47 protein-coding genes (2 of these 47 only partly in view) are annotated in these 56,928 nt (G+C 72.8%); 30 read left to right on the top strand and 17 right to left on the bottom strand.

Features of this window, described 5'->3' with window-relative positions; translation table 11 throughout:
- Positions 1-582, top strand: partial view of an NEW3 domain-containing protein gene (locus tag ACFVDM_RS10595; RefSeq protein WP_383635925.1) — the 3' portion only. The gene continues 420 nt to the left of window position 1, outside the view; only the last 582 of its 1,002 coding nucleotides appear in the window; the start codon falls outside the window, past its left edge; the stop codon is at positions 580-582.
- A gap of 80 nt (positions 583-662) precedes the next feature.
- Here the strand turns inward: ACFVDM_RS10595 and gap are convergent, their stop codons facing one another.
- The 3 genes from gap to ACFVDM_RS10580 form a co-directional block, all read right to left on the bottom strand.
- The gene (gene gap / locus ACFVDM_RS10590) at positions 663-1,661 is read right to left on the bottom strand and encodes a type I glyceraldehyde-3-phosphate dehydrogenase (RefSeq protein WP_383635922.1); all 999 of its coding nucleotides are present in this window, start codon (positions 1,659-1,661) and stop codon (positions 663-665) included.
- Between the two features lie 106 nt (positions 1,662-1,767).
- The gene (locus ACFVDM_RS10585) at positions 1,768-2,724 is read right to left on the bottom strand and encodes a GlxA family transcriptional regulator (protein WP_383635918.1); all 957 of its coding nucleotides are present in this window, start codon (positions 2,722-2,724) and stop codon (positions 1,768-1,770) included.
- 109 nt (positions 2,725-2,833) lie between these two features.
- Positions 2,834-4,243 carry an aminopeptidase P family protein gene (locus ACFVDM_RS10580; RefSeq protein ID WP_383635915.1) on the bottom strand — a complete coding sequence of 470 codons (1,410 nt, stop codon included), beginning with the start codon at positions 4,241-4,243 and terminating at the stop codon, positions 2,834-2,836.
- Between the two features lie 296 nt (positions 4,244-4,539).
- On the opposite strand from ACFVDM_RS10580, the gene ACFVDM_RS10575 reads away from it, so the two are divergent.
- Positions 4,540-5,523 carry a LuxR family transcriptional regulator gene (locus ACFVDM_RS10575; protein WP_383635913.1) on the top strand — a complete coding sequence of 328 codons (984 nt, stop codon included), beginning with the start codon at positions 4,540-4,542 and terminating at the stop codon, positions 5,521-5,523.
- A gap of 42 nt (positions 5,524-5,565) precedes the next feature.
- On the opposite strand, the gene ACFVDM_RS10570 is transcribed toward ACFVDM_RS10575, so the two are convergent.
- On the bottom strand, positions 5,566-7,377 hold the full coding sequence (locus ACFVDM_RS10570; protein ID WP_383635910.1) for an ABC transporter ATP-binding protein: 1,812 nt from the start codon (positions 7,375-7,377) through the stop codon (positions 5,566-5,568).
- Between the two features lie 380 nt (positions 7,378-7,757).
- On the opposite strand from ACFVDM_RS10570, the gene ACFVDM_RS10565 reads away from it, so the two are divergent.
- The 5 genes from ACFVDM_RS10565 (at position 7,758) to ACFVDM_RS10545 (ending at position 12,327) form a co-directional block, all read left to right on the top strand.
- The gene (locus tag ACFVDM_RS10565; protein ID WP_383635907.1) at positions 7,758-8,339 is read left to right on the top strand and encodes an NUDIX domain-containing protein; all 582 of its coding nucleotides are present in this window, start codon (positions 7,758-7,760) and stop codon (positions 8,337-8,339) included.
- 65 nt (positions 8,340-8,404) lie between these two features.
- A complete protein-coding gene (locus tag ACFVDM_RS10560; protein ID WP_383635904.1) occupies positions 8,405-8,704 on the top strand; it encodes a DUF1905 domain-containing protein in 300 nt (99 codons plus the stop codon).
- Positions 8,701-9,528 carry a phosphotransferase gene (locus ACFVDM_RS10555; protein ID WP_383635901.1) on the top strand — a complete coding sequence of 276 codons (828 nt, stop codon included), beginning with the start codon at positions 8,701-8,703 and terminating at the stop codon, positions 9,526-9,528. The genes ACFVDM_RS10560 and ACFVDM_RS10555 overlap by 4 nt, the downstream gene beginning before the upstream one ends.
- Positions 9,529-9,633: 105 nt before the next feature.
- Positions 9,634-10,194 carry a DinB family protein gene (locus ACFVDM_RS10550; protein WP_383635898.1) on the top strand — a complete coding sequence of 187 codons (561 nt, stop codon included), beginning with the start codon at positions 9,634-9,636 and terminating at the stop codon, positions 10,192-10,194.
- A gap of 144 nt (positions 10,195-10,338) precedes the next feature.
- Positions 10,339-12,327, top strand: a complete 1,989-nt coding sequence (locus ACFVDM_RS10545) for a SpoIIE family protein phosphatase (RefSeq protein WP_383635895.1) — start codon at positions 10,339-10,341, stop codon at positions 12,325-12,327.
- Between the two features lie 40 nt (positions 12,328-12,367).
- On the opposite strand, the gene ACFVDM_RS10540 is transcribed toward ACFVDM_RS10545, so the two are convergent.
- The 4 genes from ACFVDM_RS10540 to ACFVDM_RS10525 all read right to left on the bottom strand — a co-directional run bounded on the left by ACFVDM_RS10540 (position 12,368) and on the right by ACFVDM_RS10525 (position 22,639).
- Positions 12,368-16,654, bottom strand: coding sequence for a S8 family serine peptidase (locus tag ACFVDM_RS10540; protein ID WP_383635892.1), 4,287 nt, complete (start codon positions 16,652-16,654; stop codon positions 12,368-12,370).
- Positions 16,655-16,843: 189 nt separating this feature from the next.
- Positions 16,844-17,695, bottom strand: coding sequence for a YhjD/YihY/BrkB family envelope integrity protein (locus ACFVDM_RS10535; RefSeq protein WP_383635889.1), 852 nt, complete (start codon positions 17,693-17,695; stop codon positions 16,844-16,846).
- Between the two features lie 108 nt (positions 17,696-17,803).
- The gene (locus tag ACFVDM_RS10530; protein WP_383635886.1) at positions 17,804-21,508 is read right to left on the bottom strand and encodes a S8 family serine peptidase; all 3,705 of its coding nucleotides are present in this window, start codon (positions 21,506-21,508) and stop codon (positions 17,804-17,806) included.
- 300 nt (positions 21,509-21,808) lie between these two features.
- Positions 21,809-22,639 (bottom strand): ribonuclease activity regulator RraA, encoded by an 831-nt coding sequence (locus ACFVDM_RS10525; RefSeq protein ID WP_383635883.1) that lies wholly within the window; start codon positions 22,637-22,639, stop codon positions 21,809-21,811.
- A 109-nt stretch (positions 22,640-22,748) separates the two neighbouring features.
- Between ACFVDM_RS10525 and ACFVDM_RS10520 the strand changes: the two genes are divergently transcribed.
- The 6 genes from ACFVDM_RS10520 (at position 22,749) to ACFVDM_RS10495 (ending at position 31,463) form a co-directional block, all read left to right on the top strand.
- Positions 22,749-24,047, top strand: coding sequence for an alpha-L-fucosidase (locus ACFVDM_RS10520; protein WP_383635880.1), 1,299 nt, complete (start codon positions 22,749-22,751; stop codon positions 24,045-24,047).
- On the top strand, positions 24,044-26,083 hold the full coding sequence (locus tag ACFVDM_RS10515) for a heparinase (RefSeq protein ID WP_383635877.1): 2,040 nt from the start codon (positions 24,044-24,046) through the stop codon (positions 26,081-26,083). Before ACFVDM_RS10520 ends, ACFVDM_RS10515 begins: the two co-directional genes overlap by 4 nt.
- A 186-nt stretch (positions 26,084-26,269) precedes the next feature.
- A complete protein-coding gene (locus tag ACFVDM_RS10510; RefSeq protein WP_383635874.1) occupies positions 26,270-27,514 on the top strand; it encodes an ABC transporter substrate-binding protein in 1,245 nt (414 codons plus the stop codon).
- Entirely contained in the window at positions 27,493-28,422 is a 930-nt protein-coding gene (locus ACFVDM_RS10505; RefSeq protein ID WP_383635871.1) for a carbohydrate ABC transporter permease, read from the top strand. Before ACFVDM_RS10510 ends, ACFVDM_RS10505 begins: the two co-directional genes overlap by 22 nt.
- A 10-nt stretch (positions 28,423-28,432) precedes the next feature.
- Positions 28,433-29,347 (top strand): carbohydrate ABC transporter permease, encoded by a 915-nt coding sequence (locus tag ACFVDM_RS10500; RefSeq protein ID WP_383635868.1) that lies wholly within the window; start codon positions 28,433-28,435, stop codon positions 29,345-29,347.
- A 187-nt stretch (positions 29,348-29,534) separates the two neighbouring features.
- Positions 29,535-31,463 (top strand): right-handed parallel beta-helix repeat-containing protein, encoded by a 1,929-nt coding sequence (locus ACFVDM_RS10495; RefSeq protein WP_383635865.1) that lies wholly within the window; start codon positions 29,535-29,537, stop codon positions 31,461-31,463.
- A gap of 117 nt (positions 31,464-31,580) precedes the next feature.
- On the opposite strand, the gene ACFVDM_RS10490 is transcribed toward ACFVDM_RS10495, so the two are convergent.
- From ACFVDM_RS10490 to ACFVDM_RS10480, 3 genes are all read right to left on the bottom strand, one after another.
- Positions 31,581-32,288 carry a GntR family transcriptional regulator gene (locus ACFVDM_RS10490; protein ID WP_383635862.1) on the bottom strand — a complete coding sequence of 236 codons (708 nt, stop codon included), beginning with the start codon at positions 32,286-32,288 and terminating at the stop codon, positions 31,581-31,583.
- A gap of 68 nt (positions 32,289-32,356) precedes the next feature.
- Positions 32,357-33,343 (bottom strand): acetylxylan esterase, encoded by a 987-nt coding sequence (locus ACFVDM_RS10485; protein ID WP_383635859.1) that lies wholly within the window; start codon positions 33,341-33,343, stop codon positions 32,357-32,359.
- A gap of 122 nt (positions 33,344-33,465) precedes the next feature.
- Positions 33,466-34,290 (bottom strand): amidohydrolase family protein, encoded by an 825-nt coding sequence (locus tag ACFVDM_RS10480; RefSeq protein WP_383635856.1) that lies wholly within the window; start codon positions 34,288-34,290, stop codon positions 33,466-33,468.
- Between the two features lie 133 nt (positions 34,291-34,423).
- On the opposite strand from ACFVDM_RS10480, the gene ACFVDM_RS10475 reads away from it, so the two are divergent.
- The gene (locus ACFVDM_RS10475) at positions 34,424-36,343 is read left to right on the top strand and encodes a hypothetical protein (RefSeq protein WP_383635853.1); all 1,920 of its coding nucleotides are present in this window, start codon (positions 34,424-34,426) and stop codon (positions 36,341-36,343) included.
- A complete protein-coding gene (locus ACFVDM_RS10470; RefSeq protein ID WP_383635850.1) occupies positions 36,340-37,296 on the top strand; it encodes an aldo/keto reductase in 957 nt (318 codons plus the stop codon). Before ACFVDM_RS10475 ends, ACFVDM_RS10470 begins: the two co-directional genes overlap by 4 nt.
- Before the next feature lie 92 nt (positions 37,297-37,388).
- On the opposite strand, the gene ACFVDM_RS10465 is transcribed toward ACFVDM_RS10470, so the two are convergent.
- The gene (locus tag ACFVDM_RS10465) at positions 37,389-38,972 is read right to left on the bottom strand and encodes a TROVE domain-containing protein (RefSeq protein WP_383635847.1); all 1,584 of its coding nucleotides are present in this window, start codon (positions 38,970-38,972) and stop codon (positions 37,389-37,391) included.
- A 269-nt stretch (positions 38,973-39,241) separates the two neighbouring features.
- The gene (locus ACFVDM_RS10460; RefSeq protein ID WP_383635844.1) at positions 39,242-39,751 is read right to left on the bottom strand and encodes a DinB family protein; all 510 of its coding nucleotides are present in this window, start codon (positions 39,749-39,751) and stop codon (positions 39,242-39,244) included.
- 226 nt (positions 39,752-39,977) lie between these two features.
- Between ACFVDM_RS10460 and ACFVDM_RS10455 the strand changes: the two genes are divergently transcribed.
- From ACFVDM_RS10455 to ACFVDM_RS10415, 9 genes are all read left to right on the top strand, one after another.
- Positions 39,978-40,973, top strand: coding sequence for a DUF3533 domain-containing protein (locus ACFVDM_RS10455; protein WP_383636760.1), 996 nt, complete (start codon positions 39,978-39,980; stop codon positions 40,971-40,973).
- Between the two features lie 296 nt (positions 40,974-41,269).
- Positions 41,270-42,091 (top strand): molybdate ABC transporter substrate-binding protein, encoded by an 822-nt coding sequence (gene modA, locus ACFVDM_RS10450; RefSeq protein WP_383635841.1) that lies wholly within the window; start codon positions 41,270-41,272, stop codon positions 42,089-42,091.
- Positions 42,088-42,948, top strand: coding sequence for a molybdate ABC transporter permease subunit (modB, locus tag ACFVDM_RS10445; protein WP_383635838.1), 861 nt, complete (start codon positions 42,088-42,090; stop codon positions 42,946-42,948). The genes modA and modB overlap by 4 nt, the downstream gene beginning before the upstream one ends.
- Positions 42,945-44,039: an ABC transporter ATP-binding protein gene (locus ACFVDM_RS10440; RefSeq protein WP_383635835.1), complete on the top strand. Its 1,095-nt coding sequence runs from the start codon at positions 42,945-42,947 to the stop codon at positions 44,037-44,039. The genes modB and ACFVDM_RS10440 overlap by 4 nt, the downstream gene beginning before the upstream one ends.
- Positions 44,040-44,214: 175 nt before the next feature.
- Entirely contained in the window at positions 44,215-45,669 is a 1,455-nt protein-coding gene (locus ACFVDM_RS10435; RefSeq protein WP_383635832.1) for a basic amino acid/polyamine antiporter, read from the top strand.
- A 48-nt stretch (positions 45,670-45,717) separates the two neighbouring features.
- Positions 45,718-46,980 carry an arginine deiminase gene (locus ACFVDM_RS10430; RefSeq protein ID WP_383635829.1) on the top strand — a complete coding sequence of 421 codons (1,263 nt, stop codon included), beginning with the start codon at positions 45,718-45,720 and terminating at the stop codon, positions 46,978-46,980.
- A 110-nt stretch (positions 46,981-47,090) separates the two neighbouring features.
- Entirely contained in the window at positions 47,091-47,906 is an 816-nt protein-coding gene (locus tag ACFVDM_RS10425; protein WP_383635826.1) for an ABC transporter ATP-binding protein, read from the top strand.
- Positions 47,903-48,664: an ABC transporter permease gene (locus tag ACFVDM_RS10420; RefSeq protein ID WP_383635823.1), complete on the top strand. Its 762-nt coding sequence runs from the start codon at positions 47,903-47,905 to the stop codon at positions 48,662-48,664. Before ACFVDM_RS10425 ends, ACFVDM_RS10420 begins: the two co-directional genes overlap by 4 nt.
- 15 nt (positions 48,665-48,679) lie before the next feature.
- A complete protein-coding gene (locus ACFVDM_RS10415) occupies positions 48,680-49,477 on the top strand; it encodes a MerR family transcriptional regulator (protein ID WP_383635820.1) in 798 nt (265 codons plus the stop codon).
- A gap of 46 nt (positions 49,478-49,523) precedes the next feature.
- Here ACFVDM_RS10415 and ACFVDM_RS10410 read toward each other — a convergent pair whose 3' ends face one another.
- A complete protein-coding gene (locus ACFVDM_RS10410) occupies positions 49,524-50,579 on the bottom strand; it encodes an ArsR/SmtB family transcription factor (protein ID WP_383635817.1) in 1,056 nt (351 codons plus the stop codon).
- 56 nt (positions 50,580-50,635) lie between these two features.
- On the opposite strand from ACFVDM_RS10410, the gene ACFVDM_RS10405 reads away from it, so the two are divergent.
- Positions 50,636-51,415: a class I SAM-dependent methyltransferase gene (locus ACFVDM_RS10405; protein ID WP_383635814.1), complete on the top strand. Its 780-nt coding sequence runs from the start codon at positions 50,636-50,638 to the stop codon at positions 51,413-51,415.
- A 25-nt stretch (positions 51,416-51,440) separates the two neighbouring features.
- Here ACFVDM_RS10405 and ACFVDM_RS10400 read toward each other — a convergent pair whose 3' ends face one another.
- Together ACFVDM_RS10400 and ACFVDM_RS10395 are read right to left on the bottom strand one after the other, a co-directional pair.
- Complete coding sequence (locus ACFVDM_RS10400; protein ID WP_383635811.1) at positions 51,441-51,764, bottom strand: hypothetical protein; 324 nt, start codon at positions 51,762-51,764, stop codon at positions 51,441-51,443.
- 173 nt (positions 51,765-51,937) lie between these two features.
- A complete protein-coding gene (locus ACFVDM_RS10395) occupies positions 51,938-52,696 on the bottom strand; it encodes a dienelactone hydrolase family protein (protein WP_383635808.1) in 759 nt (252 codons plus the stop codon).
- 68 nt (positions 52,697-52,764) lie between these two features.
- On the opposite strand from ACFVDM_RS10395, the gene ACFVDM_RS10390 reads away from it, so the two are divergent.
- The 3 genes from ACFVDM_RS10390 (at position 52,765) to ACFVDM_RS10380 (ending at position 54,875) form a co-directional block, all read left to right on the top strand.
- Complete coding sequence (locus ACFVDM_RS10390) at positions 52,765-53,589, top strand: helix-turn-helix domain-containing protein (RefSeq protein WP_383635805.1); 825 nt, start codon at positions 52,765-52,767, stop codon at positions 53,587-53,589.
- Between the two features lie 118 nt (positions 53,590-53,707).
- Positions 53,708-54,166 (top strand): DUF2871 domain-containing protein, encoded by a 459-nt coding sequence (locus ACFVDM_RS10385; RefSeq protein WP_383635802.1) that lies wholly within the window; start codon positions 53,708-53,710, stop codon positions 54,164-54,166.
- 64 nt (positions 54,167-54,230) lie between these two features.
- On the top strand, positions 54,231-54,875 hold the full coding sequence (locus tag ACFVDM_RS10380; RefSeq protein ID WP_383635799.1) for a LysE family translocator: 645 nt from the start codon (positions 54,231-54,233) through the stop codon (positions 54,873-54,875).
- Positions 54,876-54,913: 38 nt separating this feature from the next.
- Here the strand turns inward: ACFVDM_RS10380 and ACFVDM_RS10375 are convergent, their stop codons facing one another.
- Positions 54,914-55,879: an LLM class F420-dependent oxidoreductase gene (locus ACFVDM_RS10375; RefSeq protein ID WP_383635796.1), complete on the bottom strand. Its 966-nt coding sequence runs from the start codon at positions 55,877-55,879 to the stop codon at positions 54,914-54,916.
- Between the two features lie 126 nt (positions 55,880-56,005).
- On the opposite strand from ACFVDM_RS10375, the gene ACFVDM_RS10370 reads away from it, so the two are divergent.
- Positions 56,006-56,398: a VOC family protein gene (locus ACFVDM_RS10370; RefSeq protein WP_383635793.1), complete on the top strand. Its 393-nt coding sequence runs from the start codon at positions 56,006-56,008 to the stop codon at positions 56,396-56,398.
- Between the two features lie 253 nt (positions 56,399-56,651).
- A protein-coding gene (locus tag ACFVDM_RS10365; RefSeq protein ID WP_383635790.1) for an aminotransferase class I/II-fold pyridoxal phosphate-dependent enzyme crosses the window boundary here: on the top strand, positions 56,652-56,928 show its beginning. 1,202 nt of this gene lie beyond the right edge of the window; 277 of the gene's 1,479 nt are visible here — the first part of the coding sequence; it begins with the start codon at positions 56,652-56,654; the stop codon falls past the right edge of the window.

The raw sequence follows: 56,928 nt of genomic DNA, 5'->3' as shown, positions 1-56,928 counted from the left end.
ACCCGCACCGAACGCTCCGGCTCGCCGCAGGCGAACCTGGCGGCGGCGTACAACGCGGTGGCGATCACCGACGAGGCGGATACGAAGCCGGGCAACTACGACGGCGAGGGCAACAGCTTCTCCGCCCAGAAGCTCGCCGCCGTCGGTCTCACGCCGGGTGCCCGGGTCGAGGCCCTGGGCGCCGAGCTGACCTGGCCGGACGTCCCCGCCGGCAGCAAGGACAACGTGTCGAGCGCCGGACAGGCCGTCGCCCTCCCGGGCCGGGGCTCCGAGCTGGTGTTCCTGGGATCCGGCGTCGGCAGCGGGGCCACCGGCAGCGCCACCGTGTACTACACCGACGGGACCACGACCACCGGCTCGTTCGGGTTCCCCAACTGGTCGTTCGACCCGGCCGACGCCCACGGCGCCACCCTGGTCGCGTCCACGGACGGCCGCAACCGGCCCGACGGGTACGGCAACGCCACCGTGAAGTACCGCGTGTTCGCGCACTCCATCGCGCTGGACCCGGACAGGACCGTCGACTTCGTGGTCCTTCCGGCCAACGGGAACGTCCACCTCTTCGACATGAAGATCGCTCCCTGAAGGCGGCGAGGCCGCCCGCCGCACCCGGACGGGGTGCGGCGGACGGCCTCGGGACGCTCGCCGTGACGGCTCCGCCGGGGTCAGCCCCGGGCGAGGAGCTGGAGGGTGTCGATGACCCGGTTGGAGAAGCCCCACTCGTTGTCGTACCAGGCGACGACCTTGACGTGCCGGCCCTCGACCCGGGTCAGCGCCGAGTCGAAGATCGAGGAGGCCGGGTTGCCCGTGATGTCGGAGGAGACCAGGGCGTCCTCGGAGTACTCCAGGACCCCGGCGAGCGGGCCCTCGGCCGCCGCGCGGTAGGCCGCCAGCACGTCCTCGCGGGTCACGTCGCGGGCGACGGTGGTGTTCAGCTCCACGATCGAGCCGACCGGTACGGGCACCCGGATCGAGTCGCCGGACAGCTTGCCGTCCAGGTTCGGCAGCACCAGGCCGATCGCCTTGGCGGCACCGGTCGTGGTCGGCACGATGTTGACGCCGGCCGCGCGCGCCCGGCGGGGGTCGCGGTGCGGGCCGTCCTGGAGGTTCTGCTCCTGGGTGTAGGCGTGCACGGTCGTCATGAACCCGTGCTCGATCCCGGCGAGCTCGTCCAGGACGGCGGCCAGCGGGGCGAGCGCGTTCGTCGTGCAGGACGCGTTCGACACGATCGTGTGCAGCTCCGGGTCGTACGCGTCGGTGTTGACGCCGTACGCGAGAGTGACGTCGGCACCGTCGGACGGGGCGCTGACGAGCACCTTCCTCGCACCCGCGTCCAGGTGGGCGCGGGCCGCCTTCGCCGAGGTGAAGCGGCCGGTGGCCTCCAGGACGATGTCGACGTCCAGGGCCTTCCAGGGCAGCTTCGCCGGCTCGCGCTCGGCGACCACGGTGATGCGCCGCCCGTCCACGACGAGGACGTCGCCGTCGAGACCCACGGGCCGGCCGAGCCGGCCGGACGTGGAGTCGAAGGCGAGCAGCCGGGCCAGGGCGGCGGGCTCGGTGAGGTCGTTGACGGCGACGACCTCCAGGTCGGTGTCGCGCTCCAGCAGGGCGCGCAGCACATTGCGTCCGATGCGGCCGAATCCGTTGATGGCGATGCGAGTCATGAGCGATGTCCCTTCGTTTCGTCACCCAGCTTCGCTCGGAGAACGGCGGCCCGGCAGCGGCGCGGGCGCCACGGTTCGAAAGGATCGCGCCAGGGTGCGGGACGGGCTATTCGGTGCGCGCGAAGGTGCGCCGGTACTCGCTGGGTGTGGTGCCCAGGATGCGCTGGAAGTGCAGGCGGAGATTGGTTCCGGTGCCGAGGCCGGTCTCGGCGGCGATCTGTTCGACGCTGTGCTCCGAGCGCTCCAGGAGTTCACGGGCGCGGTCGACGCGGGCTCGCATGACCCACTGCATGGGGGTGTAACCGGTGTCCTCGACGAAGCGGCGGGAGAGCGTGCGCGGAGAGACGGCCGCGTGCCGGGCGAGCGCGTCGAGGGTGAGCTGTTCGCCGAGCCGGTGCAGCGCCCATTCGCGGGTGGCGGCGAAGCGTTCACCCAGGGGTTCGGGGACGCTGCGGGGCACGTACTGGGCCTGGCCGCCGCTGCGGTAGGGGGCGGCGACGAGCCGGCGGGCGGCGTGGTTGGACGCGGCGACGCCGAGGTCGCCGCGCAGGATGTGCAGGCACAGGTCGATGCCGGACGCGGCACCGGCCGAGGTGAGGACGCTGCCCTCGTCGACGAAGAGCACGTTCTCGTCGACCCGGATCAGGGGGTGCTTGGCCGCCAGGGCCCGTGCGTAGTGCCAGTGCGTGGTGGCGCGCCGGCCGTCCAGCAGTCCGGTGGCGGCGAGGGCGAAGGCCCCGGTCGAGATCGCGGCGAGCCGGGCGCCCCGGGCATGGGCGGCGACGAGCGCGTCCACGACGGGCCGGGGCGGGTCCTCGCGGTCGGGGTGGCGGTAGCCGGGGATGAAGACGATGTCGGCCCACTCCAGGGCGTCGAGCCCGTCGGCGACGTGGTACGAGAGTCCGTCGCCGCCCGTGACCAGACCGGGTGCGGCTCCGCACACCCGGACCTCGTACGGCATGCTCGCGCGGGTCGTGAACACCTGGGCGGGGATCCCGACGTCGAGCGGTTTGGCGCCCTCCAGGACGAGGACGGCGGCGCGGTGCAGTCGGTGGGCGGACACGCGCCCAGCGTACGAGGGGCCGGGCGGGGCGGGCGAACGGGCCGGAGCGGTCCTGCCGCCCCGGCCCGCCCCCGTTCAGCGGTCCTGCCGCCCCGGCCCGCCCCCGGGCTCAGCGGGCGTGCCGGGCCATCCAGTCCTCGACCTCGTCGGCGGACCGGGGCAGGCCGGCCGACAGGTTCTCGTGGCCGTCGGCGGTGACCACGAGGTCGTCCTCGATGCGGACGCCGATGCCGCGCCATTCCTCGGGCACGGTCAGGTCGTCGCGCTGGAAGTACAGTCCGGGCTCGACCGTGAGGACCATGCCCGGCTCCAGGACGCCGTCGACGTACTCCTCGCAGCGGGCGGCGGCGCAGTCGTGGACGTCCAGGCCGAGCATGTGGCCGGTGCCCGCCATGGTGAAGCGCCGCTGGAGTCCCAGTTCGTACGCGCGGTCGGCCGGTCCCTCGATGAAGCCCCACTCGACGAGCCGTCCGGCAAGGTGGCGCTGGGCGGCCTCGTGGAAGTCGCGGTAGGCCGCGCCCGGCTTGACCGCGGCGAATCCGGCCTCCTGCGCCTCGTACACCGCGTCGTAGACCCTGCGCTGGACGGGGGTGAAGGTGCCGCTGATGGGGAGGGTGCGGGTGACGTCGGCGGTGTAGAGGGTGTGGGTCTCCACCCCGGCGTCGAGCAGCAGCAGTTCTCCGGGGCGGACGGGGCCGTCGTTGTCCGTCCAGTGCATGATCGTGGCGTGGTCGCCCGCGGCGCAGATGGTGCCGTAGCCGACGGAGTTGCCTTCGAGGCGGGCGCGGCGCAGGAAGGTGCCCTCGATCCAGCGCTCGGAGGAGGCGACGGCGGTGGAGAGTTCGGCGACGGCGTCGGTGAAACCGCGCACGGTGGAGTCGACGGCCTTGCGGAGTTCGCCCAGCTCCCAGTCGTCCTTGACGAGGCGCAGATCGCTCAGGGCCTCCTCCAGTCCGGCATCGCGCTCCGGGTCGGTGCTCAGCGCCGCCTCCAGGACGGGGTCGATGCCCCGGACGACGCGGGTGGGCACGTCGGAGGCGGCGAGGTCGGCGGCCGCGGTGCGGACGTCGCGGCAGGGCAGGCCGAGGACGCGCTCCGCCTCGGCCAGGGAGCGGCGCCGCCCCATCCACAGCTCGGCCGTGGGACCGGTCCAGAACTCGTTGTCGTCCCGGCTGTCCCTCGGCAGCTGGAAGCAGTAGGCGTCGTGGCCGCCGTCGGCGCGCGGTTCCAGGACGAGCGCGCCGTCGCGGGCCCGGTCGCCCGTCATGTGGACGTAGCCGGAGTAGGGGCGGAAGGGGTACGTGTCGTCGTTGGACCGGGTCTTGAGGCGCCCGGCCGGGACGACGAGGCGTTCGCCGGGGAAGCGTGCGGACAGGGCGGTCCGGCGGCGGGCGGCGTACGGGGCCTGCTCGTCGGGGCTCAGATCGTGCTGCTCGGTGTCCGCCCAGCCGGTCCGCATCAGCGCGGACAGCTCCGGTGAGATCTCCGGGTAGAGGCGGTTCTTCCGGCCTTTCGCCACGTCATGCTCCTTCTTCGGGACGGTCTCCTGCGGCGCGGCCGCGTCGGGGGCCCGGGACGGGCCGGGCCGTTCCCCACGCGGACCGGGGCGCGCCGGTGGGCGCGCGCTCGCCGTCGCCGGTCGTCGGCACCCGGAGGCTATCCCTCGCGGCGGACCCGTGGTGCCCGACCGTGCCAGTGGCACTGATCGGCCATCCGGCTGGCGCGGCCCGCCGCGGCCCGGGCCCGCGCACGCCGTCACCGCCGCGGACGACGGCGTGTGCGGTTCCCGCCCGGGAAGGCGTCATAGTGGCGCCCATGACGAACGAGAGACTCGGCGAGGCGCTGCGGCTGCTGGGCATCGACGGGCCGGCGCGCCGGGTGTACCTGGCCCTGCTGGAGCGGGCGCCCGCCCCGCTGGAGGAGATCGGGGAGGCGGCCGGTCTGGCGGGCGCGGAGCTGGCGGGGGCGTACGCCGCGCTGGTGGACGCCGGGCTTGCGGGTGCGGCGGACGGGACCGGCGCGGTGGTGGTTCCGGTGCCGCCCGCGGCGGGGCTCGACGTCCTGGCCCGGCACCGTGCGGCCGAGGTCGAGGAGTCGCGGATCGCGGTCGGCGGCGCGTTCGACGTGTTCCGGCGGCAGCGGCTCGCCGCCTCGCCCGGCGATCTCGTGGAGGTGGTGACCGGGGACGCGGTCGGTCCGCGGATCCGGCAGGCGTGGGCGAGCGCGCGGGAGCAGATCCGGCAGTTCGAGTCGCCGCCGTACGTCCCGCTGGCCGGGGCCACCGAGGACGCGCTGGCGACCCTGGCGCGCGGGGTGACGCAGCGGGTCGTCTACTCGCGCGCGTCGCTGGAGCACCCGGGGCACCTCAAGGACGTCATCGAACCGTGTGTCCGGGCCGGGGAGCAGGCACGGGTGCTGCCGTCGGTCCCGGTCAAGCTGGTGATCATCGACGACGCGTACGCGCTGGTCTCGCTGTCGATCCGGGAGGCCGACGTGCACCACACGATGCTCGTCGTGCGGCCGTGCGGGCTGTTCTCGGCGCTGGTCGCGCTGTTCGAGGAGTCGTGGTCCGGTGCCCTGCCGTTCCACGGCCGCACCGCCCGGCCCGGCGGTCTCGCCCCGGCGGACCGGCGGCTGCTGTGGCTGCTGGCGGGCGGGGCGAGCGACGAGGTGATCGCCCGGGAGCTGGGCGTGAGCCGGCGCACGCTGTTCCGCCGGCTGTCCACGCTGATGGCCCGGCTGGGCGCGGCGAACCGGTTCCAGATGGCGCTCCGGGCCCAGCGCTCGGGCTGGCTGTGAACGGGCCCGGCGCGGCGGGCGGTCCGCCGCGCCGGGCCGGGTTCAGCGCACCTCGGCCGGCTGGCCGGGGTCGTCGAGGAAGCCGCCGGACTGGTGCTGCCACAGCTTCGCGTACGCGCCGTCGGTGGCGAGCAGTTCGTGGTGCGAGCCCTGTTCGACGATGCGGCCCCGGTCCAGGACCACCAGCCGGTCCATGGAGGCCACGGTGCTCAGCCGGTGGGCCACGACGAGGGCCGTCCGGCCCTCCATCAGCCGCCACAGGGCTTCCTGGACCAGGATCTCGCTCTCCGAGTCCAGGGCGCTGGTGGCCTCGTCGAGCAGCAGGATCGGCGCGTCGCGCAGAATGGCGCGGGCGAGGGCGACGCGCTGGCGCTGTCCGCCGGAGAGTTTGATGCCGCGCTCCCCCACCATGGTGTCGAAGCCCTCCGGGAGCGCGTCGGCGAACTCGGTGACGTGGGCCGCCTTCGCCGCGCGGCGGATCTCGGCCTCGGTGGCGTCGGGCCGGGCGAACGCGATGTTCTCCCGCAGGGTCCGGTGGAACATCGCCGGGTCCTGCGGTACGTACGCGATCTGCGCGCGGACGTCCGCCTGCCGCATCCGGCTGATGTCCTGGCCGCCGATGAGGATGCGGCCGCCGTCCACGTCCGACATCCGCAGCAGGAGCCGGCTCAGGGTGGTCTTCCCGCCGCCGGACCGGCCGACGAGGCCGATCCTGGTCCCGCTCGGCACATCGAGGTCCAACGACTCGAAGAGCGGTCCCGCTCCGGGGTGGGCGAAGGTGACCCGGTCGAAGCGGACGTCGGCGGAGCGGGAGAGCAGCGGCTCGGGGTGCTCGGGGTCGGTCAGCGCGGGCGGGGTCAGCAGCAGTTCGGTGAACTGGGCGGCCTCCGTCATCGAGCTCTCCAGCCGCCGGTAGATCTGGTTGAACTCGAACATGATGCGGGTGGCGTTGGAGTAGTAGGTGAACGCGACGACGACGGCCTCCACCCCGTGGCTCCCGCCTCCGAGGGCGACGGCGAGCAGCAGGCCCAGGGCGTTGGTCAGCACGGACATGGGCGCGACGAAGGTGTCGATGCGCAGATTGCCGTAGTCCCACGAGCGCAGGGTGAGCCGCCGCGATTCGGCGACGCGGGAGCGGTGCTCGGCCGCCTCGCGCCGCTCGGCGGCGAAGGCCCTGACCGTGTCCATGTTCATCAGGCTGTCGGCGACATGGCCGGAGACCCGGGCGATCGCCTCCTCGCGCCTTGCCACGAGGGCCTGCCGGCGCCGGATGAGCGGGGCGACACAGACCCCCGTCACCAGGATCATCGTCAGCAGTCCGACGACGAGGAGCGGTTCGTAGCGCCACAGCACCACGGATCCGAAGAGCAGCGGGACGAAGCTGCCCACGACCGAGAAGGTCAGGGTGTCGATGAAGTCCTCGAAGCGGGAGGCGAAGCTGAGGACCCGCTTGGTCAGCGATCCGGCGAAGTTGTCGTGGAAGAACGTGGCGTCCTTGGCGTACAGCTCGTCCATGCCCTGGACGTAGAGGCTCTCGATGCCGAGCGCGTCCAGCCGGTTCAGGAAGTGCAGCCCGATCCGCCAGCAGGTCTCGGCGAGCAGCAGTACCACGGCGAAGCCGGCCACGTAGGGGAGCATCGAGCGGAGCGAGAGATCGGAGTCGCCGGCGATCCGGCCGACGAGTTTCGCGACGACGAGCGGCGCGACGTAGCTGATGCCGATGTTGCCGAGCGCCGGGAGCAACATCGCCGGCGCGGTCATCCGTTTTCGGCGGGTCAACTCCCTTCCGTAGTAGCGGAGTGCGAGGAGGACGGAGCCCTTGCGGGGCCCTTCGTGCGTCTGAGGCGTACCCATGCCAACCCTGTGTCGTTCGTGCGGTGTGCCCACGCCCCGGCGGGTCCCTCCGCCCACGACGACGCGCCGGCAACGTCCCCCGCGTGGTCGGCGGCGGTGTGTCGGAGTGGGAGGGGGGAGGTGGGCGATTCGCCCCAGTCTCCCGCCGTCGCGGCCGGCGAGTCCACGCGTTTTTCCCGGCCACATCTCATGCCATCGGGATGGCCGGTTCCCTGCGGTCGGGGCAACGGCCCCGGCCGGAGCCGAGGCTGCGGCGGGACCGGACCCGCGGCATGGACATCCGTTCGCCGCGTCCTCCCGTCCCGGCCGTTACCGCCCTTTCCGTACGGACGTTCTCAGGGAGCCGGAACCCCTTGCCCGGACCGACGATCGGAGCTTCCATGCCCACCTCCCCGGTGCACGCGACGCAGCTGCCGCACCTGCCTCACCAGCCTCATCTGCCCCAACAGCCCGACGGCCGGATCCCGGGCTGGCTGCCGCCGGAGGAGTACGCCGAGACGGTACTGAAGGCGACCGCCTTCGCGTGCCTGTACTTCACCGACGAGGACGACCGGCCGCTCCAGCTCAGGGCGGTGTACTCCCGCAGCCACCCCTGGCAGCTGGTCGGCGGCACGATGGATCCGGGCGAGCGGCCCTGGGAGACGGCGCTGCGGGAGTGCCGGGAGGAGACCGGGATCGTCTTCGACGGTCCGCCGTCGCTGCTGGCCACGGTGTTCGGCCAGCCCGGGGCGGAATGGCCGTACGCGACCATCGGGTTCGTCTTCGACGGCGGGCGGCTCACCGCCGGGCAGTTGGGGACGCTGACCCTCGATCCGGCCGAGCACGACGCGGCGCGGGTCCTTCCGCTGGGGCGGTGGCGGGATCTGATGCCCCGGCGGGACTTCGTCCGGCTGGAGGCGGTCGCGGAGGCCCGGCGTTCCGGAACGGCCGCCTATGTCGGTGCCTGGGACTGGGAGCGCTGAGGGCGGCGGTCCGGGCCCGGTACGCTCGCGGGCTCCGGACCCTTCTCACCGAGCGGATCGATTCAATGGATGTCGAGTTCACCGGCCGCGTCGTCGAATGGCGTGGTCCCTCGCCGTACTTCTTCGCCACCGTGCCCGAGGAACGGTCCGCCGACATCCAGGAGGTGGCGGCGACGGCCACGTACGGCTGGGGCGCGGTCCCCGTCGAGGCCCGCATCGGCGGGACCGTGTTCACGACGTCGCTGTTCCCCCGGGACGGCGGCTATCTGCTTCCGCTGAAGTCGGCGGTCCGCCGCTCGCGGAATCTGGCCGCGGGGGACGACGTGAGCGTACGGATGACCGTCCGGCTCCAAGGCACCCGATGACCGGCGCAGCGGCGGGCGCGGCGGACGAACCGCTGGCCGGCGGCATGGTGAACGCGGGCGCGGTGGTCCGCCGGGGCGATCTCGTCGAACGTCCGGCGCCCCGGTCCGCGCCCGCCCTCCACGCCCATCTGCGGGCCCTGCGCGAGCGCGGCTTCGACGGGGCTCCCCTGCCGGCCGGCCCCGTGACGGACGGCCACGAGCGGCTGACGTTCCTCCCGGGGGACGTGGCACTCCCTCCGTTCCCGTCCTGGGCGATGACGGAGGACGCCCTGCGCTCGGTCGGCGCGCTGCTCCGCCGGCTGCACGACACCTCGGCCTGCATCCCGTTCGACACGGACGCCCCGTGGCCGGGCGATCTGTCGGACCCCCGGGGCGGCCCCCTGCTCTGCCACAACGACGTCTGCCCGGAGAACGTCGTCTTCCGCGACGGCCGCGCCGTCGCCCTGATCGACTTCGACCTGGCCGCCCCGGGCCGGCCCCTCTGGGACCTCGCGATGACCGCCCTCTACTGGGCCCCGGCCGTCGACCCGGCGACGGCCGCCACCGCCTACCCCGCCGGGCTCGACGTACCGCGCCGGCTCCGTATCCTCGCGGACGGCTACGGCCTCCCCGCCCCGCGACGGGCCGAACTCCCCCTGGTGATCGAGGAGGCCACCGCCGCGTGCCGGGCCTTCGTGGCCCGCAAGCTGGCGGACGGGGACCCCGCCTACACCCGGGTCTGGGCCGCACGCGGCGGCAGCTGGGAGCGCTGGGACCGCCGTCAGGCCTGGCTGGCGGCGAACCGCGCGGTGTTCGCGGCCGCGCTGAGCGAGGGCCTGTCCTAGGGCCTGTCTGACCATTCCCGTCTGCCGGGTGCGGCCGGCCCGCCCCGCCCACCGCTGATCGAAAACCTGTGGCCCCGCGCCCTCACGCCCGCGACGATGACCCGCATGAGCGACCGACCCGCGCGCTGGACCAGCGCCACCGTATATCCCGACATGTGGACGGATCCCGACCAGGACCCCCGTGAGCGCGAAGGGCCGGGCCCGGAGGGGGAGGCCGAGACCTTGCGGGACTTTCTGGCCGACTACCGGCTGACGTTGAAAATGAAGTGCGAGGGGCTGGACGCGGAGCAGCTGGCCCGGCGGTCGGTTCCGCCGTCGACGATGTCGCTGCTCGGTCTCGTCCGGCATCTGGCCGAGGTGGAGCGGGACTGGCGCAACTGGATCCGTGACGAGGAGCGGCTGCCCCGGCTGTACGGCCCCAAGGACGCGGACTTCGACGGGGCGGTCGCCGACCCGGCGGCGGTCGAGAGCGCCTTCGGCGATCTGGCCCGCGAGCAGTCCGCGCTCGACGACGAACTGGCCGTCCACCCGGACCTCGGGGAGCGGCTGGGCCGGGAGGAGATCGCGGTCCGGGAGCTGATGGTGCACCGGATCGACGAGTACGCCCGGCACTGCGGCCATGCCGACCTGCTGCGCGAATGCGTGGACGGACGGGTGGGCCAGTGATCCCCGGGCCCGCCGGTCCGTCCGGCGGGCCCGCTCCGGGCGCCCCGGCCGGTCGTGCCGCTCCCTCGGACCCCGCCGGAGGGCGGGCGGCGCGCCGTGCCGTGATACTGGCCGGTGTGCGGCCGAAACGAGAGGGGGGCGGAGGTGAGCGCAGCGCCGTTCCTCGACCCGGGGATGTTCGACGACGCCGTGGCGGCCGTCGCGCTGCTGATGGGCCCCGAGCACCGGCTGCTGTACGTCAACCCCGCCTTCACCCGGCTCTTCGGCCCGCGCACCCTCGGGCTGCCGGCCCGTGAGGCGTTTCCGGAACCGGACGCGAGCCGGTTCCTCGGCGTCCTGGAGGACGTCCGGCGCAGCGGGCGTCCCCGTCAGGTGACCGGACGGCGGCGCACCGATCCCGGCGCGCTGTCCCAGGCCCGGCACTTCGTGTACTCCTGTACACCCGTCGCCACCCGGCGCGGCGGCGGGATCCTCGCCATCGCGATGGACACCACCGCGGAGACGTACACCCTCCAGCGGTACGAGGCCCTGGCCACCGCCGTCTCCCAGATGGTGTGGGTGATGTGGCCGAACGGCACGATGGACGAGCTGGTGCCCGGCTGGGAGGCGATCACGGGGCTGCCGTGGCGTTCCCGGGCGGACGACGGGTGGTTCGCCGTCGTCCACCCGCGCGACCGGGACGCGTTGCACGCGGCCTGGCTGGAGGCAGCCGCCGAACCGCAGAGCGTCTTCGAGCACACCTTCCGGGTCCGTACGGCGGGCGGCGCGTACCGCCATATGTTCTCCCGGGCGGTGCCGGTGGTGCGCGACGGTTCCGTCGCGGAGTGGATCGCGGCCACCGCCGATGTGGAGGACGCCTGGCGCACCCAGTTGCGTGAGCGCCTGCTGGCCCAGATCGCCGAGAGGCCGCGGACCAGTCTGGCCCAGGCGTTCGGGACGGTGGTGGACACCATCGTCCCGGAGGTCGCCGACGCCTGTCTGATCCTCACCCTCGATCACGACGAATGGCCGGTGCCCTCCCATGTGGCCCTGCGGGCCGGCCGGATCGCGAGCGCCTCGCGGCCGGGGCTGCCGGCGCCCCCGGCGCTGCTGGGGCAGAGCGTCCCGGTCACCGCCCCGCTGCGTGAGCTGCTGGAGCAGGGGGCGCCTCGGACCTTCGTCGTGCCGCCCGGCGGTTGCGTACCGCCGGGTCTGGTCCCCCGGGTCACCGAGCGCTGGCTGACGGCGGCGGGCGCCACCAGCGTCACCCTCGTCCCCCTGCGGAGCGAGGACACCCTGCTCGGCTACGCGGTCGCGGCGACCTGTGACGACAGCCCCGTCCCGGGTCCGGCGGAGACCGAACTGCTCCGCGACGTCCTGCACCACGCGCAGCAGCCGATCCACCGGGTCCTGGAGCACGGCCGGGCCCGCCGCACGGCGCTGCGGCTCCAGCGTGCCCAGCTGACCCGGCCGCCCGAGGTCCCCGGCGCGGCCGTGGCCGCCCGCTACCAGCCGGCCAGCAGCACCCGGGAGATCGGCGGCGACTGGTACGACGCCTTCCTGCTCCCGGACCGCAGCCTCGTCCTGGACATCGGTGACGTCGCCGGGCACGATCTGACCGCCGCGGCCGCGATGGGCCAGATGCGCAGCATGCTCCGCGCGCTCGCGTACAGCTGCGGGCTCAACGCCTCGCCGTGCGATGTGCTCGAAGAGCTGGACGCGGTCGCCGAGGGTCTGGAGGCGGCCCCGTTCACCACGGTGGTCCACGCCCATCTGCGGCCCCGGCAGGGCGGCGGCTGGAACGTCGCCTGGTCCAACGCCGGGCATCCGCCGCCGCTGCTGATCCCCGCGCGCGGCACCCCGCGGTACCTGACGGGCCCCGTCACGGACCCTCCGCTGTGCGTGGACCCGGGTCTGGTCCGCACCACGCACCACCATGTCCTGTCCCCCGGTGACACCTTGCTGCTGTACACGGACGGGCTCATCGAGCGGCCGGCCACCACGCTCACCCGGGGGCAGAACCGTCTCGTGAAGGCGGCGCTGCGGCACCGGCGGCTGCCGCTGGACGATCTGCTGCACCGGCTGCTGACCCTGTCCGACCACCGCGACGACACCGCGATGATCGCCTTCCGAGCCGGCTCCGGCTCCGGCTGACGCGCGGGACCGGCGCGGTGCGCCGGTCCCGCGTGCGGCCTCAGCCGGGCAGGCGGGCGGTGACGACCTTCGTCGAACCGCCGTCCGTCCGGTCCGTGGCGTAGAACGCGGCCTCGCCCCGGTTGTTCACCCCGATGCCCTCGGTCGGCACCCAGTGCTGGGTGTCCACCATGGCCGAGAGGTCGTACATCCGGCCCTGCGGATCCCATACGACCGCTGTGGTGGCGTCGGGCTGGAGTTCCGCGGTGCCGACGATCCAGCCGGCCTCGTTGACGGCGAGGGCGTCGGCGTCGAAGCCGAAGTCCGGCAGCCGGGTCATCGTGCCGCCCTTCCCGAGGACGAAGGCGTCGTGGCCGCTGGTGCCGACGACCGTCCCGGCCTCATTGATGTCGCGGGCGATGCTGTCCGCCATGCCGGGCAGGGTGCCGAGGTCGGTGACCGTACCGTCGGGGGCCCACTCCACGGCCCGGCGCTGTCCGTCCTTTCGGGAGTGGCCGACGACGAGACCGGAGTTGTTCACGGCCAGTGGTTCGGTGAGGTCGCGCTGCGAGGTCAGGTGCGGCAGCTTCGTGAATCCGCCGTCCTTCGTCCAGACGAAGCCGTCGTTGACCGTGAGCCTGCGGCCGGTGGCCGGGTCGGTGACCAGCCCGGAGGCGTTGCCGACGACGGTGCCCTCGTCGTTGACGGCGAAGGCCCGGTCGTAGGTGTACGTCTCCCAGTCGGGCAGCGGCAGCGTGGTGAGGGTGCCGTCCGGGGCCCAGACGCCGCCCCGGGTGCCGCCCTCGGAACGCGTCAACTGCCCGACGGCGTAGCCGGCTTCCGGGCTGGCGTTGAGCGCGTGGCCCTCGCGGGCTCCGGCGTTGTCCAGCGCCGTGACGCCGCTCTCCGCATCCCAGCGGATGGGCTGGGAGCGGCCGGCGGTCTGCTTGGACCCGACGATCCGGCCCCGGTCGTCGAGATCGAAGGCGATGGCCGGGCCGAACGAACCGGTGACCTCCGCCTTCGGCTGGGTGACCGCGCCGATCAGGACGTCGGAGCTGCCGATGACGGTGCCGTCGTCGGTGACCAGGGAGAAGCGGCCGACCGGACGGCGGCCGGCGGGCGGCCGGGTATCGGGAACCATCCGGCCCCGGACGGCCAGCGACGCCCCGGACGCGAGGTCGGCGGGGGTGTCGTCCTCCACCGTCGTGGAGCCGAGCGAGTCGGAGAACAGCGTGTCCTGGATGTCGAACTCCGTGCTCCCGGAGGGAACGCTGACCCCCGCGATGTAGAGCAGGTAGTAGCCGGGGGCGGGCTTGTCCACGGTGATCGTCTCCTGGGAGCCGCCGTTGGTGGAGGAACCCACCACCGCACCGCTCTGGGCGACGAGGAACAGGTCCAGGTCGGCCTTCGGGTCGGAGGCGTTGCCCATGGACACCTCGAAGCGCGAGGCGTCCCGGGGCACGGTGATCTGCTTGCCGGTCATCTGCTGGTCGCCGAGGGTGGGCCGGGCCTGCGCCAGGGCTCCCAGCGCACCGCCGGCCGCGTGGGCCCGGACCGGAGCGAAGGTGTTGACGGCGGTGACGTTCCGCTCCAGCGGGGCGTGCAGTGCCGCCTCGTCGACCACGGCCGACGGCGGGTCGACGGTGGCTCCCTGGACGGTGGCGGTCAGCCGGTAGGGGTTCTTCAGCAGCGGCGAGGTGCGGCGGCTCTCAATCTCGAACTCCCAGACACCGGGCATCGGGTGCTCGTACACCCGGGTGGTGGAGTCGCAGTCCTTCTCGTCGGAGTAGTGGGTGTAGCAGCGGCCGGCGGCGGTGTCGTCGACCGGCAGGCCCTGGGGGTCGACGGCCAGGAAGCGCGTCTGGGAGTCCTTCGCGATCCGGTCCATGGCGACGCGGACGGCCGCGGCGCCCTTGGGAACGGTGACGAACACCGAGCGGGTCCGGTTGCGCACGGCGTCACCGGAGGCCGTGGTCCGGTAGGAGGGGGCGGCCGGGCGCTCGGCGACGACGACGGTGACGAGCACCATCCGGTCGACGCCCGGGGTGGCCGGGTCGTCGACGCGCAGGACGGCGGAGTGGGCGCCGGTGGAGGCGGTGCGGGCGCGGACCGGGACGGTGACGGTGCGTCCCTTGTCCAGGCGGACCCGGCGCGGCGCGTCGAACGTGCCGTCGTTGCCGAGCCAGGACAGCAGCGTGGTGGCGCTCCCCTCCCCCGTGCGCGTGAGCCGGACGTCGTAGGTGCGGGTCTCGCCCGTGACCTGGCCGCCGTCCTGGGGCGTGGCGCAGCGGTTGTAGACGCCCTCGCCGCTGTCCGGGGTGGCGAGCATGCCGGAGAGCGCGCCGCAGACGGGCGCCTTCACGTCGTACGCGGTGGGTTCGGCCGTCCGGCCGCCCCGGCCCAGGGTCTGCCAGGCGGCGGGCACGGAGAGCAGTCCGGCGCCCTGGGCGTACGCGGGCTCGTCGGCGAGGAAGCGGGCGGAGCCGGTGAGGGCGGCGCGGAGCGCGGCCGGGGCGATCTTCCCGCGACCGGTGGCCGCGGCGGCGGAGAGCAGCAGGGCCGCGTCGCCGGTGGCCATCGGGGAGGCCATCGAGGTGCCGTTGAACATGCCGTAGCCGGGTGGCAGTTCGTATCCGGCCTGGGGAACGGGTGAGCCGGGCAGCCAGGTCGGTATGGAGGAGACCGCGGCGCCGGGCGCGATCAGGGTCGGCTTCATACCGCCGTCCTCGCGGGGTCCCCGGGCCGAGAACGGGAAGAGCGCCTGGCCTGCCGTGACCTCGGAGCCGTAGTCGGCCCGCCAGGTCTCGCGGCTGACCGAGGCGCCGACGCTCACGACCCGGCCGGCCACGGACGGATCGCCGACGGTGTTCATGCCGGGGCCGTCGTTGCCGGCGGAGACGAAGATCTGTACGCCGTACTCGTCGATGAGCCGGTCGTACAGGACGGCCCGGACGTTCTGGCCGTCGTTGAGGGCGGGCAGACCGCCGATGGAGAGGTTGACGACGTCGACGTGCTTGTTCACGACGGCGTCGATCATGCCCTCGACCAGGGCGTACGAGGTGCAGCCCGAGCTGAAGAGGCAGACGCGCTCGGAGACGATGCGGGCGCCGGGCGCGGCGCCGTTCATCTTCCCGCCGAACATGCCGTGACCTGCGGTGATGCCGGCGACATGGGTGCCGTGGGCGCCGGAGACGATGCCGATGTTGACGAAGTCGGCGGTCTTGCCCTCGTTGCCGCCGCCGCGCGGGGACAGGTCGACGTCGTCGCGGTATTCGACGGTGAAGGGCAGCGACTCGACGACGGGGGTGGCCGGGTCGTCGGTGCCGAAGCGGGCCGTGGTGCCGCTCTCCGCGTACGGGCGGACGATCTCGTCGGCCTCGAAGGAGTGGTCGAGATCGGTGTCGACCCAGATGGCGTGGTCGGACTTGCGGTAGAGGACGCCGAAGCCGTCGTTGTAGTCCCCGTCGCGGTTGACGTCGCCCTCCAGCTCGCTGCCCCAGGTGCCGCTCTCCTTGAAGACCTGGAACCGGAAGTCGCCCTCGGGCGCCTTCCAGTCGGCGCCGCCGGTGGTGAAGGCCGGTCCGGTCACCTTGGTGCGCATCTCGATCCAGGTCGGGTCCTGGTCGGTCACGGGGTCGGTGGCGGTGACCCAGTCGGCGATCTTGGGCGCTCCGGTCGTCGTGGTGCGCAGCGCCGGGTGGCTCGGGTCCACTCCGGTGTCCAGGATGCCGACGGTGACGCCCCGGCCGTCCCAGGCGGGGTGGTCCGCGACGAAGTCGACGGCACCGGTGTCGGCCGTCGGCAGGTAGGGGTTGGCGGCGGGTGTCTCCGGGCCGGGGGCGGGAGCGCTCTTCGCGGGTGCTCCGGCCTTGCGGTCGGCGGCGGTGACGGGGGACGGGTCCGGCAGTGCGAACGTCTCGCCGAGGTCGATCGCGGTGACGCTGCCGAGTTCCGCGAGCTTCTCCGCCCGGTCCGTCGGCACGGTGGCGCGTACGTAGCCGAGCCGGTCGTCGGCGGTGGCGACGTGTCCGCCGAGTCGGGCGACGTCGGCGCGCAGCCGGGCGGTGGCACCCTTCGGGGCGGCGAGCAGGACGGTGACGGTCTTCTTCTTGCCGGACCGGGCCTTGTCGAGCAGGGTGCGGTCGTGGGCGCCGAGCTTGTCGTGCCGGACGTCCTTGGGCACGTCGGCCTTGCGGGCGCCGAGCGGGCGCGGGATCTCCGCGCCCGGGGCGGCCTGCGCGGCCTGGGCGGTCGGTCCGGCGAGGCTCAGCAGGGAGCCCGCCAGGGTGGCCGCGAGAGCGATGGCGGTGAGCGCTCGCCCGCGGGAAGTGGATGGTGGTCGCACGGTCCCTCTTTCGGTCGGTAGTACCTCCCGGAAGGTCTAGGTGACCGGCCCCGTCCACGTCAGCGGCCCGGCGTGGCGGGATGTCGACATGTCGTATGCACGCCACCGTGTCCGGCACGGAACGCGACGGCGCCCCGCCCTCCGGACGAACCGGCGGACGGGGCACGGGACTTCAGCGGTGCCCGGCGGTCAGGGACCGGGGTCCTCCGGGGGCCGGCCGGTGCCGAGGCGGCGGTTGAGCGGGGGTTCCTGGGCCAGTACGGCACCGATCGTGAACGCGAAGGTGAGCGCTCCGCAGACCACGATGAGCCAGGACAGCATCGTCAGGACGAGGCCGAGCGAGCCGTACTCGCCCAGGGCCCGGTCGAGCGCCCCCGGCATGTAGAGCCGCGCGGTGAGGCCGAGGGCGGTGGTGGCCGAGGCGCCCAGCAGGGAGCCGGGCAGCAGCGGCAGCCAGTCCACCCGGCCCGCGAGCAGCAGGTGCTGGGTCCACAGCCAGACCCCGGTGCTGACGAGGAAGAAGGCCGGCACGCCCAGCCACATGCCGGCGCCGAAGCCGTCCCGCAGCGGTGCCTGGAGGAGGACGACGACCAGCAGGGCCAGCAGCCACACCGCCCAGCGCCAGGCCGCGATCCGGGTTCCTGCCTTCGGCAGTCCCCAGGCCCGTTCGCACACCCGGGCCATGGCGCGGCTGAAGCTGGTGGCCGAGACCAGGGCGACGAGTGCGCCGACGATGCCCGTGGTCTCGCGCAGTTCCTCGGACCCGGAGCCGCCCAGGACCTGCTGGAGCTCGTGGTCCGCGCGTCCGGTCAGCCCGAACATCGACCGCAGGGACTCCCGCAGCTGGTCCCGGACGCTCTGCGGGGCGAAGGCCGCCAGGGCGAAGAGCAGCGGCACGGAGGCCAGGAACGCCTGGGCGGCGAGCCGGGTCCCGGCGTCGAGCAGATTGCCGCTCATCAGCCGGTTCGTCAGCTCGGAGAGCACGGGGAACCGTGTCTCCGCCCCTGCCCGTATGTCCCGTGCCCGGCTGGTCCACGACATGCCGCCTCCCGACCCGTCCTCCCCCATTGGACGCAACACGGCGGCCCCGGGCCACTCCGCCGTGTCGTCGGGGGGAGCGGGCCGGGGCCGCGCGTGTCCGGACGGACCTCAGTCCCGGATCGCGAACGCCCGGACGACGGTCTGCCGGGTGCGGTTGCCCGCCGCGTCCCGGGCGGTGACCCGCAGAGTGGCGGTCTCGGCGCCGGCGGGTGCCCGGTGCAGGACGGTGGTGGCGGAGCCGTCGGGGCGTACGTGGGGTTCGGCGGCGTCGCCCCAGGTGGCGCCGTCGTCGTACGAGACCTCGACCCGCAGGCTCGTCACGGTGCCGCCCCGGTAGCCGTCGGTCCGGTGGGTGGCGATGCGCAGCGGCACGGAGCGCCGCCCGGAGACGCTGTTGGCGCCGTCGAGCGCCAGATCGTAGTCGATGAAGATCACCGGCAGGACGGCGCACGGGTGGTCCGCACCGAACACCTCGGTGCAGCCGGTGGCGGTGTCTCCTGCCGAGGGCGCCTCGGAGCGGAAGGTGTACGAGGTGTCCGTGCGGGTGCCGAGGGTCTCCAGTGCGGTGGTCCTCCGTCGGACGGTCTGGTCGATGCGGTACTCGGCGTCCTGGGGGACGAAGAGCCGGTCGGAGGTGGTCTCCTGGCCGTCGCGGTGGTAGGCGAACGTGGTCGTGGAGAAGCCGGTGCCGTAGTGGCCGGGGTCGGAGTCGCCGTAGGGGGCCAGCAGGAAGCTCGCGCCGGTGTCGGCGCGGCAGAGCGGGCAGCTGATGCGGCGCGGCAGGGTGGGATGCTGCGGGGCGCGTCCCCAGGCGCGTGCGTCGCTGCTGCCCGGCCGGAACTCCTTCGGGTACTCGTCGAGGGCGGCGTCGGACAGATCGGAGGTGCGGACCGTCTGGGCGTAGCTGCTGTCGTCCGCGTACACGTAGTCGGTGCGGGTGCCCGGGGCCAGGTGCCGGGCACCGGTGCGGAAGGCGGACTTCTCCCAGCCGTGCCAGGTGGTGAGCACGTCGTCCGCGAGACGGGTCGCGCCGTCCGCGTGGAAGGTGTTGACGAGACGGGCGAACTGTCCGGGGCGCGCGGTGGCCGTCGTGGCGGCGGGCAGGGCGCCGGAGGCGTGGAAGGGCAGGGTGTACGTGAAGCGGCTGTCGGGGCGGGCCGCGAAGGTCACGGTCGCCGGGCCGTCGGCGAGGGCGGCCAGCAGCGGGGCGCCCTGGGCGGCGGTGACGGCGGCCGAGGGCAGGGCGCTGTTCCCGTTGTCCTGGACGAGGCCCGCCGCGTCGGCCGGCAGGACCACGAGGACGGCCGTGGCGCCGTGCTCGGCGGCCTTGGCGATGACGGGGACGAGCCAGCCGTTGGTGCGGACGACGGCGACCTTGCCGGTGACGTCGGTGCGCGCGTAGTCCGCGTCGGTTCCGGTGCCGGCGTCGGCCGCCGTGAGCGTCCGGGTGCCGTCGAAGCGCCGTCCCAGGTCGGGGGTGAGCAGGTCGAGGGCGGCGGTGCGGCCCGCGCCGTTCCAGGTGGCGCGGACCAGGGGGTCGCGCAGCCGGTGCTCGGCGGTGAACTCGAAGGTGCCGTGCTCCGCGGTGGTGTGCGAGGGGATGGCGCCGTACGCGGTGGTGCTGTCGGCCGTGCCCTTGGCGGATCCGATCGCGGCGCTCGCCCCGTCGTCGAGGGTGCGGCGGGCGACGGTGCCGAGGGCGGCGCGCTCCAGGGGGCGGTCCTCCCCGTCGATCCTCGCGGTCAGCGGCCGGGCCAGGCGGGCGTCGACGGCCACGGAGCTGTCGCCGTCGACGACGAACTCCGGCTCGGCGAAGTGGTCGAGGGCGACGACGCGCTTGCCGGAGTCGTAGGTGGTGACGAGCGACTGGAGGGCGTAGTGGCCCTCCGGCAGCACGGTCTGCCAGGTGCCCTCGCCCATCAGTGTGACGGACTTGAGCTGGGCGTCCCCGGGCGTGAGGTCGAGGATCTGGAGGTTGGTCTGGCCCGCGGCCCGGCCGTCGCGTCCGGTGAGCGTGAAGGTGACCGTGCGGCGCGGGGGCTGTTCGGTCCAGCCGACGGCCGTGGTGCGGGTGAGGCCGTCCCCGGTGGCGGTCAGATAGCCGTCGTACCGTCCGGTGCCCGTGCGGGAGGGGTCGACGGTGAGCGTGACGGCACGGCTGCCGTGCGCCGGGACGGTGACGGACGCGGCGGAGAGGGTGGCGGCGCCGTCGGGCACCTCGGCACCCCGGTCCAGCTTCAGGTCCAGGGCGAGGGTGACGTCCCGGTCGCCGTCGTTGGTGTAGACGATGTCCTTGCCGCGCGGTTCCCGGGCGTCGCGCAGGTCGCCGAAGTCGGCGGTGCCGGTCGCGGTGACCGGGGCGGCGGAGGCCCGGTCGACGGCGAGCCGGCCCGTGCCCTGCTCGTACACGTCGTTGCCGGCACCGGTCCTCGCGGAGGAGACCAGGGCGTCCTTGAGCCGCTCGGGCCCCCAGTCGGGGTGCTGCTGCACGAGGAGCGCGGCGGCGCCCGAGACGTGCGGGGCGGCCATGGAGGTGCCGCTGATCGCGCTGTAGTCGGTGTCGACCACCGGGCCGAGCTGGGTGCCCGCGGCACGGGCGGAAACGATGTTCACGCCCGGGGCGGTGATCTCCGGCTTGAGGGCGCCGCCCACGGTCGGGCCGCGGCTGGAGAAGTCGGCGAGCCGGTCCTGGGCGTCGGTCGCGCCGACGGTCAGGGCCCTGGCCGCGATGCCGGGCGTGCTGACGGTGGTGCGGCCGGGGCCGGTGTTGCCCGCGGAGATGACGAACAGCGCGCCGGACGAGCCGGTCAGCTCGTCCACGGCCTCGCTGATCGGGTCGCCGCTCTCCTCCGTCTCGGCGCCGAGGCTCATGGAGATGATGTCGGCGCCCTGCGCGGCGGCCCACTCCATCCCGGCGATCACGGAGGACTCGTCGCCGTTGCCCCGGTTGTCGAGGACCTTGCCGACCAGGAGCCGCGCCCCGGGGGCGACGCCCGTGTACCGTCCGCCGGACGCGGCGCCGCTTCCGGCGACGATCCCGGCGACGTGGGTGCCGTGGCCGCGGCCGTCCTGCACGTCCTGTCCCGGCACGAAGCTCTTCGCACCGGCGACGCGGTCCGCGAGGTCGGGGTGGGCCAGGTCGATGCCGGTGTCCAGGACGGCGACCTTGACGCCGTCGCCCCGGTACCCGCTCTTCCACACCTCGGGGGCGCCGATCTGCGGCACGCTCACGTCGAGGGTCGCGTGCAGCTTGCGGTCGGGGTGGAGGACCGCCTTCGGCCCGTTCATGACGCTGCGGTAGAAGGCCCGGACGTCGGTCTTGTCGACGGTGACGGCCGTGGCGCCGAGCGAGGGCAGCGCGGTGTGGTGCTCGACACCGGGCTGGGCGGCGGCGCGCGCGGTGAGCGCGGACCGGGCGGCGCCTGCCGCGTAGTCGACGATCAGCGGCAGTGTGGCACGCGCGTCGTCGTCGCGGCCGTCGGCGACGAGCCGGGTGACGTTGAACAGCTCCCGGTCCAGGCGGCCTTCGGCGAGCCCGGTGCCCGCGCCGTCCGGGATGACATAGGTGTCGCCGGCGGGCGTGGACTCGGTGTGGAAGGTGGTGTCGGTGCCGGGGGCGGGTTCGGCGTCGTACGAGGTGCCGCCGTCGGCCGCCGTGGTGACGGTGACCGTGTCGCCGGTGACCAGCGTGACGGTGGCCGTACGGGCCGCCGCGGTGTCGGCCCGTGCGGTGAGGCCGACGGGGGCGGCGGGCGCCGACGTCGCGGCGGGCAGGGGACCTGCCAGGGAGACGGCGAGCGCGGCGGCGAGCACGAGGGCTCGGCTGCCGCGTGGTGAAAGTCCCGTTTGCTCGGCGGCGGACAGCGCTGCCTTCCGAGCACGGCCTCCGCCGCGCGGAACGGATCGGGCCTGCATGAGGGCTCCTGGGTGGGCGAGGCACGGCACCCGCTCCCGGACGGCAACGGGCGGTGGTCCCGGTGGCCGCGATGTCCGCCACGGCCACCGGTCCTGACCGCTCGTCATGCTCGGGCCCCGGTCCGTCCGTCAGGAAGGGACCGGGGCTGGCGAGATCACGTCATGCCGTGATGTCGCCAGCGCCTCCGGTCCGGCCGCTCAGCCCCCGTTGCGGCTCGCCAGGTACTCCGTCATCCCCGCCCCGGTCAGCGGGTAGTAGTCGGAGAGCCGTCCGCCCTCGTCCAGCCGCTTGCGGGCGAAGGCCTCGCGGTCCTGGTGCAGCAGGGCGTCCTCGGCGAGCGGGACCGCCCGGTCCTGCGGGACGACGACCGCGCCGTCCTCGTCGGCGACGATCAGGTCGCCGGGCGTCACCAGGGTGCCGCCGACGCCGACCGGCACGTTGTAGGCGGCCGGGAACAGTTCGGTCTGGGAGGCGTAGTGCGGGGTGACCCCGGTGCACCAGACGGGCACGCCGAGCGCGCGGATCCGCGCCGCGTCACGGATCCGGCCGTCCACGACGATCCCGGCGCCGCCGCGCAGTTTGAAGTAGCGCACCAGCATGTCGCCGAGGCAGCCGGTGAAGTGGCTGCCCTGGGCGGCCACGACGAGGATGTCGCCGGGGCGGATGGATTCGAGGACGCCCCACAGCGGGGTCTTGGCCTCGATGTCCTCCTGCTCGGCCCCGTTGAACACGTCCTCGCGCTGCGGCAGGAACTGGAGGGTGACCGCGCCGCCGGTGACCTTGACGTCCGGCTCGCGGTGCAGCGGAACCGGTCCGTCGATGAAGGTCCGGGTGATCCCCATCTGATGCAGTTTCGCGCAGGCCGTCGCCGCGCTCACCCCCGCCAGGGCCTCCACCATCCGGTCGGTGGGCCGTACGTAGTCCGCGGTGTGGACCGGCGCCCGCATCGACACGTAGCGGCCCTCCTCCGTCCCGTTCAGCCGGGATCCGCCCGTGGACGGCGCTTCCTGATCCCCAATCGGGTGCATGCACTTGCCTCTCCGCGCGCTCGTCGCACGCCATGCCAGTGACATCATCGCCTATCGATGGTAGATAACAGCCAATCGATTAGTGATGTCAATGCGTCAGGAGTCCTCCGTGCCCCGCACCTCCCCCGGCACCTCCGCTTCCCCCGATGCCGTCGCGTCCACGGGATGGTTCGAGGCCGCGCGCTTCGGGCTCTTCGTCCACTTCGGCCTGTACAGCATGGCGGCCCGGCACGAATGGGTGCGCAGCCGCGAGGCCATGTCCCTCCAGGACTACGACCGTTATCTGCACCGCTTCGACCCCGATCTCTTCGACGCGCGCGAACTGGCCCGCACCGCACGGGAGTCCGGGATGCGGTACGCGGTGCTGACGACCAAGCACCACGACGGCTTCTGCCTGTTCGACTCGGCGCTCACCGACTACACCTCGGTGCGGGCCGCGGGCCGGGACCTGGTCCGGGAGTTCGTGGAGGCGATGCGCGCCGAGGGACTGAAGGTCGGTCTCTACTACTCACTGCTCGACTGGCACCACCCCGACTTCCCCGTGGACGAACACCATCCGCTCCGGGACACACCGGCCGCCGACGAACCCCGCGACATGGCGCGCTACCGCGCGTACATGGAGGGCCAGCTGCGGGAACTGCTCACCGGATACGGTCCGGTCGACAGCCTGTTCTTCGACTTCACATACCCGGAGAAGGGCCCGGAGGAATGGGGAGCCGAGAGGCTGCTGTCCCTGGTGCGCGAGCTCCAGCCGGGCATCCTGGTCAACGACCGCCTCGGCGTCCCCGGCGACTTCGTGACACCCGAGCAGTACCAGCCGGACCGTCCGCTGGAGCGCGACGGCAGGCGGGTGGTGTGGGAGGCCTGCCACACGCTGAACGGCTCCTGGGGCTACGACCGCGACAACCACGACTACAAGGATCCCGCTCTGCTCGTGCGGATGCTGGTGCAGTCGGTCGCCTGCGGCGGCAATCTGATCCTGAACGTCGGTCCGACCGGGCGCGGTTCCCTGGACCCGAGGGCGCGGGAGACCCTGCGGGCGATCGGGGCATGGATGCTGCCGCACGGCCGCGCCGTGCACGGCGCCGGGCCGAGCGACCGGGAGGCACCGGCGAACGCCCTGTACACGCGGGCGGGCAACAAGCTGTATCTGCACCTGCTGTCCTGGCCGCTGAAGCATCTGCATCTGCCGGGCCTGGCCGGCCGGGTCCGCTACGCCCAGTTCCTGCACGACGGCTCCGAGGTCCGCTACCACGAGACGGACGGGGTCCGGCACGAGCACAACAACCTCGCGCCGCCCGGACAGCCGGCGGGCACCCTCACGCTCACGCTCCCGATCGCGCGGCCCGACGTCCTGCTGCCGGTGATCGAGCTGGAGTTGGCCGAGGACGCGGGGGACGGGGAGTGAGCGCCGCGGCGGGGGCGTGGGCGGAGCACTTCGCGGCGGTGCGCGCGGCCCCGGACGAGGGGCTCGCGGCCCTGCTGGCCGGCCCCGCCGCGCGGATCGGGGTGCCCGACGCCACCTGCCGCGCGGTCTGGGAGGCGGTGCCGGAACCGCTCCGGGAGCGCGTACGGGCGGACGCGGACGAGGAGTTGGCCCGTCCGGCACCGCTGCTGACGGCCGGCGCGTGGGCGCGGCCCTTCCGGGACGGCTCGCGCGCCGCGTACGAGGACGCGGCCTGGGACCTCCAGGAACGGGTCTCCCGGCTGGTCCTGGCCGCCGTCCTGACCGGTGGGTCGGCGGACGCCGGGGCGGGGCCGGGCGCCTGTCCGTACCTGGACGCGGCGATCGACGGGCTCGTGGCGTTCGCCGAGACCAGTACGTGGTGCTGGGCGCCGCACGAGCGGTTCGCGTCGGCGCGCGGCGAGTTCGTCCCGGATCCGGACGATCCGTTCCTCGATCTCGGTGCGGCCGAGGTGGCCGCGCTGTTCGCATGGGCCGACCACGCGCTCGGGCCGCTCCTGGACCGGAGGATGCCGGGGCTGCGGCGCCGGCTGCGGCGCGAGGTGGACCGGCGGGTGCTGCTGCCGTTCGAGCGGCGGCGGGACTGGCGCTGGATCGGCGCGGACGGCGGGGCCAACAACTGGAACCCGTGGATCCATGGCGCGGTGCTCGTCTCCGCGCTGCTGCTCTGCGAGGACGGGACCCGGCGGGCCGGGATCGTCCGCCTCGTCGTGGAGGGGCTGGGGCACTACGTGGCCACGCTCCCCGACGACGGCGGCATCGACGAGGGCATCGCCTACTGGTGGGTGGGGGCGTGCCGGCTGCTGGAGATCCTGGATCTGCTCGCCGCAGTCGGCGGCCCGGCACTGGACGCCCGCGAGCTGCCCCTCCTCGCCGCCCTGCTGCGCTATCCGCAGCGGATGCATCTGGGCGGCGACCGCTATGTGAACGTGGGCGACGCGCCGGCCCGGTTGACGGTGGGTCAGCCCTGGTGGGTCGCGTTCCGCTGGGGCGGGCTGCTCGGGCAGCCGGAGACGCGGGCGCACGCGGTGGCGGGCGCCCGGCTCCAGGGGTGCGCGGCTCCGCCGCGGGCGGGGCTGGGCCGGGCGCTGGCGGCGCTGGCGGACCCGGAGTGGTGCCGGGCGGTCGCGGACGACGGCCCGGCCCCTGTGGGAGGCGGCCCGGATCCCGTGGCTCCGTGGCTGGCCCGGGAGTCCTGGCTGCCCCGGCTCCAGATCCTGGTGGCCCGGGAGCACGCCGGCAGCCACGCGGGGCTGGCCCTCGCGGTGAAGGCCGGCCACAACGGCGAGCACCACAACCATCTGGACGTCGGGACGTACTGGGTGGCGGCGGACGGCGAACCCCTGGTGGTGGACGTCGGCCGGCCCACGTACACCGCGCAGACCTTCGGCCCCGACCGGTACGCGGCCTGGCCGATGCGCAGCGACTGGCACAACGTGCCCGAGCCGGGGTGCGGGCAGCGGCCGGGGCCGGGCTTCGCCGCGCGGGAGGTTCGGGTCGAACTCGGGGCGCGGGAGGCAAGGATGACGGCGGAGATCGGTGGCGCCTACCCCCCGGGGGCCGTCGCGAGCTGGGTGCGCACGGCGCGGCTGGTGCGCGGGAACACCGCGTACGTGGAGGTGGCCGACCGGTGGGAAGGCGGCGGGGAGCACGTGGTGATCCGTCATGTGCTGGCCGGGGACGTGGTCCACGGTCCGGGCCGGGCCACCGTCACCGGACCCGGCGGCGCGAGCCTGGAGATGCGCTGGGATCCCGCCGAGGCGAACGCCGACGTCGTCGTCCGTCCGCTGGACGACCCGCAGCTGACGGGCAGTTGGGGATCCCGGCTGACCCGGCTCACCCTGACCGCGCGCTCCCGTGCGGGGCGGGGCCGCCTCGCCGTCCGGTGGTCCCTGGGGCAACCGAGCCCGGGGGACGGGGAGAAGCAGAATTCAGAGGTTGCGGCAGCACCCTTGAACAAGCGCGGTGAGCACCTTTAGCATCAGCAATCGATAGACGATAGACACGAGATGAGGGCTCCGCCCCACCTCCACCGCAACGCACCACCGACCGGGCGATCCACACCCCCGACCGCCCGGAAACCCTCCCTCCTCTGCTCCACCGGGAACCCTGCGGCTGAACACCAGCTATCGATTATTCACGACTACGCAACGGAGCGTGTCCTTATGAAGACCATGTGGCGCCGTGCCTCCGGACTCGCCCTCGCCCCCCTGGTGATGGCGTCCGCCGTCGCCTGCGGCGGCGAGTCCGACTCGGCCTCGGAGGGCACCACCCTCCGGGTCATCGTGAACATCACCCCGAACCTGACGGAGAAGTACTGGAACGACCTCTTCGACCGGTACGAGAAGGCCAACCCGGGCGTGACGGTCAAGCTCGAACTGACCGGCACCATCTCGGCGGACGCCAAACTCCGGCAGGACCTGGCCGCCGGCGACCCGCCGGACGTCGCCCAGCAGATCATCCCGACCACCGAGACCGCCTCCCTCTTCGCGGACCTGTCGAACGAGTCCTGGACCAGCAAGGCCCCGCTCACCGACCAGTACGCGCTGGACGGCAAGCACTACGTGGTCGGTGTGGGCGAGCAGATCCAGTCGCTCGTCTTCTACAACAAGGCCGCCTTCACCAAGGCCGGTCTCGACGCCTCGGCGATCCACACGATGGACCAGTTCACCGAGGCGATGGGCAAGCTCAAGGACGCCGGGTACAAGCCGCTGCAGACCTCGGGCCAGTGGGTCACCGGGGCACAGTTCTCCATGATGGCCGACGCGGGCGTCCTCACCGCCGACCCGCAGTGGACCGCCAAGCGCAACGACGGCAAGGCCTCGTTCGCCAAGAGCGGCTACCTGCCCTACCTGGAGAACTACAAGGGCTGGATCGACAAGGGCTACCTGGAGAAGAGCGCCCTCGGCCTGACGTACGCGGACGGCCAGACGGCCTTCCTCAACGGCAAGTCCGCGATGTACATCATGGGCTCCTACTTCGTGCCGGCCGCCGACGCGGCGAAGAAGAGCGACGAGATCGGCGTGTTCTCCATGCCGTCCGACGGCGCCTACCCGTCCGGCCAGTTCGGCAACATGTCGAACCCGTACGTCGTCGTGAACAAGTCCCGCCACAAGGCGGAGGCCATCAAGTTCGTGAAGTGGGCGACCACCGACCCGGAGGCCATCAAGAGCCAGCTCGCCTCCGACGGGAACCTGCGCGGCGGCTTCACGTACCCGATGTCGAGCCTGGGCACCTCGGTGCAGCAGATCCTCGACAAGGCCCCGAACGTCATCGTGAAGTCGGGCGCCAACCAGCCGATAGCCGGCTTCAGTGACGAGCTGAACAAGCAGGTGCAGTCGCTGTTCACCGGTTCGTCCGCCTCGAAGGCCGCCGAGGGATTGGACAAGTGGTGGAACTCGCAGGGCTGAACCAGGGCCTGGACGCGGGCGCACGGCGGCGGGCCCGGATCAGGGAGTCGGCGGTCTCCCTCGGGATGATGGGCCCGGCCGTCCTGCTCTACACGCTGATGACCGTCGTCCCGGTCGGGGTCGCGATCTATCTGAGCTTCACCGACTGGGACGGTTTCTCCACCGCGGCGTTCACCGGGCTCGACAACTACAAGCACCTGTTCGACGACCCCAGCTCGTCGGACGCCTGGTACGTCACGGGGCTCATCTCCGTGTTCGGCACCGTCCTGATGGTGGGGCTGGGGCTCGTCTACGCCCTGGTCCTCAAGGGCCGTTCGCGGTCGAACTCGTTCTTCCGGGCCGTCGCCTACTTCCCGCACGTGATCAGCGCGCTGATCCTCGGGTATCTGTGGGCGGCGATCCTGGGGACCAACGGGGCCATCAACAACACGCTCGCCAAGTTCGGCATCGAACCGCTGGGCTTCCTCTTCGACGAGAAGTTCGCGCTGGTCTCGCTGATCGGCGTGATCGTGTGGGCCGGCTTCGGCTTCAACGTCGTGCTGTTCGTCGCGGCCCTGCAGACGGTGCCCGCCGAACTGCTGGAGGCGGCGGCGATCGACGGCGCCTCCAAGCGCCAGATCAACCTGCGGATCGTGATCCCCATGATCGCGCCCGTGGTGACCGTGGCGACGGTACTGAACCTGGTCGGACTCATCCGGGCGTACGACATCGTCGTCTCCCTGACCGGCGGCGGGCCGGCCGGATCGACCCAGACGTTCACGTATCTCATCCTCGCCCGGTCCTTCGAGGGAACCAAGGTCGGGTACGCGACCGCGCAGGCGGTGTTCCTCATGGTGGTGTCCGCCGTGCTCGCCCTGGTGGTGACGGCGCTGCGCAACCGCCAGGACCAAGCCGCGACAGGACAGTAAGGAGCCGGTGGTGGTGGTACTAGAGGCGGCAGAGGTCCGCGACAGTCCGAAGGCGGAGCCGGCGGGCACGGGCGACGTACGGCAGACCGAGCGGAAGGAGCCCCGCTCCCCCGTGCGCTGGGTGCTGCTCGGTGTGCTGTTCGTCGTGATGATCGTGCCGGTCTACCTGCTGGTCGTGAACGCGTTCAAGTCCCAGCAGGACATCCTCGACAACCCGTTCTCGATCCCGCTGGGCGGGCTCACCTTCGAGCACATGTCGGCGGCGATCACGAGTCCGCAGTTCAACGTCATCGGCGGGTACGGCTTCACGCTGTTCCTCGTCGTGGTCGTGGACGTGCTGTGCATCGCGCTCGCCGGGCCCGCCGCGTACGCGATCGCCCGCAGCCTGAAGCGGCGCACCCAGCTGGTGCTGCTGTACTTCCTGGCGGGCACCTTCATCCCGGGCGCCGCCGTGATCATTCCGGTGATCTACGTGCTGCGGGAGGTCGGGCTCGCCAATACGGTGACCGGTCTGGTCGCGCACGACGTGGCGTCCACGCTGCCGGTGAGCATCTTCCTGTTCGTCGGCTTCATCCGCACCATCCCGGTGGACATCGACCACGCGGCGACGATCGACGGCGCGGGCCGCTACCGCACGTTCTGGTCCATCATCTTCCCGCTGATGCGTCCGGCGGTCGTCACGGTGCTGATCCTGAACTCGATCGGGATCTGGAACGACTTCATCTCCCCCCAGATCCTGCTCAGCCCGTCCTCCGGGCACTACACGGTGACGACGGCGGTCTACGCCGGCATCAGCCAGTACTCGACCGACCTCACGAAGGTGTTCCCCAACCTTCTGCTCGCGATCGCACCGGTCGTCATCTTCTTCATCTACATGCAGCGCCACATCATCAGCGGTCTCACCGTCGGCGCCGTCAAGGGGTGAGCCCCTGAACCACGGGCTCCCCCACCCCCCACACGTCCGGACGCGCCCGAGCACGGCGTCCGGCGGCACAGCCCCCGTCCGAGCACCAGCCCCACCGATCAGAGAGGACTCCGGAGTGCCGAGGAGAAGGAGGCCATCGTCCCGTCCGGGACTGTGGTCCGCAGCCGCCCTGCTCGCATCCCTGACCATGGTCGCGGCCGGCCATCCCGCCGCCGCCCACCCGGTCAAGCCGGTCAAGCCGCAGACCGGTTCGACGTACTACGTGGCGCCGTCCGGCACGGACGCGGCCAACGGCAGGTCCACCAGGACGCCCTTCCAGCACATCCAGAAGTGCGCCGACGTGATGGTCCCCGGGGACACCTGTCTCGTCCTGTCGGGAACGTACGAGGAGACCGTGGTGCCGGCCCGTTCGGGCACCGCCGACCGGCCCATCACCTACCGCGCCGCCCCCGGCGCCCAGGTCACGGTGAGCGGCGCGTCCCGGATCGGCGGCTTCGAGCCGGTCACCGCCGCCGACGTCACCGAGATCGCCCGCACCGACCCGTACGCCGCGGACTCCCAGTTCAGCGACGCGGTCGCGGCCGGGCACATCTACCGCACCGACGTCGACCTCGGGTCGGACGTCACCACCGTGCAGGTGTTCACCGACAAGAAGATGAACATCGAGGCCCAGTGGCCCTACCCCGGACTCGACCTGCTCGACCCCACGCTCCAGTACGCGGGTGCGGGCAGCGCCGAGGCCACCATCGCGGACCCGGACCAGACCCGTCCGGCGGGGTACTGGAACGGCGCCCGCGCCCTCACCGGCTACTGGTACATCTCGGCGACCACCACGGTGAAGAGCTCCGCCCCCGGCTCGGTCACCCTGGACGTCGCACCGCCCTGCGTCCACAAGGTCGTCCCCAAGGAGACCCGCTACGCGCTCTCCGGGAAGATCGGCGAACTCGCCCGTCCCGGTGAGTGGTTCTACGACGCGGCAGCCAAGCAGCTGTACCTGTACGGCACCGACGACCCGGACGGCCATGTCGTCGAGGCCAAGCGCCGCACGCTCGGCTTCGACCTGACGAAGGCGAGCCACACCACGGTGGACGGCATCGGCCTGTTCGCGACGACCATCGCGACGGGGCCGACGAGCACCGGGGTCACCCTGGACTCCCTCAAGGGGCAGTACCTCTCGCACTACACCGACATCACCCGGGGTGCGACGGACTGCGGCTCCACCGTGACGCGGGGCGTCGGGGACACCGGCATCATCGTGGACGGCACCTTCAACAAGGTCGTCAACAGCGATCTGTCGCTGAGCGCCGGCAACGGGATCGCGCTGCGCGGGCAGAACAACACCGCCACCGACAACGTGATCCACGACGTGGACTACATGGGCACCTACGCGGCCGGGATCGCCGTCCAGGGCAACAGCCAGACGGTCACCCACAACACGATCTCGCGCGTCGGCCGCAGCGGCATCAACCTCCAGTGGAACGAGGTGGAGGGCCTCACCCCGGGCAAGGACGTCATCGCGTACAACGACATCTCCGGGTACGCCCGGATGAGCCTGGACGTCGCCGCGATCTACACCTGCTGCAGCGCCTGGATGATGGGCACCTCCCTCGACCACAACGTGCTCCACGACCCGGCGCCGGCCACCACGTCCACGACGTTCGGCATCTCCGGGATCTACGCCGACAACGGCCAGAGCGATCTGGTCATCGCGAACAACGTGGGCTGGGGCAACCGCGAGGGCACGGTCATGCTCAACGGACTGGGCACCGGTTCCCACGACAACGGCGTGTACAACAACACCGGCGGCATGACGCTGTTCTACGTCAAGGAGCCGGGGCAGTCGACCGGCACGAAGATCTCCAACAACATCGGGATGATCCGGGGCCTGGACGGCGCGACGGCGGGCGGTCTGGAGCTGTCCGACAACCTGCTCCAGGACGTCGATCCGCTCTTCGTGGACGCGGCGAACCACGACTACCGGCTCACCGCGCAGTCGCCCGCGCGCAACCGGGCGATCCCGCTGCCGGGCATCAACGACGGCTCGACGGACGCCGTCCCGAGCCTGGGCGCCTTCCAGTACGGGGCGCCCGCCTGGACGGCCGGCGCCCGCCGCTGACCGCTCCGCACCACCGCACAGCAGTGGGCCCGACCCGGAACTCCGGGTCGGGCCCACTGGCCTGCTCTCCCTCGGCCGGCCGTCGGCGCGGTGCTCCCTCGCGCCGACGGCCACCTTCTAGGGCTTCTTGGACTCCCGCGCGTCGGGCACCGGCCCGCGGCCCGCCGCGTGGTCGGCGAAGGCCTCGGCCGCCTTCACGGGCTCCCGGGAGCGCAGCAGCTCCACGAGGCGTCCGTGCTCCTCGGCCATGGCGTGCCAGTCGCCGTCGAACAGCGGGTCCGAGATGGCCCGCAGGGTCCGCAGGCTCGGCTCGATGACCTCCCACATCCTCGCCAGGAAGGGGTTGCCCGCGAACTGCCCCACCAGGGTGTGGAACTCGATGTCGGCATCGCGGAACTCGCTCACGTCGCTCGCGGCGACCGCCCGGTGCATGCGCTCGACCTGGGTGTCGAGCTGGGCGAGTTCGTCCTCGGTGATGCGCTCGGCGGCGAGCCGGGCGGCCAGGCTCTCCAGGGGCTCACGCACCTGGCGGGCGTACTCGGCGTCCTGCGAGGAGATCTCCACGACGAAGTGGCCGCGGCGCGGCACATGTGTGAAGACGCCCTCACGGGCGAGCCGCTTGACCGCCTCGCGCACCGGGGCCTGGCTGACCCCGAGCCGCCGGGCGATCTCGGACTCGACCACCCGGTCGTTCGGCGCGAGATCGCCCTCGACCACGGCCTGGCGCAGCAGCTCGTACACCTGGTCCGAGATCAGTGTCTTACGGAACCGGTCCTTGTTGGTGGCCAGCGTGGAGACGAATCCACCCGACGCGTTCGATGCCATGAGTTCCCAATCCTGCACTGGGGCACGTGAGTTGCGACATGTTACGCACCCGTCTTCTCCCGATGGAATCACGCGGAGGCGGCGAGCCGCTTGGCCAGCCACTCCAGCTTGACGACCTCGTGGGCGGGTCCGCCGCCCTCGTGGTCGTTGAACGGATAGACGCATATGCGCTTGTCGCTCTGGTCCACCCCGCCGAGCGCGCCGTAGTGGTGGTAGGCGGCGTACACGGTGGAGGGCGGGCAGATGTGGTCCATCAGTCCGACGGAGAAGAGCGTCGGCGCGTTCGCCCGGCGGGCGAGGGTGGCGCCGTCGAAGTAGGACATCGTGCGGGTGACGGTGGCCGCGTGCTCGCGGTGCATCTTCACGAACTTGGTGACCTCGGCGTACGGGGGCATGTCCGTGATCGTGGTGGCGCGGGGGAAGTGGCACAGGAAGGGGACGTCCGGCATGACCGCGACGAGGTCGGGGACGAGTCCGGCCGCGGCGAGCGTGATGCCGCCGCCCTGGCTGGTGCCGGTGACCACGACGCGGGCCGGGTCGACCGCGGGGTGGCTGCGCGCGGCGGCGACGGCCCGTACGGCGTCGGTGTAGAGCCGGCGGTAGTAGTAGCGCTCGGGGTCGAGGACGCCGCGGGTGAGGAAGCCGGGGGCGGCGATGTCGCCGGAGGCCGGGTCGGGGTCGGGGGTCTCGGCGCCCTGGCCCCGGGTGTCCATGATGAAGTGGGCGTATCCCGCGTCGGCCCAGAGCCGCTTCTCGTGCGGGGCGCCGCGTCCGCTGTTGTAGCCCAGGTACTCCACGACGGCCGGCAGCGGGCCGGTGCGGGTGACGGGCAACTGGAGCCAGCCGCGCACGCGGTGGCCGCCGTAGCCGGAGAAGGTCACGTCGAAGGTGTCGACGGTGACCAGTCCGTTGGGGACCGGTTCGAAGGTCGCTTCGAGGGCGAACTCCCGCTGCTGGTCCAGGGTCTCGCGCCAGAAGGCGTCGAAGTCATCGGGTTCGGGGAGGGCCGGGCGGTAACGCTCCAGCTCCTCCAGGGGCAGGTCGAACTGTGCCATGCGTATCTCCGCGGAGGTCGGCCGACTCTCGGAAGGGGCGGAGTCGGTCACTGATCATCGCCTATCGATCATCGAGAGAATCGAATCAGGGGCGTTCGCGCACTGTCAACCACGCGTAACGGTCAGCTCCGGAGCCCGTAGACACGGACGGCGGTGCTGTGCAGGATCCGCTCGCGGTCGGGGGCCGTGAGGTGATCCAGGCCGAGGCGCGAGACGGCCAGGGAGTCGGACCGTGAGCCCCGGGGCAGGCAGATGGGCCAGTCGGAGCCGATGAGGCAGCGGTCCGGGCCGAGGGTGTCCACCACATGACGGACCAGGGCGGTGACGCGGTCGCGCGGGAGGCCGGGGTGCTGGGTGAGCAGCCCGGAGATCTTGACGACGACGCCGGGGCGGGCGGCCGCCCGTTCCACCGCGCGGAACCACTCCCCGGACTCCGGGGTGCGGGGGTCGGGCGGATTGCCCAGGTGGTCGACGACGACGGTGAGCCCGGGATGGGCGTCCGCGGCGTCGGCCGCCGCGGTCAGGGCCTCCCGGTGGAGGTTGAGTTCCAGGACGGTTCCCGCTCCGGCCAGCACCGGGACCAGGGCGCGGGCCGCCTCCGGGGTGTCCGCCCAGGTGGCGCCGCCGAGCCGCATCCCGTTGGGGCGCGCCTCGCCCGTCTCGTCCAGCAGCTCCCGGAAGCGGGCGGGTCCGCCGTCCCCGTGGACATGCAGATTGGCCACGTACCCGGCGACCAGATCGGGGCGGCGTACCCGCAGGCCGTGCAGGGCCAGGGTCTCGCCGACGTCGCCCCGCGAGGCCTCCACCAGCACCGATCCGGCCAGGCCGAGACCGTTGCCCGAGCGTTCCAAGTCGGCCTCGTCGAAGGTGTGATGGTGCTCACTGCCGGGTCTGATCCACGGGAATCCCCGGGCCGGATCCCACAGGTGGACATGGCAGTCGATCACGGTGCGCCTCCTCGTCGGGGCCGGGCGGGGCGCTCCGACGTATTGACACGTCGGCCCCCGCCGGTGAGTCTAACCATCGGCTATCGATGGGCGATTATTCAATCCGTATGTGATGTGGGAGCAGGTGTTCTCGATGCTCAGGCCTGAGCGGACCGGCGGCACGCAGACGAGGGGTCCGGCGCACGGCCCCTTGCTGACCGGGACCCGCGCCGTCACCGAGGTCCCCCGATGGGCGGAACTCCAGCGGCGGTTGTTCGCCGTCCAGGACAAGGCGTGGCGGTTGTTCGCCGACCGCTACACGGAGGGGGACGGCCGGCTGGTCTTCCGGGACACGCTCGGCGAGGGCCTGGACGGCCGCGACGGCGTGGACGACTTCTACGAGCCGTTCTTCAACTGGCCGACGCTGTACCTGCTGGGCGGGAGCGCGGATCTGCTGACCGCCTCGCGCCGCCACTGGCGGGGGGTCACCGCCCAGCTGACCGAGATGGGGATGCTGGTCGACGGATACGAGCGGGGCTACGACTGGTTCCACCAGGGCGAGGGCCTGCTGCTGTTCTACGGGCTGTGCCTGGCCGATCCGGACGACGCGGAACTGGGCGAACTGGCCCGGCGGTTCGCCGACTTCTATCTGGCCGGCGGCCCCAACTACGACCCGGTCCACCGGGTCATCCGGGCCCCGCACAACGGAGCGGCCGGGCCGCGCTTCGGCTTCGCGGACGAGGAGGCGTACTTCCCCTGGAGCGAGGCGCTGCGCCCGTACGGGCTTCCGCTGGACGGGACGGACGTCGGCTCCTTCGACGAGCTGGTCGCCGATCCGGAGCGGGCCCGGGAGTACGGGCGCGCGATGTGGGAGCGGATGGGCCGGGGCGACACGATCGTCAACCTGGCGGCCACGGGTCTGGCGACGAACGCCTTCCTGCTCGGCGGCGACCAGCGGTACGCGGACTGGGTCGCCGAGTACGTCGGCGGCTGGCAGGACCGGCTGGCGGACCGTGAGGTCGTTCCCGACAACGCCGGACTCAACGGCGTGGTGGGCGAGTACCTGGAGGGCCGCTGGTACGGCGGCCACTACGGCTGGTCGTGGCCGCACGGCCTCTCCCCCGTCGGCAGCGCCACCCTGGTCGGCGCGGTGAACGCGACGCTCCTCACCGGCGACCCGAGCTATCTGGGTCTGGCCCGCAACCCCCTGGACGCGGTGCTGGACCACGCCGAGCAGCGCACCCCCGAGGGGCGGGGCACGCTCGGCGAGCGCTGGGACCCGCATCTGCGGTCGATGAGCGGCGAGACCACCCTGATGGTGCCGCAGCGTCACAACGACACCGGCTGGTTCGACTTCACGGTCATGCCGGGTCAGGTCCCGCTCTCGCTCTGGCACTTCAGCCGTGACGAGGCCGACCGCGACCGCATCGAGCGGCTGCGGGCCGGAGCCGCCTGGGACTGGTCCGAGGTGCACACCCAGCGGATCAAGGACGAGGCGGGGCACGAGGAGCCCTGGTACGAGTTCCTGCACGGGCGCAATGCCGACTACCCGGAGCGGATGCTGTCCAGTGCGCTGGCGAGCTGCGCCGAGCGGGTCGAGGCCATCGAGCAGGACACCGTCGATCCGCAGACCGGTCCGGACGCGCTGGGCATCCACCACTGGCAGCACCTCAATCCGGTGGTGACGGAGGCCCTGCTCCAGCTGACCACCGGCTCCCCCCAGGTCCTCTACAACGGCGGTCTGGCCCAGCTCCATCTGCGCTACCACGACGCGGACGCCCGCCGACCCGGGCTGCCGGCCGACGTCGCCGCGCTGGTCTCCGACATCCGCCCGGAGCACACGGTGGCCGAACTGGTGAACCTCGGCGGCACGGCCCGCTCCCTGCTGGTTCAGGCCGGTTCGTTCGCCGAGCACCGCATCGCCACGGTCCGGGTCGACGACGGCCCCGAGCAGCCGGTCGACGGACCGTACGTACGCCTCGCGCTGCCCGGGAACACCCGGGTCCGGCTGACCCTGACCATGACGCTGCGCGCGGGCCGCGCGGCCTGCGCCTCTCCCTGGGACCGGGCATGAACGACACCCCCGCGGCCAACCGGCTGCCCTTCGCACTCCCCCGCCTCGGCCTGGGAACCGCCCCGATCGGGGGTCTGTACGAGGAGGTGTCCGACGCGGACGCCGCCGCGACCGTCGACGCCTCGCTGGCGGAGGGGATCACCTACTTCGACACCGCGCCCCGGTACGGCCACGGGGTCGCCGAACGACGGCTGGGCCGGCTGCTGCCCGCGGCCGGCGACCCGGCCCCGGTGATCTCCACCAAGACGGGGTGGCTGCTGCGTCCCCGGCCGGACGGCTCCCCCGGCGAGGTGGTCACCGACTGGACCGAGCGCGGGATCCGCGAGTCGCTGGAGTCCAGCCTCACCCGGCTCGGCCGCTCCAGCGTCGACATCCTCTACATCCACGATCCGGACAACTATCCGGACGAGGTCCGCCGCACGGCCTATCCGGCGGTGCGCAGGCTGCGGGACGAGGGGCTGATCCGGGCCATCGGCTTCGGCATGAACCACAGCGCCCCGCTGACCGAGTACGTCACGGAGTTCGAGGTCGACGCGGTCCTCGTCGCCGGCCGCTTCTCGCTCCTGGACCACGAGGCGCTGGAGACCCTGCTGCCCCGGTGCGCCGAGACGGGCACGGCCGTCGTGGTCGGCGGGGTCTTCAACACCGGGCTCCTGGCCGACCCCTCCCCCGGCGCGATGTTCAACTACCGGCCCGCCCCTGCCGAGGCACTGGAGCGGGCCCGCCGCTGCCGGGAGCTGTGCGCGGAGTACGAGGTGCCGCTCACGGCGGCGGCCGTGCAGTTCCCGCTGCTCCACCCGGCCGTGAGTTCGGTGGTTCTGGGCTGCCGTTCGGCCCGTGAGGTGACGGCGAACGCGGCGGCGGCCCGCTTCCCCGTCCCGGACGCGCTCTGGGAGCGCCTGGCGGACGCCGGATTCGTGCCCCGGCCGCTGCTGGAGGCGCGCGCCGGTTAGGGCATGTTCCGAGAGTCCCGCCCGCTCGGCGGCGTCTCCTCCCCGTCCCGCCGTCCGTCCGGGTCCTGACGCCCGGACGGACGGCGTTCCGTTCACGGCACGGTCCAGGGCCAGCGCGCGTCACGGCCGTCCTCGATGTACCCGACCATGCGGAACGCCGCGTCGGAGAAGCCGCCGAAGGTGTGCCGGTGGCGTCCGGCGGGGAGGTGCGCGGGACGGTAGCCGGCGAGGTTCCAGGTGTGGACGGGGACACGGGACGGCACGGACGCGACGGGGTTGCCGGTGCCCGTCGTCTGCTCGTCGGTCACGATCAGCACCCGGTCGTGGTCGCGGAAGTGGGCGCGTACGGCCCGTTCGGTGCAGGTGCCGCCGAGCGCGTGGAAGCGCCCGACCACATCGAGCAGCGGTTCGCCCGACGTGAACGGGACCGGCTTGCTCTGCCAGCCGAACTCCACCAGGTCGGCCCGCTCGGCGCGCAGGGCCAGCGCGGCCCCGAAGACGGCCGCCGCGTCCGCCCGGGTCAGGGTGGAGCGGTCGGAGACGGTGTCCCAGAACATCGAGTCGGAGCGGTCCACCAGGATCAGGGTCCGGCCGGGCAGCGCGGGCACATGGGCCAGGCTGTGGCCGAGCGCCGCCTCCAGGGCCGGGGCCCACCGGCCGGAGGGGACGTTGCGGTGGGCGGCCAGGTAGCGGAAGGGGAACTGCCGGGACCGGGCGACCTCGTCGGGGTCCGCGATCCGGGCGGCGACCCGGGCGGCGGCCTCGTCCGAGACGCCCGCCTCGTCGAAGTTGCGCAGATTGCGCAGCAGGGCCATGGGCCCCATCGACGGGATGACCGCTTCCCACACGGCGGCGTCCAGCGGCCCGTGCAGCCAGCCCGCCAGGGCCTCCCAGGTCATTCCGGCCGCCGCCAGCCGCTCGGCTCCGCCCGGTGCCGTGACCGCGGCGTACCGCTCGGCCAGGGGGAGGGCGGTCAGTTCGCGGTGCGCGCGCAGCACGGTGTCGTGGGGCGGTGGGACGGCCGCCGCCGGACGGTGGCGGCGGTCCAGGGCGTGGCGGAACAGTTCGCCCTGCCGGGGCCGTTGCGGGTGCGGGGCCGCGTGCACCACGTTCAGCACGTCCCCGAAGCGGTAGCCGTGCGAGGCGGTGTCGTACTTCAGCAGGGAGCGGGAGGTGTACAGCCGGCGTACGGCGTCGGCGATGCCGCGCTTCACGGGCTGCGGGACGTTGCGTCCGTAGGCGGAGGTCCAGTGGGCGAGCAGTTCGCCGGGTTCGTCGGCGCGGCGCAGGACGGAGTCGATCACGGAGCGGTTGGAGGGACCGTGCGTCGCTCGGGCGGCGAGCCGGGCGTGGACGTACGCGGCGGCGCCGACCAGCGGGGCGGTGCGCAGGTGGGCGTCCTCGCGGAGCCAGCGCAGCAGTCCGGCGGTCCATGTGGGTTCCTCGACCGCGAGCCGGCCGACGAGGTCGGCGAAGCGGGCGTCGCGTTCCCCGGCGTCCTCGTGGTAGGTCCGCTGGGTGACGAGGTTGCCGACGGCGAGGAGGAACAGTTCCTCCTTCGGCGGCCGGAAGAAGGCGGGGCCGCCCTGGCGTGTGGTGCGGGCGTGTGGCTGTCCGGCGGTGCGGGGTGCGCGCAGGACGCGGGCCGCCGCGGAGACGGGCGGGGCCACCAGCATCTCGGTCCAGATCTTGGAGACGCGCGGAGCGTGGCGACGCAGGGATTCCCCCAGGGGTTCGGGAACAGGAGGGTCCCGGACACGGTGGTCCGGGGAGTGGACGACCGCGCCGCCCGAGTTCAGGAAGAGGCGGCGGCGTCACATGGTGCCGAACGGAAGGAGCCGCAGCCGAGCGCATCGGGGGCGCGGTCGCGGGGGCAGCCTACGGGGCGCGTCCGAAGGGCACCACCGATTAAACGGGGGTGCCCGGTACGGGAGTTCTCGGACTCTCAGGCCCCGACCGTGCCGTCGATTCCTTCGCGGAGGAAGTCGGCGTGCCCGTTGTGCCGGCCGTACTCCAGGAGGACGTGGATCATGACCATCCGCAGGGAGACCTCCTCGCCCCAGCGCGGCTGGAGCCCGGCCCGGTCCAGGGAGTCGATCGAGCGCTCGATGCGCCGGGCGTGTTCCACCTCGGTCCGCCAGGCGTCGAAGGCCTCCTGACGGGTGGCGGTGCTCGCGTCGTACGCGGCCTGGAAGTCCATCCGGTCCGACCAGACGAGGGGCACGTCGTGGTCCTCGAACACCCGGCGGAACCAGGTGCGTTCGACCTCGGCCATATGCCGGACGAGGCCGAGGAGGGAGAGGGTGGAGGGCGGCATGGAACGCTGCCGGAGCTCCTCGTCGGTCAGCCCTTCGCACTTCATGGCGAGGGTCGCCCGGTGGTAGTCGAGGAAGGCCCGCAGGGTGTCGCGTTCACCGCCGCGGCTGGGCGGTCCCACCCGGTGGTCGTCCGTCATGGCCGTTCCCTTCGTCCGCTCCCGGTGCCGGGCCCAGTATCGACCACCGGGGTGACATACGGCCGAACGGGGTACGCGCCGCCCCGGGCAGCGTGTTCTCCCGGCCGGACGGCCGGACGCGCCGACTATGTGGTGGTTCGTAATGAAACGAACACAGTCGGCAGGAAAGGGACTTCACGTGGCGAGTGCGACGGACCAGCCGGGCGGGAACACGGTCTGGAAGGAATTGCGCGACGCGATCTCGACCAGGTCCGTGCTCGTCATGGTGGGCGTGCTGCTGCTCCAACTCGGTTTCGCGCTCTCGTACATGGGCGCCTTCCATGCCCCGAAGCCGCACCGGGTGCCGATCGTGGTGGTGGCGCCCGCGGCGGCCGAGGCGGAGCTGGTGGCCCGGCTCAACGCGCTGCCCGGCGAGCCCCTGCACGTCACCGCCGCGACGGACCGGGCGCAGGCCCGGTCCCGGCTCCTGGACCGGGACACGGACGCGGCCCTGATCGTCAACGCGGCCGGGCGCACCGACACCTTGATGGTGGCGTCGGCGGGCGGACCGTCGGCGGCCGACGCCGCGGCGAAGATCGTGGCGGAAGTGGAGCGGACCCAGCAGCGCTCCCTGGTGGTCCGGGACATCCGTCCGCCGGCGGCGGGCGACTCGCGCGGTCTGTCCTCCTTCTATCTGGTCCTCAGCTGGACGATCGGCGGCTACCTCGCCGCGTCGGCGCTGAACATGGCCGCGGGCTCGAAGCGCCCCACCCTGCGCCGCACGCTGGTGCGTCTGGCGGCGATGGTGCCGTACGCCTTCGTCTCCGGCATCGGCGGCGCGGTCATCGTGGGTCCGGTGCTGAACTGTCTGCCGGGCGCGTTCTGGGACCTGGTGGGAATCGGCACGCTGGTGGTGTTCGCCTCCGGTGCGGTGGGGGTGGCGCTCCAGTCGCTGGCCGGCACGGTGGGGCTCGGCCTCACCATCCTCATCTTCACCATTCTGGGCAACCCCAGCTCGGGCGGCGTCTATCCGTCCTCACTGCTGCCGCCGTTCTGGGCGGCGATCGGCCAGGCCCTGCCGCCGGGCGCGGGAACGACGGTGGTCCGCAACACCGTGTACTTCGACGGCAGCGCGACCACCGGCGCGCTGTGGATCCTGGGCGCGTGGGCCTTCGCGGGCATCGTCGTCGCCATCGGCTCCGCCGCCGTGAGCGACGGACGGCGGCCCCGGCCCCTCACCTGAGACGCCCCGGGCCGTCGGCCCGGACGGCGTCGATCCCGCCGGCGCGGCGCACTCCCGTTCGACCGCCTCCCCGCCGGACCGCACCTGAGCGACCAGCCCGTAGAAACGCACATGCGAGGGTTGATCCAGGTCAACACCGCTCATGCGAAGCAACAGCAGACACGGGCCTCGCATCTGCGGCATGATGATCGACGCGTGCACAGCCACCGGATCAGGGATGCGGCGGCCCGAGGGCATGCGTCGACCAGGTCCGCAGGACCGAGGACGGGTCCGCGAGGACCAGAGGGAGTGGCCCCGTGACGACCCGAACCGCGCGCCGGACCCGGCGAATAGCGCAGACGGCCGGCGCGGGCGCCGCCGCGCTGCTGTTCCTGAGCGCCTGCTCCTCCTCCGGCTCGGACACGTCCTCGGACTCTTCGCCGTCGGCCGGCGGCAGGAAGCTCTCCGGCGGGGTGACCGTGTTCGCCGCGGCCTCGCTCAAGGAGAGCTTCGAGACCCTGGGCAAGCAGTTCGAGCAGGCCCACCCGGGCACCTCGGTCACCTTCAGCTTCGGCGGCAGCGACTCGCTGGCGGCGAGCATCACCGGCGGCGCCCCGGCGGACGTGTTCGCCTCGGCCAGCCCGAAGACGATGAAGATCGTCACGGACGCCGGCGGCAACGCGGCCGAACCGGCCACGTTCGTCCGCAACCAGCTGGAGATCGCGACCCTGCCGGGCAACCCCGACCAGGTGACCTCGCTGAAGGACCTCACCGGCTCCGGCCTCAAGGTCGTGCTGTGCGACAAGACAGTGCCCTGCGGCGCAGCCGCGCAGAAGGCCCTGGACGCGAGCGGACTGAAGCTCACCCCGGCCTCCTACGAGCAGGACGTCAAGTCGGCCCTGAACAAGGTGGTGCTGAAGGAGGCCGACGCCGCGGTCGTGTACAAGACGGATGTGAAGGCGGCCGGTGGGAAGGTGGAGGGCGTGGAGTTCCCCGAATCGGCCGGTGCCGTCAACGACTACCCGATCGCGCTGCTCAAGAGCTCGACGAACCAGGAGACCGCGAAGGCGTTCATCGCGTTCGTCCGCTCCGCCGAGGGCCAGAAGGTCCTGAACGAGGCCGGGTTCCTCAAGCCGTGACAGCCCCCACCCCCGCGCCCGGCGAGACCGCGACCGCCCCCGGCGGCCCGCGGCGGCCCCGCCGGCGCGCCCCGCGCCGGACCGGCGCGCCACTCCCCCTGCTGGTTCCCGCCGTGATCGGGCTCGCCTTCCTGGCGCTGCCCCTGGTCGCACTGCTGATCAGGGCCCCGTGGCGCAGCATGCCGACGCTGCTGACCAGCACCGAGGTCTGGGAGGCGCTGCGGCTCTCACTGCTCTGCGCGACCGGGGCGACGGCGGTGAGCCTGGTCCTCGGGGTGCCGCTGGCCTGGCTGCTGGCACGGGTCGAGTTCCCCGGCCGCGGCCTGGTACGGGCCCTGGTGACGCTGCCCCTGGTGCTGCCGCCGGTGGTGGGCGGTGTGGCGCTGCTGATGGCGCTGGGCCGCAACGGGGTCGTGGGCCGATGGCTCGACGCGTGGTTCGGTGTCACGCTGCCGTTCACGACGACGGGTGTGGTGGTCGCGGAGGCGTTCGTCGCGATGCCGTTCCTCGTCGTCAGCGTGGAGGGCACGCTGCGGGCGGCCGACCCCCGGTACGAGGAGGCCGCGACGACGCTGGGCGCCTCGCGTTTCACCGCGTTCCGCCGGGTCACACTGCCCATGATCATGCCGGGGATCGCGGCCGGGGCGGTGCTGGCGTGGGCGCGTGCGCTCGGCGAGTTCGGTGCGACCATCACGTTCGCCGGGAACTTCCCGGGCCGGACGCAGACGATGCCGCTCGCCGTGTATCTGGCCCTCCAGAGCGATCCGGAGGCCGCGATCGCCCTCAGCCTCGTGCTGCTCGCCGTGTCCATCGCGGTCCTGGCCGGACTGCGCGACCGCTGGATGACCGCCTCATGACCGACACCGACGGGACCCTCCGCCCGGCACGGACCGACCCCCCGTCACGGCGGCCGGGGCTGGACGCACGGCTGCTCGTGGAGCGCGGGGCGTTCCGCCTCGATGTGGCGCTGCGCGCGGCGCCCGGTGACGTGATCGCCCTCCTCGGCCCGAACGGCGCCGGGAAGACGACCGCGCTGCGCGCCCTCGCGGGCCTGGAACCGCTGACCGACGGGCACATCCTCCTGGACGGCGTGGAGCTGGACCGGCTGGCGCCGGAGGCGCGGCCGGTCGGCGTGGTCTTCCAGGACTATCTGCTGTTCCCCCATCTGAGCGCGCTGGACAATGTGGCGTTCGGCCCCCGCTGCCGGGGCGCCTCCCGCGCGCGGGCGCGCGCCGAGGCCGCCGGCTGGCTGGACCGCATGGGGCTCTCCGCCCACGCGTCCGCCAAGCCGCGCCGGCTCTCGGGGGGCCAGGCGCAGCGGGTGGCGCTCGCCCGCGCCCTGGCCACCCGTCCCCGGCTGCTGCTGCTCGACGAACCGCTCGCGGCCCTCGACGCCCGCACCCGTCTCGATGTGCGCGCGCAGCTCCGCCACCATCTCGCCGGTTTCGAGGCGGTCGCGGTGCTCGTCACGCACGACCCGCTCGACGCGATGGTCCTGGCCGACCATCTGGTCGTCGTCGAGGACGGCGGGATCGTGCAGGAGGGCGCCCCCGCCGCCATCGCCCGCCACCCCCGTACGGACTACATCGCGCATCTCGTCGGTCTGAACCTGTACCGGGGGCGGGCCGACGCGCATACGGTACGGCTCGACGGCGGCACGGTGATCACCACCTCGGAGGAGCTGTCGGGTCCGGTGTTCGTGGCCTTCCCGCCCAGCGCGGTCACCCTGCACCGGGAGCGTCCGACGGGGTCCAGCGCACGGAATCTCTGGCGCTGCGAGGTGGCGGGTCTGGAGACGCACGGCGACCGGATCCGTGCGGCCCTCACGGGCGGACTGCCGCTGGCGGCCGACCTGACGACGATGGCCGCGGCCGAGCTGAACCTGCACACGGGGGCCGAGGTCTGGGCATCGGTCAAGGCCACGCAGACGCACGCGTATCCGGCGTGAGCGGGCGGGTGCGGCGGCATCGGGCGCGTCTCGACCTCCACGCAAAACCGCCCCTTCACCCCGTACCCCTGCAAAAGATGCCGCAGTCACCCGATTAGTACAAGGTGTGACTACGCCGCCGGTCGTCGCGGTCCACAGCGTCCGCAGGGGCCGGCCCCGGAGGGGGAAGGACGTCATGACGCACGCAGCCACCACCGACGCCGCACCGGAGCCACCGCCGCCCGCGAAGCTGACGCTCTTCACGCTGACCACGATGGTGGTCGGCTCGATGGTCGGTGCGGGCGTCTTCTCGCTGCCGCGGCGTTTCGCCGAGGAGACCGGTGTCGCGGGGGCGCTGATCGCATGGGCGATCGCCGGTGCGGGCATGCTGACGCTCGCCTTCGTCTTCCAGTCGCTGGCCGTGCGCCGGCCGGATCTGGACGCGGGGGTGTACGCGTACGCGAAGGCCGGGTTCGGCGAGTACCTGGGGTTCTTCTCGGCGTTCGGCTACTGGGCCAGTGCCTGCGTCGGCAATGTGACGTACTGGGTGCTGATCATGTCCACGGTGGGGGCGGTCTGGCCCGCGCTCGGGGACGGCGACACGGCCCTGGCGATCGTGCTCTCCTCGGCCGGGCTGTGGGCGTTCTTCTTCATGATCCGCCGGGGGGTGAAGGAGGCCGCGGCGATCAACCGGATCGTGACCGTCGCGAAGATCGTCCCCATCCTGGTCTTCGTCGTGCTGGCCCTGTTCTACTTCGACGCCGGTGTGTTCGCGGACAACTGGGGCGGCGCCGACTACGCGGGGTCGCTCTTCAGCCAGGTCCGGGGCACCATGCTGGCCACCGTCTTCGTCTTCCTCGGCATCGAGGGGGCGAGCGTGTACTCCCGGCACGCGAAGAAGCGCTCCGATGTGGGCCGGGCCACGCTCCTCGGCTTCCTCAGCGTCTTCGCGATCTTCGCCTCCGTCGTCATCGTGTCGTACGGGATCATGCCGATGGAGCGGATCGCCGAGTTGCGCCAGCCGTCGATGGCGGGGGTCCTGGAGGACGCCGTCGGCACCTGGGGCAAGGTCTTCATCAGTGTGGGTCTGATCGTGTCGGTGCTGGGCGCCTATCTGGCGTGGACGCTGATGTCGGCCGAGGTGCTCTTCGTCGCCGCGAAGGACGACGACATGCCGCGCTTCCTGGGGCGTGCCAACCACGCGGACGTGCCGGTTCCCGCGCTCGTGATGACCACGGTGCTGACCCAGATCGTGCTGGTGGTCACCGCGTTCTCCGACGACGCGTTCAACTTCGCGCTCGACCTCACGAGCGCCCTCTCGCTGATCCCGTATCTGCTGGCCGCCGGTTTCGCCGTGCGGATCGGGGCGCGGACCGACCCGCTGACCGCCGGCGGGCGCACCTCGCGCGGCGAACTGACGGTCGCGGCCCTCGCCACGCTCTACACGGCGTTCCTCGTCTACGCGGCCGGACTCCGCTTCGTCCTGATGTCCTTCATCCTCTACGCCCCCGCCACGGTGCTCTTCGTGATGGCCCGCCGTGAACAGGGCCGGACACTCTTCTCGCCCCGGGAGGCGGTCGTCCTCGCGGTCTCGGTGGCCGGGGCCGTCGTCGGCGTGGTGGCCCTGGCCGCCGGCTGGATCGGCCTCTGACACCCCGTCCCCCGCCCGCTCTTCCGCACCCCGTCCAGGGAGGTTCCCATGACCGCACCGAGCACTCCGTCCCCGCTCCCCCACGGCGTCCACTCCGAGGTGGGGCGGTTGCGCAAGGTTCTGGTGTGCGCGCCCGGTCTGGCGCACCGCCGGCTGACCCCGACCAACGCCGGCGACCTCCTCTTCGACGACGTCATGTGGGTGGAGAACGCCCAGCGCGACCACGCCGACTTCGTCGCCGAGCTGCGACGGCGCGGCGTCGAGGTGGTGGAGCTGCACGAGCTGCTGGCCGAGACGATGGCCGTCGAGGGGGCGCGGTCCTGGCTCCTGGACCGCAAGATCGTGCCGAACGAGGTGGGCATCGGCCTGATCGACGACACCCGCGCGTTCCTGGAGTCGCTGGAGCCCCGGCGGCTGGCCGAGTATCTGATCGGCGGGCTGGCGACCTTCGACCTGCCGGACGCCCACCGTTCCCCGTACGTCGCGCTGGCCCGCGAGTCCACGGGCGTCCGCGAGTACCTGATGCCCCCGCTGCCCAACACGCTCTACACCCGCGACACGACGTGCTGGCTGTACGGCGGCCTCACCCTCAACCCGCTGTACTGGCCGGCGCGGCACGACGAGACCCTGCTGATGAAGGCGGTCTACCGTTTCCACCCCGATTTCGCCGGGGCGACCGTCTGGTGGGGCGACCCGGAGCAGGACTGGGGCCAGGCCACGTTCGAGGGCGGCGACATCATGCCGGTGGGCAACGGCGTCGTCCTCATGGGCATGAGCGAGCGCACCTCGCGCCAGGCGATCACCCAGGTCTCCGCGGCCCTCTTCGCGAACGGCGCGGCCGAGCACGTCATCGTGGCCGGCATGCCCCGGCTCCGGTCGGCGATGCATCTGGACACGGTGTTCACCTTCGCCGACCGGGACGTCGTGACCCTCTACCCGAAGATCATGGACGCGGTGCACACCTTCTCGCTGCGTCCCGGCGACGCGGCGAACCCGGTGCACGTCACCGACGAGGGCTCGGCGCCCTTCGTGGACGTGGTGGCCAAGGGGCTCGGACTGCCGGAGCTGCGGGTGATCGGCACCGGTGGTGATGTGTACGCCTCCGAGCGGCAGCAGTGGGACAGCGGCAACAACGCCGTCGCCGTCGAGCCCGGCGTCGTCTTCACCTACGACCGCAACACCCAGACGAACGCGTTGCTGCGTGAGGCAGGCGTCGAGGTCGTGACCATCGTCGGCGCCGAACTGGGCCGGGGCCGGGGCGGCGGCCACTGCATGACCTGCCCGCTCGTCCGGGATCCGGTCGACTTCTGAAGGGCCGCCGGGGCGGCTTGACCTTGACCCCGGGTCAACCCTCGATCCTTCCCCCAGATGCCGTCCGGCAGCCGCCGGACGGTACGCGGCACACGAAGGAGGGATCGGGCATGGAGGCCCAATCGACCGCCGGTCCGGCGATCCGCGTACGGGGTCTGGAGAAGGCGTACGGAACGGTCGATGTCCTGCGCGGCGTCGATCTCGACGTGGAGCGCGGCACCGTCCTCGCCCTGCTCGGGTCCAACGGGGCGGGTAAGACGACCACGGTGCGGATCCTGGCGACGCTGCTGAAGCCGGACGCGGGCACCGTCGAGGTCAACGGCTTCGACGCGGTCGCCCGGCCGGCTCGGGTCAGGGAGTCGGTCAGTCTCACCGGGCAGTTCGCCGCCGTCGACGGGATCCTGACCGGCCGGGAGAACCTCGTGCTCGTCGCCCGGCTCCGTCACCTGGCGGACCCGGGCGCGGTGGCGGACGGTCTGCTGCGGCGGTTCTCGCTGACCGAGGCCGGGGCGCGGCGCGTCTCCACGTACTCGGGCGGGATGCGGCGGCGGCTCGATCTCGCGATGAGTCTGGTCGGGGACGCACCGGTGATCGTCCTGGACGAGCCGACGACCGGTCTCGACCCGGAGGCGCGCATCGAGGTGTGGGAGGCGGTCAGGGAGCTGGCGGGCCGGGGGAGAACGGTGCTGCTGACGACACAGCATCTGGAGGAGGCCGAGCAGTTGGCCGACCGGATCGCGATCCTGCACGAGGGGCGGATCCTCGTCGAGGACACGCTCGACGCGCTGAAGCGGCTCTTCCCGCCCGCCTCGGTCGAGTACGTCGAGAAACAGCCGAGCCTGGAGGAGATCTTCCTCGCGGTCATCGGCGCCGGCCGGGCCGGCACCGCCGTCGCGACGGGAACGACGGCGGGAGGCGGGCGATGACCTCGGCCTTCCTCGGCGATACGGCGGCGCTCACCGGACGGACGCTGCGGCACGTGACCCGTAGCGCGGACACGATCGTCACCACGGTCATCACCCCGGTCGCGATGATGCTGATGTTCGTCTACGTCTTCGGCGGGGCCATCGACACGGGGCCGGTGCCCTACGTCGCGTACCTGCTGCCGGGCATCCTGCTCATGACGGTCGCCTCGGGCGTCTCGTACACGGCGTTCCGGCTGTTCACCGATGTGAGCGGCGGGATCGTCGACCGGTTCCGGTCGATGCCGATCGCGCGGTCGGGGGTGCTGTGGGCCCATGTCCTGACCTCGCTGGTGGCGAATCTGATCGCGCTCGTGCTGGTGCTGGGCGTGGCGCTGCTCATGGGGTTCCGTTCTCCGGCCGGTGCGGCCGGGTGGCTCGGGGTCGCCGGGGTGCTGTTCCTGTTCACCCTGGCGCTGACCTGGCTGGCGGTGATCCCCGGGCTCTCGGCGTCGTCGGTCGAGGGCGCGGGAGCGTTCGCGTACCCGCTGATCTTCCTGCCGTTCGTCAGCTCGGCGTTCGTGCCCACGGGCACGATGCCCGGCCCGGTGCGCTGGTTCGCCGAGCACCAGCCGGTGACGTCGATCGTGGACACGCTCCGCGCGCTGCTGGCGGACCGGCCGGCCGGGGACGACCTCTGGATCGCGCTCGGGTGGTGCGCGGGCATCCTGGTCGTGGCGTACGCGGGTGCGACGGCCGCCTACCGCCGGAAGATCGGCTGAGGCAGGCTGGGAGGCATGCTCACCATCAGCCGGCTCGCGGCGTACGCCGGAGTGACGGTCCGGGCGGTCCGCCACTACCACAAGGTCGGGCTGCTGCCCGAGCCGGAACGCGACCGTTCCGGGTACCGCTCGTACGACGCCGCCGCCGTGGTCCGGCTGATCCGGATCCGCACCCTGGCCGACGCGGGCGTCCCGCTGGCCCGGGTCCAGGAGCTGCTCGACGCGGACGCGGAGGGCTTCGCCCGGGGCGTCGAGGAGATCGACCGCCGGGTGCGGGACGAGATCCGGCGGCTGCGCGACACCCGCCGCAGACTCGCCCGGCTCGCCGCCGGGGAGCAGTTGGCGCTCCCCCGCAGCGTCGTGGCGTATCTGGACCGGCTGCGCGGTCTCGGCGTCGGTGCGCGGTACATCGAGCTGGAGCGGGACGCCTGGATCATGATCGCCGCTCAGGTGCCGGAGATGATCGACGCGGTGATCGCCAAGAAGAACGAGGAGCTGGACGATCCCGACATGGTGCGGTTGTACGGCTACTTCACCGGGGATCCCGACCGCGACTGGACGGCCGGCGATCCACGGATCGTGGAGATCGCCGACATCCTGGAGCGCCTGATGATCCGCGCCGTCCGGGCCGGCGAGGTGGGGACCGACGGTTTCGACGACGCGTTCGTCGCGCTGATGGACGCGTCGATGATCGAGTCGGCACCGGGCGCCGAGCTGGTGCTGGAGGTCCTCAGGGAGCGCGGCTGGCAGGGCTGGACCCGGATCGAGCGGGTGCCGCCCGGCCGGCTGCCGGGCGGGCCGGCACCGTCCTGAGCGGGAGTGCTGCCGGGGCCCGCGCTCCGGTGCCGCCCCGACCGGCTCACACCGTGAGCCGGTCGCCCAGCGGGCTGCGCAGATAGAGGACCTGGTGGCCCTGGCGGGCCCGGGTGACGAGTCCGGCGCGGTGCAGGACGCCGAGGTGCTGACTGGCCGAGCCGGAGCTGATGCCGAGCCGCCGGGCGATCCCGGTGGTGCTCTCCGGCCGGTCGAGTGCGGCCAGCACACGGGCGCGGGTGCGGCCCAGCAGCTCGGCCAGCGCGGCGGCCGGGGCGGGCGTGTCACTGTGCCAGACCGTGGCGAGTCCGCGCGCCGGATACCAGATCCGTGGCGGCAGGGCGAGGTCGACGACGGTGACGGCGTGGTCGCAGAAGAGCGAGGGGGTGAAGGTCAGCCCGTGGCCGTCGACGGCTACCTCGTGCCGCTCGGCGGGAAAGGCGTTCACTTCCAGAATGCCGGTGCGGGGTGCCGCTCCGCTGCCGGGTCCGGTGTCGCTCTCGGCGCCGGGTCCGGTGCCGGTTCCGGCGCCGGTGTCGCCGTCGCTGCCGGTGCGCCACCGAACGCCGGGGTCCAGACCGGCGAACAGCGCGGCGGCTCCCCCGTCGGCCAGCCGGCCGGCGCGGTGCACGATGTCGGCGCGCAGCACCGCGTACATGCGCGGCCACTGCGGGGCGACGACCAGCAGCCAGTACGTGTGGAGGGCGTCGGCGACGGCGTCCAGGAGTCCTTCGGGGTCCGTGCGCGCCCCGCGGAGGAGCGGATGCACGGGATGCCCGTCGGCGGCCCGTTCGATCTCGTGGACGACGCGGTCGGCGGGCGTGGCGCGCAGCGCGGCGAACTCGTCGTCGATGTCCGTGGCCGGCGTCGGCGGGTGGGGCGTGAGGAAGTCCGGGACGAGCCGGGTCGGACCGACGAGCGCCTGGAGGAGCGGCCGGTCGACGTGGCGGAGCAGCGGGGCGGACTGCCGGAGGAAGGACCGGTGCGCGGCGTAGCGTACGGGGCTGCGCCAGGCCCGCAGGCTCTGGACGGTCTCCTGGAGGGGCGAGCAGGCGAAGCGGACGGAGGCCAGATCGTCCACGTCCAGGCGGAGGAGCAACATTCGGCCCAGCCTAAATCTCTTCCGTCCGCGGTCAGCGGCCTGGTGGGATCCGGGGCATGACCGCTTCTGCCTCCGGGGCCACCCCGCACACCGCCGCCGTGTACGACCGCATCGGCCTCGGCTACCGGAAGGTCCGCCGGCCCGATCCACGGCTGACGGCCCTGATCAGCGGGGCGCTGGCCGGGGCGCGCACGGTCGTGAACGTCGGCGCCGGAACGGGCTCCTACGAACCGGACGGCTTCGCGGTCACGGCGGTGGACCCGTCGCGGGTGATGCTCGACCAGCACCCCGGCCGTGACAAGGTGCTGGCCGGGGCGGAGGCCCTGCCGTTCGCGGACGGGGCCTTCGACGCCGCGATGGCGGTGATGACCGTGCACCACTGGCCCGATCCGTACCGGGGCCTGGCCGAACTGCGGCGGGTCGCCGGCCGCCGGCTCGTGTTCACCTGGGATCCGGGGCACAGCACCGAGTTGTGGCTGATCGAGGAGTACGTGCCGGAGATCCGGGACCTCGACCGCTCCCGTTTCGCCCCGCTCGCCGCGATGGCCGAGGCACTGGACGCGCACACGGTGGTGCCGTTCCCCGTCCCGCACGATTTCACCGACGGCTTCCAGTGCGCCTTCTGGAGGCGCCCGGAGTGCTATCTCGACCCGGTGATCCGCCGGGCCAGTTCGACGTTCGCCCAGCTGCCCGCGTCCGTGGTCGCACCGGCGATGGAGCGTCTGCGCGCCGACCTCGCCTCGGGTGCCTGGCACCGGCGCCACGCGGACCTGCTGACCCGGGAGTCCGTCGACTACGGCTACCGGCTGCTCGTCGCGGGGGACGGCGCGCCGTGACGGGGGCCGCCCGCGCCCCGTTCCCTCACGCGGCCGGGGTGCGGGCGGCCCCCGTGTTCCCGCGTGCGGGGAGCAGTTGGCCGAGGGCGATCAGCAGGAGCCCTCCGAGCAGCAGGGCGTTGCCGGTGACGAACCGCTCCTCCCACGAGAATCCGGGCACGACGCCGAAGAAGAACAGGCTCTGGAGGACGACGGACCCCCCGGTGCACAGGGCTCCGAGCGCGTGCAGCCGGTGCCGCCTCACGTGACGGCGCGCCGGAGGCACGACCCAGCCGGTCCGCAGCGTGACGATCCCCAGGGCGATGACCAGCAGCCCCAGCACCGCACCGATTCCCACCACCCAGGCCATGACGCCTCTTCCCTCCCGAGCCACGCGGTCCGCCACGCGAGGGCGTCCCGTCCGAAGACGTGCCCATGGTCGCCGAGCAGGCCGGTTCCCGGCCATGCCGGGGTCCGGCAGCTTCGGCGACCGGCAGGCTGCCGGTCGTCGGCACCGCCGGGAACCCGCCTGCGCGGGGGCGTTCAGTGCTGCTGGAGGCTCATCGCCGTGCACACGCGGCGCCAGGCGTCGGCGGCCGCGGCGGGATCGGTCTGGAGGAAGCCGTGCCCGACGCCCGGGTAGACGACCATCTCGTGGGACACGCCGGCGGCGCGGAGCGCCTCCGCGACGGCCCTGCGGTGGGCGGGCGGGACGACGTGGTCGTGCTCGCCGACGAGAAAGAGCACCCGGCCCGAGAGGGAGGGGGTGAGGGACAGGGTGGGTTCGGGGCGGCTCAGGGAGATGTCGGTCGTCGGCAGCCAGCCGCCGTAGAAGACGGCGACGGCGGACAGGTCGAGGGCGGTGGCCGCGAGGTAGGCGATATGACCGCCGAGGCTCAGTCCGACCATGCCGACGTGCGGACTGCCCGTCGCACGGAGGTGGTCGACGGCGGTGCGTACGTCGCTGATCACGGTGGTCCGCGTCATGCGCTCCAGCAGGGCGAAGCCGCGTTCGCGGCCCGCGGCGTCGCGGGGCAGCTCGCAGCCGGGGGCCGTGCGGTGGTGGAAGTCGGGGGCGAGCGCCACGTGTCCGAGTGCCGCGAGGTGGTCGCAGACGGCGCGGACGGGGGCGTCGACACCGAAGAGTTCCATGCCCACCACCACGCCCGGGTGGGGGCCGGGCCCTTCCGGCCGGGCGAGGTAGGCGCCCATGGGCGGGCCGTCGTCGACGGCGAGGGAGATGTGCTCGGTGCGGATGGTGGACGGCCCGGTCGTGCCGGTGCCCGTGTTCCCGACGTTCATGGCGTCAACGTAATCTCGGCGCGGACCGGCGACCACAGTGCGCTCTTCCCAGTAACCGGAGTACCACGATGCCTCGATCCACGTCCCGTTCACGGGAGTTGGGAGATCTGCTGCGCTCCCGCCGCGAACGCCTCCAGCCGGCCGACGTCGGTCTGCCCGCAGGGGTCCGCCGCCGGACGCGTGGGCTGCGCCGTGAGGAGGTCGCCCAGCTCGCGGCCATCTCCCCCACGTACTACACATATCTGGAGCAGGGCCGCGAACTGCGGCCGTCCGGGCAGGTGCTGGACGCGCTGGCGGCGGCGCTGCGCCTGGACGCCACGGAGCGCGGCCACCTCCACGCGCTGGTCCACGGCACTCCTCGGGACGCCGGGCCGGCCGTCGCCGAGACCCTGGCACCGGCGGTCGTCGCGCTCGTGGACCGGCTCGACCCGGATCCGGCGTACGTGACGGGCCGCTGCTGGGACGTGCTGGCGGCCAACCGGGCCGCCAGCGCGCTGTGGACCGACTGGTCCGCCCGGCCGCCCAGGGACCGCAATCTCCTGCGGTGGATGTTCACCGATCCGGACGCCCGCCGGGTGATGGCCGACTGGCCGGCCGAGGCGTCCGCGCTCCTCGGCCGTTTCCGTTCGGCGTGGGCCCGTCATCCCGGCGATCCCGCCTTCGCCGCCCTCCTGGACGAACTGCTCGCCGGCAGCCCGGAGGCGCGCGCCTGGTGGTCCGAACACCGGGTCGTTCCCCTGGGTTCGGGCACCAAGCGGCTGCGCCATCCGGAGCTGGGCGTGATCGAGCTGGAGCACGTGGTCCTCCAACTGGCCGACGCCCCCGAGCAGAAGCTGGTCACGTTCCACGCGAGGGGCAAGGCCGAGGCCGGAATCGCCCGGCTCCTCCGTTGAACGGCATCCGCTCGGCACACTCTCGAACGCCGGTTCCATAAAAGCCGCGCAAGGAGCGGCGCGACGCCGCTTGAATGGGCGCAATCACACCGGACCGACTGGGGGGCGCACCGTGCGCATGTCGTACTACGCGGCACATGTCTACATGATCATGGGCGTGGTCTCGGGACTCTTCTACCGGGAGTTCACGAAGGCCGAGGACTTCCACGGCGAGACCCAACTGGCGCTGATGCACACCCATCTGCTCGCCCTCGGCATGCTCGTCTTCCTGATCGTCCTCGGCCTCGACAAGGTCTTCCAGCTCTCCGGGACGCGCCTGTTCACCGCGTTCTTCTGGCTCTACAACGCCGGGCTGGCGCTCTCGACCGCGATGATGGGCGTCCACGGCATCCTGACGGTGCTCGGCCGCGACGAGGACCACATACCGGAGGCGGTCCCGCTGACCGCCGGCCTCGGGCACATCGTGCTGACGGTCGGGCTCGTCCTGTTCTTCATTCTCCTCGGCAAGCGCGTCAACGCCCACGTGCAGCACCCGGCCCCGACGGCCGGCCGGGAGGAGGACGCGACGGCGGCGTGACCGGGCACGGGCCGGGCGGGAATCCCGTGGAACGGCGGGTGCGCCCTGTGCTTGCATGGGCCCCATGGTGTCTGCCGACCGCCTTCTCGCGTTCGCCGCGTTGTCGTTCCTGCTGATCGCGATCCCCGGGCCCAGCGTGCTCTTCGTGATCGGGCGGGCGCTGGCCCAGGGACGCCGTGCCGCGTTGACCACGGTCGTGGGCAACACCGCCGGCTGCTATGTGCTGATCGTCGCGGTGGCGCTCGGGGTCGGGGCCGTGGTGGAGCGCTCGGTCCTCGTCTTCACGGCACTCAAACTGGCCGGCGCCGCCTATCTGGTCTTCCTCGGCGTCAAGGCCTGGCGCGACCGCGGCTCACTGCACGCCGCGGTCACCGGAGCCGGCGCCGGTGCCTCACGGGGCGGCCGGCGCACCTTCTGGGAAGGGTTCGCGGTGGGCGTCTCCAACCCCAAGACCATCGTGTTCTTCGCCGCCGTGCTGCCGCAGTTCGTCGACCGCGGCCAGGGCCACGCCGCCGCGCAGATGCTGGTGCTGGGCCTCGTCTTCGCCGTGCTCGCCCTTCTCTCCGACATGGTGTGGGGCCTGGCCGCCTCCACGGCCCGCGACTGGTTCGCGCGCTCGCCGCGGCGGCTCTCCCTGGTCGGCGGGGCCGGCGGGCTCGCCATGATCGGGCTGGGTGTGACGGTCGCGGCGACGGGGCGCAAGGACTGAGCCGTGCGGCCCGGGACGACGGACCGGACCGCCCCGGCTCAGAGCGCTCGCAGCGCGGGCAGCAGCTTCTCCCGCGCCCAGTCGATGAAGGGCCGCTGGTGGTCCCCGCCGATCTGGACGAGGGCGACCTCGGTGAATCCCGCGTCGGTGAAGGCCCGTACCGCCTCGGTGAACTCGCCGACGTCGTCGCCGCACGGCACGGATCCGGCGACGTCGTCCGGGGTGACGTACTGGGTGGCCTGCTCGAAGGCGGAGGGGCCCGGTAGTTCGGAGTTGACCTTCCAGCCGCCAACGGACCAGCGGAACTGGTCGTGGGCGCGCTCGACGGCCGCGTCGCGGTCTGGGTCGTAGCAGACGGGGAGCTGGCCCACGCGGGGCTTTCCGCCGCCGCCGTGCCGTTCGAAGCCGGTGAGCAGGTCCTCCTTGGGCTCGGTGGCGATGACGAGGTCCGCGAGCCGGCCGGCGATCTCGCAGGAGCGTTCGCCCGAGACGGCCACGCCGACGGGCACGGGGACGTCCGGCAGGTCCCACAGCTTGGCGTTGTCGACGGCGAAGTGGGTGCCGCGGTGCGAGACGTAACCGCCCGCGAGGAGCGCCTTGATGATCCCGACGGCTTCTTCGAGTCTGTCCAGGCGCACCCGGGCGTCGGGCCAACCCGCGCCCACGACGTGCTCGTTGAGGTTCTCGCCGGAGCCCAGGCCGAGCCGGAACCGTCCCTCGGACAGCAGTTGCAGGGTCGCGGCCTTCTGGGCCACGACGGCCGGGTGGTAGCGGGTCGTCGGACAGGTCACGTACGTCATCAGCGGGATGCGGGACGTGGCGACGGCTGCCGCGCCGAGCACGCTCCACGCGTACGGGGCGTGCCCCTGGGAGGCCAGCCAGGGGAAGAAGTGGTCGGAGGTGACGGAGAAGTCGAAGCCGGCCCGTTCGGCCGCCACCACGTCGTCGACCAGGGCCCGCGGTCCCGCCTGTTCGGTCATCATCGTGTATCCGAATTGAGGCATATGAGAAGGTTGTCCGATCGTGGGTGTGCGAAACGTCCGGGTGAAAGGAATCCGGGAACGTGTTTCCACCGTGCCGGACGCGGAACCCGTGAAGGGACACCCGCACCGCCGAAAGCGAGGAACGCCATGCCTGTCGCGACGTACTGCCTGGTCGCCCTGGACTGCCCCGATCCCGAAGCACTCGCCGGGTTCTACCAGGGCGTACTGGGCGGCGAGGTGACGCGCGAGAACGACCGCTGGTACGACCTGCGGGTACCCGGCGGCGCGCGTCTGGCCTTCCAGCGGGCGCCGGGGCACCGGCCCCCCGAATGGCCCCGGGCCGATCGGGACTCCCAGCAGGAGCACCTCGACCTCACGGTCACGGACATGGAAGCGGCCCAGCGCGAGGTGCTGGCCCTCGGGGCCACGCCGCTCGACGTGGACGACCGGGGCGGGGAGCGCGGTTTCCGCGTCTACGCGGACCCGGCCGGGCACCCGTTCTGCCTCTGCCGCAGCACCTCCGGGGCCGGCTCCGCGTAGGCGGCGTGCGCCAGGGGTGGTCCCGGCGCCGGAGCGGCCACCCCGGATCCCCGCGTGCCGCTTCGGTCGCTGCGCGGTGAGGCGCACGCACCCGCTCTCGTGGACGTTTCCGCAGGTGGGGCCGTATGCGGTCGGCATGAACGGGGCAGGCGTGGGACCGTCGAGGAGACGACGGGCGGCGTTCCGGCGGCGACGCCCGTCCCCGGCACCGCCGGGCGCCCGGTGACAGGCCGACCACGGGAAGGCGGCAGGCATGCCGAACAAGCACGACGCAGCACCCGTCCTCGACGCGCTGGCCGCCTACCGGCGCCGTGGGGAGCTGGCGTTCACGCCCCCGGGCCACAAACAGGCCCGGGGCGCCGCGCCGGAGGTCCGTGCGCTGCTCGGGGACGCGGTGTTCTTCGGGGACCTGCTGGCCAGTGGCGGGCTCGACGACCGGCGGACCGGATCCCGAGTGCTGCGGCGGGCGGAGGAGCTGATGGCCGACGCGGTCAACGCCGACCACACCTTCTTCTCCACGTGCGGGAGTT

Origin of the sequence: Streptomyces sp. NPDC057682 (genome assembly GCF_042799575.1) — a bacterium.
Classification (GTDB): domain Bacteria; phylum Actinomycetota; class Actinomycetes; order Streptomycetales; family Streptomycetaceae; genus Streptomyces.
Note: the sequence above shows the minus strand (reverse complement) of the source record. Positions and strands in the feature narration are given on the sequence as shown.

Excerpts from the sequence above, each read along its gene's own strand:
- gap (WP_383635922.1), bottom strand. The coding sequence starts at position 1,661 with ATGACTCGCATCGCCATCAACGGATTCGGCCGCATCGGACGCAATGTG.
- ACFVDM_RS10575 (WP_383635913.1), top strand. The coding sequence starts at position 4,540 with ATGACGAACGAGAGACTCGGCGAGGCGCTGCGGCTGCTGGGCATCGAC.
- ACFVDM_RS10570 (WP_383635910.1), bottom strand. The coding sequence starts at position 7,377 with ATGGGTACGCCTCAGACGCACGAAGGGCCCCGCAAGGGCTCCGTCCTC.
- ACFVDM_RS10565 (WP_383635907.1), top strand. The coding sequence starts at position 7,758 with ATGCCCACCTCCCCGGTGCACGCGACGCAGCTGCCGCACCTGCCTCAC.
- ACFVDM_RS10560 (WP_383635904.1), top strand. The coding sequence starts at position 8,405 with ATGGATGTCGAGTTCACCGGCCGCGTCGTCGAATGGCGTGGTCCCTCG.
- ACFVDM_RS10555 (WP_383635901.1), top strand. The coding sequence starts at position 8,701 with ATGACCGGCGCAGCGGCGGGCGCGGCGGACGAACCGCTGGCCGGCGGC.
- ACFVDM_RS10550 (WP_383635898.1), top strand. The coding sequence starts at position 9,634 with ATGAGCGACCGACCCGCGCGCTGGACCAGCGCCACCGTATATCCCGAC.
- ACFVDM_RS10535 (WP_383635889.1), bottom strand. The coding sequence starts at position 17,695 with ATGTCGTGGACCAGCCGGGCACGGGACATACGGGCAGGGGCGGAGACA.
- ACFVDM_RS10525 (WP_383635883.1), bottom strand. The coding sequence starts at position 22,639 with ATGCACCCGATTGGGGATCAGGAAGCGCCGTCCACGGGCGGATCCCGG.
- ACFVDM_RS10510 (WP_383635874.1), top strand. The coding sequence starts at position 26,270 with ATGAAGACCATGTGGCGCCGTGCCTCCGGACTCGCCCTCGCCCCCCTG.
- ACFVDM_RS10495 (WP_383635865.1), top strand. The coding sequence starts at position 29,535 with ATGGTCGCGGCCGGCCATCCCGCCGCCGCCCACCCGGTCAAGCCGGTC.
- ACFVDM_RS10490 (WP_383635862.1), bottom strand. The coding sequence starts at position 32,288 with ATGGCATCGAACGCGTCGGGTGGATTCGTCTCCACGCTGGCCACCAAC.
- ACFVDM_RS10485 (WP_383635859.1), bottom strand. The coding sequence starts at position 33,343 with ATGGCACAGTTCGACCTGCCCCTGGAGGAGCTGGAGCGTTACCGCCCG.
- ACFVDM_RS10475 (WP_383635853.1), top strand. The coding sequence starts at position 34,424 with ATGCTCAGGCCTGAGCGGACCGGCGGCACGCAGACGAGGGGTCCGGCG.
- ACFVDM_RS10470 (WP_383635850.1), top strand. The coding sequence starts at position 36,340 with ATGAACGACACCCCCGCGGCCAACCGGCTGCCCTTCGCACTCCCCCGC.
- ACFVDM_RS10465 (WP_383635847.1), bottom strand. The coding sequence starts at position 38,972 with ATGCTGGTGGCCCCGCCCGTCTCCGCGGCGGCCCGCGTCCTGCGCGCA.
- ACFVDM_RS10460 (WP_383635844.1), bottom strand. The coding sequence starts at position 39,751 with ATGACGGACGACCACCGGGTGGGACCGCCCAGCCGCGGCGGTGAACGC.
- ACFVDM_RS10440 (WP_383635835.1), top strand. The coding sequence starts at position 42,945 with ATGACCGACACCGACGGGACCCTCCGCCCGGCACGGACCGACCCCCCG.
- ACFVDM_RS10435 (WP_383635832.1), top strand. The coding sequence starts at position 44,215 with ATGACGCACGCAGCCACCACCGACGCCGCACCGGAGCCACCGCCGCCC.
- ACFVDM_RS10430 (WP_383635829.1), top strand. The coding sequence starts at position 45,718 with ATGACCGCACCGAGCACTCCGTCCCCGCTCCCCCACGGCGTCCACTCC.
- ACFVDM_RS10425 (WP_383635826.1), top strand. The coding sequence starts at position 47,091 with ATGGAGGCCCAATCGACCGCCGGTCCGGCGATCCGCGTACGGGGTCTG.
- ACFVDM_RS10420 (WP_383635823.1), top strand. The coding sequence starts at position 47,903 with ATGACCTCGGCCTTCCTCGGCGATACGGCGGCGCTCACCGGACGGACG.
- ACFVDM_RS10415 (WP_383635820.1), top strand. The coding sequence starts at position 48,680 with ATGCTCACCATCAGCCGGCTCGCGGCGTACGCCGGAGTGACGGTCCGG.
- ACFVDM_RS10410 (WP_383635817.1), bottom strand. The coding sequence starts at position 50,579 with ATGTTGCTCCTCCGCCTGGACGTGGACGATCTGGCCTCCGTCCGCTTC.
- ACFVDM_RS10405 (WP_383635814.1), top strand. The coding sequence starts at position 50,636 with ATGACCGCTTCTGCCTCCGGGGCCACCCCGCACACCGCCGCCGTGTAC.
- ACFVDM_RS10400 (WP_383635811.1), bottom strand. The coding sequence starts at position 51,764 with ATGGCCTGGGTGGTGGGAATCGGTGCGGTGCTGGGGCTGCTGGTCATC.
- ACFVDM_RS10395 (WP_383635808.1), bottom strand. The coding sequence starts at position 52,696 with ATGAACGTCGGGAACACGGGCACCGGCACGACCGGGCCGTCCACCATC.
- ACFVDM_RS10390 (WP_383635805.1), top strand. The coding sequence starts at position 52,765 with ATGCCTCGATCCACGTCCCGTTCACGGGAGTTGGGAGATCTGCTGCGC.
- ACFVDM_RS10385 (WP_383635802.1), top strand. The coding sequence starts at position 53,708 with ATGTCGTACTACGCGGCACATGTCTACATGATCATGGGCGTGGTCTCG.
- ACFVDM_RS10380 (WP_383635799.1), top strand. The coding sequence starts at position 54,231 with ATGGTGTCTGCCGACCGCCTTCTCGCGTTCGCCGCGTTGTCGTTCCTG.
- ACFVDM_RS10375 (WP_383635796.1), bottom strand. The coding sequence starts at position 55,879 with ATGCCTCAATTCGGATACACGATGATGACCGAACAGGCGGGACCGCGG.
- ACFVDM_RS10370 (WP_383635793.1), top strand. The coding sequence starts at position 56,006 with ATGCCTGTCGCGACGTACTGCCTGGTCGCCCTGGACTGCCCCGATCCC.